We start from the raw sequence: 55583 nt of genomic DNA, 5'->3' as shown, positions 1-55583 counted from the left end.
CTGCACCTGTTACGCGTGAACCGGAAGTGCAGCCAAAACCGCAGGAGACCGCGAAAGCGAAACCGGCGGAGAAAGCCTCTTCGCAGCGCTGGATGGTGCAGTGTGGTTCGTTTAAAGGCACTGACCAGGCTGAATCGGTGCGCGCAGGCTTAGCCTTTGAAGGATTTGAAAGCCGTATTACCACCGGTGGCGGCTGGAATCGTGTGGTTATCGGTCCTTATAAAGACCGCGCCTCCGCTGACAGCACTCTGAAGCGCCTGCGCAGTTCCGGACACTCCAGCTGTATTCCGCTCTCCGTCGGGGGTTGAAACCCGTCAAAGCCGCCCCATATCTGTTGCATGATACTCCGCGCCCGGTGCGCGGAGTCCTTTTCCGACTGCAACAAGGGGTCTGCCCGTGACAACAATAGTAAGTGTACGACGCAACGGCCAGGTAGTGATTGGCGGTGATGGCCAGGCTACGCTCGGCAATACCGTGATGAAAGGCAACGTTAAAAAAGTGCGTCGTTTATACAACGATAAAGTGATTGCCGGATTTGCTGGCGGCACCGCAGACGCCTTCACCCTGTTTGAACTTTTCGAACGTAAACTGGAAATGCATCAGGGCCATCTGGTGAAAGCTGCGGTGGAACTCGCCAAAGACTGGCGTACTGACCGTATGCTGCGTCGCCTTGAAGCCTTACTGGCCGTCGCGGATGAATCAGCTTCACTGATCATCAGCGGTAACGGTGACGTCATCCAGCCTGAAAACGATCTGATCGCCATCGGCTCCGGTGGGCCTTTCGCCCAGGCAGCGGCACGTGCGCTGCTGGAGAATACCGAGATGGGCGCACGCGACATCGTCGAAAAGTCGCTGAATATCGCGGGTGATATCTGCATCTACACTAACCACAACGTTAATTTCGAAGAATTAACGTCTAAGTCGTAAGGGTATAAATATGTCTGAGATGACTCCTCGCGAAATCGTCAGCGAACTGAACCGCTTTATCATCGGCCAGGAGAGCGCTAAGCGCGCCGTGGCTATTGCACTGCGTAACCGCTGGCGCCGCATGCAGCTCGACGAAGAGCTGCGCCATGAAGTGACCCCTAAAAATATCCTGATGATCGGTCCGACCGGTGTCGGTAAAACCGAGATCGCGCGTCGTCTGGCTAAGCTGGCCAATGCGCCGTTTATCAAAGTAGAGGCGACCAAATTTACCGAAGTCGGTTATGTCGGTAAGGAAGTGGACTCTATCATTCGTGACCTGACCGATTCGGCCATTAAGATGGTGCGCAGTCAGGCGATTGAAAAGAACAAATATCGTGCCGAAGAGATGGCGGAAGAGCGCATTCTTGATGTGCTGATTCCACCAGCAAAAAACAACTGGGGCCAGTCAGAGCAGAGCGCTGAACCCTCTGCAGCACGCCAGTCGTTCCGCAAGAAGCTGCGCGAAGGCCAGCTGGACGATAAAGAGATTGAGATCGACCTGGCCGCCAGCAGCCCTGGCGTCGAAATCATGGCCCCTCCGGGCATGGAAGAGATGACCAGCCAGCTGCAGTCGATGTTCCAGAACCTCGGCGGCCAGAAGCAGAAAGCCCGCAAGCTGAAGATCAAAGAAGCGATGAAGCTGCTGATCGAAGAAGAAGCGGCCAAACTGGTTAACCCGGAAGAGCTTAAGCAGGACGCGATTGATGCCGTTGAGCAGCACGGTATCGTGTTTATCGATGAGATCGACAAAATCTGTAAGCGCGGCGGCCAGAATGCCGGCGGCCCGGATGTCTCACGCGAAGGCGTTCAGCGCGACCTGCTGCCGCTGGTGGAAGGCTGCACCGTCTCCACCAAGCATGGTATGGTGAAAACGGACCACATTCTGTTTATCGCCTCAGGCGCGTTCCAGGTTGCCAGCCCATCCGATCTGATCCCGGAACTGCAGGGTCGTCTGCCCATCCGTGTTGAGCTGCAGGCGCTGACCGTGAACGATTTCCAGCGCATCCTGACCGAGCCGAATGCCTCGATTACCGTGCAGTACAAAGCCCTGATGAATACCGAGGGCGTGAACATTGAGTTCACCGAAGAGGGTATTCGCCGGATTGCTGAAGCCGCATGGCAGGTCAACGAAACCACCGAAAACATCGGTGCGCGCCGTCTGCACACTGTGCTGGAGCGTCTGATGGAAGATATTTCGTATGACGCCAGCGATCGTCATGGTGAATCCGTTACCATCGATGCTGACTATGTCGGTAAACATCTGGATGAACTGGTGGCTGACGAAGACCTTAGCCGCTTCATTCTCTGATCCACTGATTCAGCGCTTTTCAGAAGCCCAGCCCACCCGGCTGGGCTTTTTTATGCATGTTCTTGATCGAACGATGCTTTTTTCATACTGATGATTTTGCCAACAATCTGCATATAGCGATATACTTACCCTTCCTGTGGCAAACAGACGAAACCCTTATGAAATACGATACATCTGAACTCTGCGATATCTACCATGAAGAAGTGAATGTTGTTGAACCGCTTTTTTCAAATTTTGGTGGGCGCACTTCATTCGGTGGTCAGATTACCACAGTGAAATGCTTTGAAGACAACGGCTTACTCTACGATCTGCTGGAAGAGAATGGCCGGGGTCGGGTACTGGTGATTGATGGCGGCGGCTCAGTGCGCCGTGCACTGGTGGATGCGCAGCTGGCACGTCTGGCGGCAACCAACGAGTGGGAAGGTCTGGTGATTTACGGTTCGGTACGCCAGGTTGATGAGCTGGAAGAGCTGGAGATTGGCATTCAGGCGATTGCCGCGATTCCGGCAGGCGCTGCGGGTGAAGGGATTGGCGAAAGCGATGTGCGCGTTAATTTCGGCGGCGTCACCTTCTTCTCCGGCGACCATCTCTATGCAGACAACACCGGTATCATTCTGTCAGAGGATGCGCTGGACCTCGAATAGGCCAGACATGAAAACGGGTGCCTGAGCACCCGTTTTTCACATCAGCTGAGGCTTCAAACCTCTTCCATTTTTCCCAGCAATGCACGCAGACGTTCCTGCCATACGTGTTGCTCTTCTTTCAGGTGCTGATTTTCACGCATCAGCGCATCGTGGTTGCCCGCGACTTGTTGCGCATCGTTACGCAGTGAGTTGTTCTGCTCTTTCAGCTCTTCGATTTCCATCTGCAACAGGGTGATGGTATCAATCGCCTGCTGTACTTTCGCTTCCAGTTTCTCAAACACTTCAAATGACATCTTTCTGACCTCTCCTAAATTCCTGCAAGGCGTTGATGATGCCAGCTTAAGCCAGCAACGTTGTCCCGATTGTATGTAGCCTCACCCCGCAAGTCCAGCAACGCGGCCGCTGCGGGCGTAGTCTGTAACACTTTTCAGCCAATCCCTGAATTTACGCTGTGCTGACTGCGACGGCTTTCTGGTACGGGTGCGTTATCCCCGTCATCAGGCGCGAATATTGGCTAAGGAAAGCCAGAATACGCGAAAACGCGCATTTTTATGACGCAGTACACAAAAAACGATTTCGCTATTTCTCGTTTATGTTCGTTAACGATAAATTCACACCAGCCCTACATTAAAGCTGGGTGCCTCATGGAATGAGAACAAAAACTGATAAAATTTAACCTCGCTTCAGGAACCACTATTATGAGTCAGACAACTAACACGCTCAAAGGTCAGTGTATTGCCGAATTTCTGGGGACAGGCTTGATTATTTTCTTTGGCGCAGGCTGTGTGGCTGCACTGAAACTCGCCGGTGCCGCCTTCGGTCAGTGGGAGATCTGCATCATCTGGGGTCTTGGCGTTTCCATGGCCGCCTACCTCACCGCAGGCATTTCGGGCGCGCACCTGAACCCGGCAATTACCGTTGCACTCTGCCTGTTTGCTAATTTTGAAGGACGTAAAGTTCTGCCTTATATCGTATCGCAGATTGCCGGTGCCTTCTGTGCCGCGGCGCTGGTATACGGTCTCTACTACAGCCTGTTTTTTGATTATGAGCAGAGCCACCAGATGGTGCGCGGCACGGTTGAAAGTCTCGACCTGGCAGGCATCTTCTCAACCTACCCTAATCCACATATCGGTGTCGGCCAGGCCTTCCTGGTTGAGATGGTCATCACTGCAGTATTAATGGCGGTCATTATGGGTCTGACGGATGACGGCAACGGCATTCCACGTGGCCCACTGGCTCCACTGCTGATTGGCCTGCTGGTTGCGGTTATCGGTGGCTCAATGGGTCCTCTGACCGGCTTCGCCCTTAACCCGGCTCGTGATTTCGGACCGAAGATCTTCGCATGGCTGGCAGGCTGGGGTAACGTTGCCTTTACGGGTGGTCGTGACATCCCTTACTTCCTCGTGCCGATTTTTGGCCCGCTGGTCGGTGCCTGCCTGGGTGCAGTAGGTTATCGCACACTGATTGGTCGCTACCTGCCAGGTACCGCCCAGGAACCTGCAAGCGTTCCAGCAGACAAACCGGTTGCACGCGCTCAGCAGCGTAAAGCGTAAGTTTCACCTTTTATCATCAGGACAGAATTTATGACTACCACAGATAAAAAATATATTGTCGCGCTCGATCAGGGCACAACCAGCTCCCGTGCCGTCGTTCTCGACCACGACTCTAATATCGTCGCGGTATCACAGCGCGAATTCACCCAGATCTACCCGAAAGCGGGCTGGGTTGAACATGATCCAATGGATATCTGGGCTTCACAAAGCTCAACGCTGGTTGAAGTGCTGGCCCATGCCGACATCCGCTCTGATGAGATTGCGGCAATCGGTATCACCAACCAGCGCGAAACCGCTATCGTCTGGGAAAAAGAGACCGGCAAGCCGATCTACAACGCCATCGTCTGGCAGGATCCCCGCACCGCCGACTACTGTCACAAACTGAAGAAAGAGGGTCTGGAAGAGTATATCCAGCACACCACCGGTCTGGTGATTAACCCTTACTTCTCCGGAACCAAAGTGAAGTGGATCCTGGATCACGTTGAAGGCTCTCGTGAGCGTGCAAAACGTGGCGAGCTGCTGTTTGGTACCGTTGATACCTGGCTGGTCTGGAAAATGACCCAGGGCCGCGTGCATATCACCGACTATACCAACGCCTCCCGTACCATGATGTTTAACATCCATAAGCTGGAGTGGGATCAGCGTATGCTGGATATCCTGGATATCCCGCGTGAAATGCTGCCAGAAGTGAAGTCCTCTTCTGAAGTCTATGGTCAGACCAACATCGGCGGTAAAGGCGGTACACGTATTCCAATCGCTGGTATTGCCGGTGACCAGCAGGCTGCGCTGTATGGCCAGCTCTGTGTTCAGCCTGGCATGGCGAAAAACACCTACGGCACCGGCTGCTTTATGCTGATGAACACCGGTACTGAAGCGGTAACCTCAACGCACGGCCTGCTGACCACTATCGCCTGTGGCCCGCGCGGTGAAGTGAACTACGCACTGGAAGGGGCTGTGTTTATCGGTGGCGCCTCTATTCAGTGGCTGCGCGATGAGATGAAGCTAATCAGTGAAGCTGCTGACTCTGAATACTTTGCGATGAAGGTGAAAGACACCAACGGCGTTTACATGGTGCCTGCTTTCACCGGTCTGGGCGCCCCTTACTGGGACCCGTATGCCCGTGGTGCTATCTTCGGCCTGACCCGTGGTGCTAATGCTAACCACATCATCCGTGCGACGCTGGAGTCTATCGCTTATCAGACGCGCGACGTGCTGGAAGCGATGCAGAACGATGCCAACACCCGCCTGCAGGCGCTGCGTGTCGATGGTGGCGCGGTTTCCAACAACTTCCTGATGCAGTTCCAGTCAGACATCCTCGGCACCCGTGTTGAGCGTCCGGAAGTGCGTGAAGTCACCGCGCTGGGTTCTGCTTATCTGGCAGGTCTGGCCGTCGGCTTCTGGCAGGATCTGGATGAAGTCCGCTCTAAAGCAGTTATTGAGCGTGAATTCCGTCCAAGCCTGGAAACCACCGAGCGTAACTTCCGTTATGCTGGCTGGAAAAAAGCCGTAGCCCGCGCCCAGGCGTGGGAAGAACAAGAGTAATATCAATGCCCGCGACCGTTGCTGTCGCGGGCCTTTTCCCCGCCCCAATGCCCCGCTGTGTTACACTGCCTGCCTGTTTTTTGTCAGGTAGATGCCATGAAACGAGAACTTGCCATTGAATTTTCCCGCGTAACCGAAGCTGCCGCCCTGGCAGGCTATCACTGGTTAGGACGCGGCGACAAAAATGCGGCTGACGGTGCGGCTGTCCATGCCATGCGTCATGTCCTGAACTCCATTGAAATCGACGGTCAGATTGTGATCGGTGAAGGCGAAATCGACGAAGCTCCGATGCTCTATATCGGTGAAAAAGTCGGTACCGGCCGCGGCGATGCGGTCGACATTGCGGTCGATCCGATTGAAGGCACCCGCATGACGGCGCTTGGCCAGGCTAATGCGCTGGCGGTGATGGCCGTAGGCGATAAGGGCAGCTTTCTGCACGCACCCGACATGTACATGGAAAAACTGATTGTTGGCCCCGCTGCGCGTGGAGAGATCGATCTCGACCTGCCGCTGGAGACCAACCTGCGTAATATCGCCATCGCGATGAATAAGCCGCTATCACAGCTAACCGTATCGATTCTGGCAAAGCCACGTCATGACGCAGTGATCAGTCAGTTGCAGCAACTGGGCGTGCGGGTGTTTACCTTCCCGGATGGCGATGTCGCCGCCTCCATTCTGACCTGCATGCCGGACAGCGAAGTGGATGTGATGTATGGCATCGGCGGCGCACCGGAAGGCGTGGTCTCTGCGGCGGTGATCCGCGCGCTGGATGGGGATATGCAGGGCCGGTTACTGGCGCGTCACCACGTGAAAGGCGACAGCGCTGAAAACCGTCTGCTGGGTGAGCAGGAGCTGCAGCGCTGCGCAGAGATGGGGATTGAAGCGGGCAAAAAGCTGACGCTGAATGAGATGGCACGCAATGACAACGTGGTGTTTGCCGCCACCGGCATTACCAGTGGCGAACTACTGAAAGGCATTACGCGTCAGGGCAATATCGCCACCAGCGAGACCCTGCTGATTCGCGGTAAATCACGCACCATCCGCCGTATTCAGTCGATTCACTATCTCGACCGTAAAGATCCGGCGCTCCATCCCTTTATCCTGTAACCGGCTGGTTGCCGCGCTCCGGCTGACGTGAGAGCGGCAACCAGCAGAGCAGCATCACCAGCGCAGTGAAGAACATCAGCATGCCAAGGCTGAACTGATCGCGCTGCGGCATCATGGCTGACAGCCACGCCACCAGGCCCGATCCCAGGTTCTGCATCCCGCCAATCAGCGCGCCCGCGCTACCCGCCAGCCAGGCATAAGGCTCCATCGCGCCTGAAGTCGCCAGCGGGAACAGCATGCCAGCCCCAAAGAAGAACAGCGCAGCCGGAACCAGCAGCGTCCAGATATTCATCACGCCGAACCACGCCGGGATCCACATCAGGATGCCCGCCAGCAGGCAGCTATTTACGCCCCACCACATCAGACTGTGCCATGAACCCTGCTCGCGACCTGCAAACCAGGCACCAAAAAACGCTGCCGGAATCGGCAGGATGAACAGGATGCTGACGGTCAGGCTGTGCAGGCCGAGCACGCCGCCCAGCAGAACGCCACAGCTCGACTCAAATACCGCAATCCCGGCCAGCGCGCCAATCAGCAGCACAATGTAGCGAACGAAATTCGCGTCGCTGAGCAGGCGGGCGTAGCGTTTAAAGAAAGGTGTCACTTCCGCGCTCTGCGGTCGGGTCTCCGGTAGCCAGCGTGCCATTGAGACGGTTACCGCCAGACAGAGCAGCAGCAGAAAGGCAAAGCAGGCGTGCCAGCCAAAGAGCTGAGTCAGCAGTGCACCAATTACTGGCGCCAGCAGCGGGCTGACCAGAATGCCCATATTAAGCAGGCTGTTAGCGCGCCGCAGTGCGTGCCCCTCGTAGAGATCGCGCGGCATGGTGCGGGCCATCACGCCAGCTACGCCGGTGCCCAGTCCCTGAACAGCGCTGCCGAACACCAGCATATCGAGCGACGTCGCCATCAGTGCCGTAATTGCGCCGATCATAAAGATCATCATGCCCGCCAGGATCACCGGACGACGACCGATGCTGTCTGACAGCGGGCCATAGATCAGCTGGGATCCGCCATAGGTCATCAGATAGGCCGCCATCACACGCTGCAGCGCGCCATCCCGCACATTCAGAGCATCCGCCATCACCGACATCGCCGGGACGTAGATAGTCTGTGCCATCTGCCCTACTGCCACCAGCACAATGAGCATCACCAGCAGCGGGCGATTTTCGAGTTTAGTCATCATGATTATGCAAAATTTCTTTCTGTGAAAGGAGGTTAAAACAGCGGTTCACCCGCCAGTCATCTTGTTATGGCGGGCAAAATATCAGGATTAGATGACAAAGCGAGAGGTAAGCGAAAAGGTCCCGGCTTGCGCCTGTCAAGTTTATGGGCCAGCCTGTAAAGACAAAGTAACAGTTTGTCGATTAGAGCCTTTGCCCCGGCGCAGGCTGGCAATCTCACCGGGCAGCCGCGAAAATAGTGACCTGCCTGAATAATCAACAACCAGGGAGTGATTATGGCTGAGTGGGTCAATGCTGAAGTAAAGGAAGTGAAAAACTGGACGGATGCGCTGTTCAGTCTCCGGGTAAAAGCGCCCATCGATCCCTTTATCGCCGGGCAATTTGCCAAGCTGGCACTGGAAATCGACGGTGAGCGGGTACAGCGCGCTTACTCTTACGTCAATGCGCCGAAAGATGATCTGCTGGAGTTCTACCTGGTCACCGTGCCAGAGGGCAAACTGAGTCCGCATCTGCAGGCACTTCGGCCTGGCGATCAGGTGATGGTCACCAAAGAAGCGGCAGGATTCTTTGTGCTGGATGAGGTCCCTGAATGCAAAACCTTATGGATGCTGGCAACCGGCACCGCTATTGGCCCCTACCTGTCGATGCTACAGCAGGGCGAAGGGCTGGATCGCTTTGAAAACATCGTGCTGGTCCATGCTGCACGCTATGCGGCCGATCTGAGCTTTTTGCCGCTGATGCAGCAACTGCAACAACATTATCAAGGCAAGCTGCACATCCAGACGGTGGTGAGTCGCGAAGAGATCGCCGGTTCGCTGACTGGCCGGGTCCCGGCGTTGATCGAAAATGGTGAGCTGGAGCGCGCCACCGGGTTAAGCCTGGATGCCGACAGCAGCCATGTGATGCTGTGCGGCAACCCGCAGATGGTGCGTGACACCCAGCAATTACTGAAAGAGACGCGCGAGATGCGCAAGCACCTGAAGCGTAAGCCGGGCCATATCACCAGCGAACATTACTGGTGAGCCGTTTGCCGGTATCTCACCGGCTGAGTCGCGGTACCAAACCGGTTAGCGCCGGGGGTACCGCGAAAGAGACCGAGATCGAGCAGCAGGCCAGCCAGTAACACAAACGGAATGGCGCGACCCAACAGCCAGGGCAGTATGCCGTCCAGCATGCTCCAGTTCCCTGCCACCAGCAGCCAGGCAACAATCACCAGAAATCCCCAGTAGCCGCGGCGATTACGATCGTGCAACCGTTTAACGATAACCGCGCTGGCGGGCCACAGCAGGCAGACCACGCCAAAGGCCGCCATCTGAGTATCAAGCCAGTCGTTAGCCGCTAACGCGAATAACAGGGTTGTTGTCAGCAACCAGACCGCCTGCCAGATCCAGAAATCACGTCGTCCCAGCCGGCCGCGCCAGGAAAAACACCATTGTTGTAACGTCATGCATTATCATCCAGAGAGAAGAGAACCGCTGCGGTTTTGACCTCGCGGATAAAAACCGTTTTAATTTGCGCCTGAGTTTACGGGTTAGGATCGACAAAATGAAGAATTTGCCTGGCGCACTGCTGTTATCGTTTGCGCTGACGGTTCCGGTCTTTGCCGCCGATCCGCCACCGCAGGATCGGGCCGATGCGTTGCCCACCGCCCCCTATCTGCTGGCGGGCGCTCCCACCTTTGATATGACTATCGGCCAGTTCCGCGAAAAGTATAATCAGGCCAACGGGGCGCTGATGCTGCCGGAATATCGCGCCATTGATAATCGGGGTGACAAAAGCACCCTGACGCGCGCCGCCAGCAAAATCAATGAAACTCTCTATGCGTCTACCGCGCTGGAGCCCGGTACCGGCAAAATTAAGACGCTGCAGATTACCTGGCTACCGTTGCCAGGTCCGGATCAGAACGCCTCACAGCAAAAAGCGCTGGCCTACATGACCGCCATGTTGCGCTTCTTTGTACCGGGACTGAGCGCCGATGAGGGACGTAAAAAGCTGGAGGGTTTGCTGAAGCAAGGTAAGGATTTACCCTACTTTGCGCAGGTCGAGGGCGCGTTGCGTTTTGTGGTGGCTGACAACGGCGACAAGGGGCTGACCTTCGCCATTGAGCCGGTCAAACTGGCGCTCGCCAGCCCCTGATGATGAGGCCGAAAATGACGAAAAGCAAAGCCATCGCTACATTTGATCTCTATACTGTCTGGCAGACAACGCTGCCAGCTGGCAGCGATTTTTCATGTATCGCTTTATGCGGAGGATAGAATGCGACATCCACTGGTTATGGGTAACTGGAAGTTGAATGGCAGCAAGCAGATCACAGCTGAACTGATCGCCGGTCTGCGCAAGGAACTGTCTGGCGTTGAGGGTTGTGGCGTCGCCATTGCACCGCCAGCTCTCTATCTCGAGCAGGCAAAACACGCCATCTCCGGTAGCCACATCGCACTGGGTGCGCAGAACGTAGACGTTAACCTGTCTGGTGCGTTTACCGGTGAAGTTTCCGCAGAGATGCTGAAAGATATCGGCGCGAAATATATCATTATCGGTCACTCAGAGCGCCGCACTTACCACAAAGAGAGCGACGAATTCATCGCGAAGAAATACGCGGTGCTGAAGTCAGTGGGCCTGGTACCGGTGCTGTGCATTGGTGAAACCGAAGCGGAAAACGAAGCGGGTAAAACCGAAGAAGTCTGCGCTCGTCAGCTGGATGCCGTTCTGGAAACTCAGGGCGCCGAAGCGTTTAAAGATGCGGTCATCGCTTATGAGCCAGTCTGGGCCATCGGTACCGGCAAATCTGCCACCCCTGCTCAGGCTCAGGCCGTTCACAAATTCATTCGTGACCATATCGCGAAGAAAGATGCGGCTATCGCAGAACAGGTCATCATTCAGTACGGCGGCTCAGTTAACGATAAAAATGCGGCTGAGCTCTTCACCCAGCCCGACATCGATGGCGCGCTGGTTGGCGGTGCCTCACTGAAAGCGGACGCTTTCGCTGTGATCGTTAAAGCTGCAGCGGCTGCAAAAAGCGCCTAAGCAGTAAACGTACCGATTAAAGGCGGCTTAAGCCGCCTTTTTTATGGGCGCTATCAGCTGACAGGCGTGATCCTGTACCTCCTCCGCCGAACCGCTGTTCAGCAGCAGCCAGTTTCGCTCTATCGCCATCAGCACCAGTCGTCCATCACTTAATTCAGCCAGTGCCAGCCCATATTTCCCCATCTCGCCGCGTGCCTCTGGCCGCTCATTGGCCAGTCGGATAAACGCACTCTGCCGGGTCAGCTCGTCCGGGGTCAATGCACGCAGCCAGTAGCGGTGCTTACGCAGCGTGATGCTCTGCCACCGCCCGCTAAGCTGCGGCGTCAGCTGATCAAGCTGCTGACGCACATCGGGTCGCAGGCAGGAGATATGAATATGGAGCTGATTCTGCGTGCGGCCATACTGTGAATTGATAGCCAGTGACAGGACCCGATCGTCAATAGGTGAGCCGCGTCGCTGCGCAAGCAGAGTCCGCTCATTCCATGCAAGGGCAAAGTAGTTGGGCGTAGCGGATTGCAGTAACCGCGGGCTTTCGATGCCGGTGATCCTGTCGAGCGGGATCAGCAGATACTGCAACGGCCCGTGCATATCTTTCAGCATGGCATAGCGATGCCGCTGATCGACGCGCTGACAGGGCGCAGGTTCTCCACCACTCTGCTGGTGAGGCAGACATTTCTCGCTGACGATCTGCCACAACGCATCACTGTTCTTTTTGAAATGCAGTGCGGCAGCCAGCATCCCCGAAATGACCAGTACCAGCAGAACCGCAACCAGGCGGGTTGCACGACGATGTGTCGGCATAACAACGCTTCCTGAATGGCTTAGCAGCCTGCATCCTCGCCTGGCGAGAAAAAAATGTCACGGGGAATTCTGGCAGATAACCCAGCGGCTGGGCGGAGAAGGAGAAAAGGCGTGGTTGTGGGAGATAAGCGGTCAGCGCAGGGATGCGCTGACCGCAGCGCATTACGGTTTCATGACCTGGTCATAGCTGCCGCCATCGGCGAAGTGGGCTTTCTGAGCCTGTGTCCAGCCACCAAACTTGTCCTGAATGGTAAACAGCTTCACTGGCGCAAAGGTGCTGGCGAATTTCTTCGCGACTTCAGCATCACGCGGACGGTAGTAGTTCTGTGCAGCGATAGTCTGGCCTTCTGGCGAGTAGAGGTATTTCAGATAAGCGTCGGCGACTTTACGCGTCCCCTTTTCATCTACCACTTTATCGACCACCGACACGGTCGGTTCCGCCAGAATCGATTCGCTCGGAGTGACAATCTCGAACTTGTCTTTGCCCAGCTTGTTAACCGCCAGATAGGCTTCATTTTCCCAGGCGATCAGCACATCACCAATCCCGCGCTCAACGAAGGTGTTGGTTGCGCCGCGTGCGCCGGAATCCTGCACTTCAACGTTTTTAAACAGCGCTCTGACGTAAGCCAGCGCTTTAGCCTGATCGCCGTTGTTATGATCCAGCGCCCAGCCCCAGGCCGCCAGATAGTTCCAGCGTGCGCCGCCGGACGTTTTCGGGTTAGGGGTAATAACAGATACGCCTGGCTTCGTCAGGTCGCTCCAGTCATGGATGCCTTTAGGATTATCTTTACGAACCAGGAAGACAATGGTCGAGGTGTAGGGCGCAGAGTTGTCCGGCAGACGCTGAATCCAGTTTTTATCAATACGACCGCGTTCTGCAATGGCATCAACATCCGATTGCAACGCCAGTGTGACCACATCCGCCCGAATGCCGTTAATCACGGAGGTCGCCTGCTTACCGGAACCGCCATGCGACTGACGGACCACGACATTATCGCCGGTTTCCTGTTTGTAGTGCGCACTGAACGCTTTATTGTACTGTTCGTACAGCTCTCGCGTTGGATCGTAGGAAACGTTTAACAGCTGAATGTCTTTCGCCAGAACGCTGGTTGAGGCCAGCAACAGGGTAACGCCGATACTCCACTTGTTCATTACGCACTCTCCCAATGTCGTTATGAGCTAAGCGTGACATAAACCAATACAGAGCTAAAAGAATTAAAAATAAGCTGTTATAACCATGGGGAATATAGAGGCGGGATGCCGGGGCGCACCAGGTCGCACACCCCGCAGAGGAATTAATAGAGTTTTTTCGCGGTGTCGAGCCAGTCGCGTTTGAACGGACGCTTCATATTTTCAATGGCGTCGACGATGTCGTGATGCACCATCTTCTCGTTCTGAATACCGACGCAACGGCCGCCGTAACCCTGCATCAGCAGTTCAATGGAGTAGGCCCCCATGCGTGAGGCCAGAATACGGTCATACGCACAAGGTGCACCGCCACGCTGAATGTGGCCCAGAACGGTAGAACGGGTTTCACGCTTGGTTTCTGTTTCGATGAAACGCGCCAGATCGTCGATATCGCAGATGTGCTCGGTAATCGCCACGATAGCGTGCTTTTTACCTTTGGCGATGCCCGCTTTGATTTCCGCTACCAGCTCTTCACGGGTATACGGGAACTCCGGCAGTACGATGAACTCACAGCCACCCGCAATGGCGGCCGCCAGTGTCAGATCGCCACAGTAGCGACCCATCACTTCCACAATCGAAATACGCTGATGCGATGAAGAGGTATCACGCAGGCGGTCAATCGCTTCAACCACGGTTTCCAGCGCAGTGAAATAACCGATAGTGTAATCCGTTCCGGCAACGTCGTTATCGATGGTGCCTGGCAGACCAATGCACGGGAAGCCCATTTCAGTCAGGCGCTTAGCCCCCATGTAGGAACCGTCACCACCAATAACAACCAGCGCATCAATGCCGCGCTTTTTCATGTTCTCAATGGCAACCTGACGCACATCTTCATTACGGAATTCAGGGAAGCGTGCTGAGCCCAGGAAAGTGCCGCCGCGGTTAATCATGTCGGAAACGCTGTAGCGATCAAGATTGATCATGCGATCTTCGTACAATCCCAGGTAACCGTCATAGATCCCAAAAACTTCCAGTCCTTCACTCAGCGCGGAACGCACCACGCCACGAATAGCTGCGTTCATGCCTGGGGCGTCACCGCCGCTGGTTAATACACCAATTTTTTTGATCATGACAACCTCTGGATTGTTCAAAACTAAGGGTTAATCCTGCCTGTCGATCGCTGCTGAAGCTCATTTTACGACTCGCGCGACACGTGATGGCAGATAGTATATCAAAGGCTTGCTGCTGAATTGATTCAGGTCAGACAACTTTTCACTATTTTTTGCAGCAATGTTAGCGTTACGTCATCCCTGCCGTATCGATTTGATTCATTTAAGTTAAAAACCTAAAGAATCCTCTCTCTCGAACGGTACCACAGAACAGGGATCCTGATGGATAATTACGTCTGACCCGGGAAATTCTTTGCGTAACGCCTTCTCAACCTGATCGGCTACCCGATGCGCCTGCACCAGTGGCAGCTGATCTTCCAGTTCCAGATGCAGCTGAATAAATTTGGTCGGCCCGGACTGACGGGTTCGCAGATCGTGAACGCCCTGCACCTGCGGCCAGTTTGTCGCAAGCGTCAGGATTTGCTGCCGTTCCTCTTCCGGTAACGCGCGATCCAGCAATGACTGAACCGCCTCGTAGCCCATACGCAGTGCGCTGTAGAGAATAAAAATACCAATGCCTAGCGCAAACAGGGCATCCGCCCGGGTAAAGCCATAGCTGCTCAGCACCAGCGCAACCAAAATAGCGCCATTCATGATGACGTCGGACTGATAGTGCAGCATGTCAGCCCGGATCGCCTGGCTGCGGGTTTTACGAACCACCCAGCGCTGAAAGGCCACCAGCACCAGCGTTGAGCTCAGCGCCACCACGGTCACTACAATACCGACGCCGGGCGCCCGCAACTCATTGGGCGTCGCCAGATGCTGCAGGCCGGTCAGAAACAGAAACAGCGCCGACCCGGAAATAAACATACTTTGCGCCAGCGCTGCCAGCGACTCCGCTTTGCCGTGCCCGAAAGTATGATCTTCGTCAGCAGGCTGCAGTGCATAACGCACCACCAGCAGATTGGTCAGCGAGGCGGCGATATCCACCAGTGAATCCACCAGAGAAGCCAGTAAACTCACCGAACCGGTGTACCACCAGGCAAAAATTTTCACGAGCAACAGCACAGACGCAAGAATGGTCGCGCCGAGCGCAGCACGCTTTACCAGTCGGCCATAAGAGGGTTGCATGCCAGGTTCCCTGTGCGGCATCAGTGATGATGCGCACCAAAATGAATGAATGGCTCAAGTTTAACATCGTGAGACGGGCACTGCTTAGCGGGTCGATCAACGGATCAGGCTTTTTTGGGAAGGCGCGACAGGTACAAAAAAACAAGCCCCGGCCTCTGTGGGAGGACGGGGCAAAGTGTCATACACATCAGTACCAGCCACATTCAGGCCCAGGTCTGGGCTGAGAAAGAGGCGGCGACTACTTTTTGCCGCCTTTTTTCCCGGCTTCTGATGCTTTTTCACGATCGTTTTTGAAATTTCCGCCGCCGCTACTCTGGCCGCCTTTCTTACCGGCTTCAGACGCTTTTTGCGGATTATCTGCGAAATTACCTGAACCACCACGATGCTCTGCCATAACTTACTCCGTTAATAGATTCATTCAGGACTACATAATGTGGTTGCTGCTCCCTGAGACTTCGCAAAGACACTTAGCTTCCCTGCAGTGACAGGATTAAGTGTAGAGGGTGCGCCTGAACCGGCAAGCGTAACGCGGGGGATTTATCTCATTGAAAAACATAATTAAAGTTTTCTATGCCTGCCTGTAATTCATTCACTTTCAGTGAGTTATAATATTTAACAGGCGGTAAAACCCTTACCGGTACGCTTAAATTTAAGTCATGACCTGAATAGTAAGGAATCGGTGAGACTTACCCATAAAAGCTCAACAAGCGCTAATCAAACAAGGGTTTTATTGCGGGGTGATGATTCCAGTCAAAATAAAAAAAGTGAAAAAAAGATAAAAAAAACCCCCACCATCATGGCGGGGGAAGACAGGGATGTGTCTATGGCAAGGAAAACAGGGATACTATGTTACTGGTTACTGCTGGTACTACTCACTGCCTGCAGCGATGACGCTGACTGCAAATTCGAAAACTGTCGCAGCTCATTAAGTCGCCGCTGGTAATTCTGCTGTAACGCCGACTGCTGGGCTGGCGTTAGCAGCTGGAACATTTGATTCTGTACGCGCGCCATCTCGACCTGCTGTTCAACCTGAACTCTGGCGATCACTTCCGCCTTCTCGCGGATGGCCGCTTCGTTAAACTGGTCTGCAGTCACTAACTCATGTAGTGCTGCGATATCGTCAATATGGACGACCGGGCGCTCATGTCGGGCCTGTTGCATCAGGTCACGCATCTGCTGACGTTGCTCTTCAGTCAGCTCGATGCCATCGAACATGTGGCTTTGCGGATTTTGCGTCATACTGCCTGTCGGCAATCCGCCATGATGCATCTCGTCAATCGTCGTCGCATCTTTAGCACCTGCGCTGGCGACACTCAGAGCCATCGCTGAGGCAAGGACGACGGCGGTTAATTTGCGCATCGTGTACTCCAGTTCGTTCCGTTTTGCGATTCAACGAGAGCCAGTGTACGGCGACAGCTGCAAACATCCGTCAGGGGGTGTAAAACTACGTAAAGCGATGGATAGGTGCGCCAGGAACACGGTATTTTGCCTGCGGAGGGCTACAAAAATGAATAAAATCCTGTTGGTAGATGACGATCGCGAATTAACTTCGCTTTTAAAAGAACTGTTAGAAATGGAAGGGTTTGAAGTGGTGGTAGCCAGCGATGGTGAACAAGCGCTGAACCTGCTCGATAACTCAATTGATCTGCTTTTACTGGATGTCATGATGCCGAAGAAAAACGGTATCGACACCCTGAAAGAACTGCGTCAGCAACATCAAACCCCCGTCATCATGCTAACGGCGCGCGGCAGCGAGCTGGATCGCGTACTGGGCCTCGAACTGGGCGCAGATGACTATCTGCCTAAGCCGTTTAACGATCGTGAACTGGTGGCGCGTATCCGCGCTATTCTGCGGCGCTCAAACTGGAGTGAACAGCAGCAGCAACACGATAATAGCTCGCCCACGCTGGAAGTGGACTGCCTGCGTCTCAATCCCGGCCGTCAGGAGGCCAGTTTTGATGATGTGACGCTGGATTTGACCGGCACGGAGTTCACCCTGCTCTATCTGCTGGCGCAGCATCTGGGCCAGGTGGTGTCGCGTGAGCACCTGAGTCAGGAAGTGCTGGGCAAACGCCTGACGCCTTTTGACCGCGCTATTGATATGCATATCTCCAATCTGCGTCGCAAGCTGCCTGAACGCCGTGACGGTCATCCCTGGTTCAAAACTTTACGTGGCCGCGGCTATCTGATGGTTTCGGCATCATGATTGGAAGTCTGACCACCCGTATCTTCGCCATCTTCTGGTTGACGCTGGCGCTGGTGTTGATGCTGGTGCTAATGGTGCCCAAGCTCGATTCACGACAGATGACCTCGCTGCTGGAAAGTGAACAGCGGCAGGGCATCATGATTGAGCAACACGTCGAAGCAGAGCTGTCACAGGATCCCCCTAACGATCTGATGTGGTGGCGTCGTCTGTTTCGGGCAGTGGAAAAGTGGGCACCGCCGGGTCAGCGGCTGCTGTTAGTCACCAGTGAAGGTCGGGTGATCGGCGCGCAACATAACGAAATGCAGGTTATCCGCAATTTTATCGGCCAGTCAGACAATGCCGATCATCCGCAGAAGAAGAAATATGGTCGTGTTGAGCTGGTTGGGCCTTTCGCCGTTCGGGATGGCGAAGATAACTACCAGCTTTACATGATTCGTCCCGCCAACAGTTCCCAGCTCGATTTCGTGAATCTGCTGTTTGACCGTCCCCTGTTACTGCTTATCGTCACCATGCTCATCAGCTCCCCGCTGCTGCTCTGGCTGGCCTGGAGCCTGGCACGTCCGGCACGTAAGCTGAAATATGCTGCCGACGAAGTCGCAAGCGGAAACCTGCGTCAGCATCCGGAACTGGAATCGGGCCCACAGGAGTTTCTGGCGGCGGGTTCCAGCTTTAACCAGATGGTCAGTGCGCTGGAGCGGATGATGACCGGTCAGCAACGTCTGTTATCAGATATCAGCCATGAGCTTCGTACCCCGCTCACCCGTCTGCAACTGGCTACCGCGCTGCTGCGTCGGCGCCAGGGTGAAGGCAAAGAGCTGGGCCGCATTGAAATGGAAGCACAGCGTCTTGATGGCATGATTAACGATCTGCTGGTGCTGTCGCGCACCCAGCATAAAAATGCGCTGGTCAGCGAAGCGATGAAGGCGAATCAGTTGTGGAATGGGGTGCTGGAAGATGCCCGTTTCGAAGCGGAGCAGATGGGCAAGAAGATGGATATCCCCTATCCGCCTGGCCCGTGGCCGCTTTATGGTAACCCCCATGCGCTGGAGAGTGCGCTGGAAAATATCGTACGCAATGCGCTGCGCTATTCCCACACCCATATCAGCGTCAGCTTCTCCGTCGATATTTCCGGCATCACGGTACACGTTGATGACGATGGTCCTGGCGTGAGTCCGGAAGATCGTGAACAGATTTTCCGGCCGTTCTACCGTACCGATGAAGCACGCGATCGCGAATCAGGCGGCACCGGTCTTGGCCTGGCGATTGTTGAAACGGCAGTGCAGCAACACCGCGGCTGGGTTAAAGCGGATGACAGCCCATTGGGCGGCCTGCGTCTGACCCTCTGGTTGCCGCTCTACTCCTCCGCTCGCCAATAATTTGCTATGCTTCGGCCCCTGTCATCGGGGGCCTTATGCTTAACATTGTCTTGTTTGAACCAGAAATTCCGCCGAATACCGGCAATATCATCCGCCTGTGTGCCAATACTGGCTTTCAGCTTCATCTGATTCAGCCGCTTGGTTTTGCCTGGGATGACAAGCGTTTACGCCGCGCCGGGCTGGATTACCACGAATTTACTGCCATTAAATTCCACGCCGACTATCAGGCGTTTATCGCCTCAGAGTCGCCTGAGCGTCTGTTTGCGCTGACGACCAAAGGTACGCCCGCACACAGTGCCGTAGCGTATCAGGCTGGCGATTATCTGCTGTTTGGCCCGGAGAGCCGTGGACTTCCGGCTGAGATCTTAGCGGCTTTACCGGCTCAGCAGAAAATCCGTATCCCGATGAAAGCGGAAAGCCGCAGTATGAATTTGTCGAACGCCGTCTCGGTGGTGGTCTATGAAGCGTGGCGCCAGCTTGATTATGCGGGCGCGCTGATTAAAGACTAGATGCCGTCGCCAAACTGAAAACCCGCCAGGCTGCCATTAAAGTGCTGATCCATATCCATCGACGGCTTTTCACTGCCTGGCTTACCAACGATTCGCGCGGGTACGCCTGCTGCAGTGGTGTGCGGCGGCACGGGCTGTAACACCACGGAACCGGCACCGATTTTGGCTCCCTTGCCAACTTCAATATTGCCCAGGACTTTCGCACCGGCACCAATCATCACCCCTTCACGGATTTTCGGGTGACGATCGCCGCTGGTTTTGCCGGTTCCGCCCAGCGTAACCGATTGCAGGATCGAGACATCATTCTCAACCACGGCGGTTTCACCAATCACAATGCCTGTGGCATGGTCGAGCATGATGCCGTGGCCGATGTTGGCGGCGGGATGAATATCGACGGCAAAGGAGACGGAGATTTCATTCTGCAGATAAACCGCCAGCGCGCGCCGGCCTTCATTCCACAGCCAGTGACCAATGCGGTAGGCCTGTAAGGCGTGAAAACCTTTGAGGTAGAGCAGCGGCGTGGAGTATTTATCGACTGCCGGGTCACGCTGACGCACCGCCTGAATATCGTACGCCGCTGACATAATCATCGACGGATCTTCACGGTAGGCTTCTTCAACGATTTCACGAATGGCGATGGCGGGCATAATCGGGTTAGCCAGCTTGTTGGCCAGCATATAACTCAGTGCACTACCGAGATTTTCATGCTTGAGCAATGTCGCGTGGAAGAAGCTGGCCAGCATCGGCTCACAATCAGCCAGGGCGCGCGCTTCTGCTTTGATATTATTCCAGACCAGTTCTAACTCATCAGACGACATTGCTGTTTTCTCCCGATAAAAAAAGCGCCTGAATGGGCGCTGCAGGTGATTATGCTACGCGTCCTGCGTTAGCCAGTGCTGTTTTCGTCCTTCCTTGTTCGTCCCAGCAGACTCAATGCTGCATCTCTCGCCGGTTTTTCGCAATACAGCACCTGATAAATCTGCTCGGTGATCGGCATTTCCACACCAAAACGGGCAGCCAATGCTTTGACTTCTTTGGTGTTTCTGTAGCCTTCTACAACTTGTCCGATAATGCGTTGCGCGCTATCTACATCCTCGCCCTGGCCCAGCATCATGCCAAAACGACGGTTACGTGACTGATTATCGGTACAGGTCAGCACCAGATCGCCCAGACCCGCCATCCCCATAAAGGTGGTGGGATCGGCACCCAGCGCGGCGCCCAGCCGGCTCATTTCAGCCAGACCACGGGTGATCAGTGCGGTACGTGCATTCGCGCCAAAACCAATCCCGTCAGAGATCCCGGCACCGATAGCAATCACGTTTTTTACCGCACCGCCCAGCTGTACGCCGATGAAGTCAGGGTTGTTATAAACGCGGAAGCTCTTACCGCAGTGCAGCTTCTGCTGCAGATCCTCAGCAAACTGCGCATCCGTTGCGGCCAGCGCGATAGCCGTCGGTAATCCGGCAGCCAGCTCTTTCGCAAAGGTCGGTCCGGAGATCACGGCCAGCGGAATAGCATCGCCGACAATTTCCCGCGCCACATCCTGCAGCAGGCGTCCGGTCTCTTTTTCCAGCCCTTTGGTCGCCCAGACAATACGCGAGTCGGATCGCAGATGAGGCTTGATCTGCTGCAGCACCTCGCCAAACACATGACTCGGCACCACGATCAATAAATCGCGGCTGGCAGCAATAGCTTTAGTCAGATCAGGTTCAAGAGAAAGATGGTCGGGGAACGGGACATCAGGCAGGAAAGCGGTGTTGCAACGGTCACTCTGAAGCTGCGCCAGATGCGCCGGGTTATGTCCCCACAACAGCACCGGATGGCCGTTACGGGCCAGCGTAATCGCCAAAGCGGTGCCGTATGAACCGGCACCGATGACGCTAATCGAAGCGTGAGTTGTCATCAGGCATCCTGATGTGGTTCAGCACCTTCTTCACCTTGCTGCTGCTGCAGGTAGTTCATGAACAGCGCATCAAAGTTAACCGGTGCCAGGTTCAGCTGCGGGAAGGTACCACGTGATACCAGGCTGGTAATGCATTCGCGTGCGTACGGGAACAGGATGTTCGGGCAGTATGCGCCCAGGCAATGTGCCATCTGCGTTCCTTCGATACCGCTGATGGTGAAAATACCGGCCTGCTGAACTTCACACAGGAAAGCGGTTTCTTCGCCCACGGTGGCGGTTACAGTCACACGAAGTACCACTTCGTAAACTTCGTCAGCCAGCTGAGAAGATGCAGTGTCCAGATCCAGTTTAACGTCCGGTTCCCACTCTTTCTGGAAAACCTGTGGTGCATTTGGCGCTTCAAAAGAGATGTCTTTGGTGAATACGCGCTGAATCTGGAATTGCATTTCGTTGGTGTTATGTTCTGACATGTGACCAAATCCTATGTATGAGATTGTCCGGCGTAAAATTACGCCTGCAGTAAGGGATCTAAACCTTCGCGATTATCGAGTGCGAATAAGTCGTCGCAGCCACCAATGTGCTGCGCATCAATAAAAATCTGAGGCACGGTGGTGCGGCCGCTACGCTTGATCATCTCTTCGCGTTTCGCCATGTCTCCATCAATGGGGATCTCCTGAAACGATACGCCTTTTTGCGTTAACAGCGCCTTCGCCCGATGGCAGTAAGGGCAAGTCGCCTTGGTATACACTTCAACATTTGCCATGATCAGCACCTCTGTAAGATTATTTGCCGCGAACTAACGGCAGATTTTCGCCGCTCCAGCCACTGATACCATCTTTCAGCACTGAAACCCGCTCAAAGCCGGCCGCGCTGAGATGCGCAGCAGAATCACCCGCGCTTTGTCCGGTTGCACACACCACAATTATGGGCTGCGCTTTATGCTTTGCCAGTTCGTCGATGTTGCCTTTTTTAATCTCAGCGGCTGCGACATTCAGCGCACCTGAAATATGGCCTCTGCGGAAATCGTCGCGCGAACGCACGTCTACAACTACCGCGTCCTCTTTATTAATCAGGCGGGTTGCTTCACCGCGGCTGATCGTTTTTACCTTAGAGAACATTCCTTTAACGGTAGTCACAATCACCAGAACGAGTAAAACGACCCATGCCAGACTCAGGATGGGGTGATTGCTTGCAAACTGCATAATTTCTTGCATGAGGGGTAACGACTCCAGACCGGGCTAATAAGCTAAAACAAGGGTTCTGAGTATACCTGCGCCACTTCGCATGTACAGATGCTATGCGGCCAGAGTATCGATTTGTGCTTCATTTTCCAAAAAAAGTGGCTGAATAGCAAAAATGGCGTAAGGCTTAATCCATGTCATTGTGAAAGTGGACATAACTGGAAAAGCAAATGCCAGTGGGGAGCACTGGTAAGCGGCGGTTCATCGTGGAATAATCATTGGCCTATGAAGGGAAAAACAACCGTTTCGCACACAAGGACCCGTCCCAACGGCGATAACCTGCCGTTGTTCACACACTTGTCCAGCCTCTCCCTTAGCCTGCTTTGTGCGGGGGCACTGTTATTGCCTGCCGCCGCCGTTAGTGCAGAAGACAGCAAATCTCAGCTGCAATCTATTCAGCAAAACATCGCTGAAAAAGAGAAAAGCGTTAAGGCGCAAAAGTTGCAGCGCAGCAAATTACTGGATCAGTTGCAGAGCCAGGAAAAAATCATCGCTCAGGCGAGCCGTCAGTTGCGTGACACCCGCAATAGCCTCAACGCCCTGAATGACGAAATCAAACAGCTTGCCACCTCCATCGCCCGCCTTGAAAAACAGCAAACCCAACAGGAAAACCTGCTTTCAGAGCAGCTTGATGCGGCGTTTCGTCAGGGTAAGCACAACGGTGTACAGCTGTTGATGGGCGGTGAAGAGAGTCAGCGCAGCGAGCGTATTCTGGCCTATTTCGGCTATCTGAATGCGGCGCGCCAGAAAAGTATCGAATCGCTGCAACAGACGCGTCAGGATTTGGCTCAGCAACGCGCCACGCTGGAGCAGAAGCAACAGCAGCAGAAAGGCTTATTAGCGCAGCAGCAGGGCCAGCAGCAGAAGCTGCAACAGGCGAGCGAAGCGCGGAAAAAAACCCTGACGACACTGGAAAGCGCGCTGGAAAAAGATCAGGCCGATCTGGTCGAGATGCGTCAGAACGAAAGCCGTCTGCAGGATAAGATCGCCCGTGCGGAACGCGAGGCGCGCGAGCGCGCCGCCCGTGAAGCGCGTGAGGCGGAAAAAGTGCGTCAGCGTCAGGCGCAGGCGAAAGCCAAAGGCTCCAGCTATCAGCCGACCCAGAGCGAACGCGAACTGGTGGCGCGCACCGGTGGACTTGGTCGCGCGGGCGGGCAGGCCTTGTGGCCGGTACGCGGACGCATTGAACATCGTTTTGGTGAACAGCTGCAGGGTGAACTGCGCTGGAAAGGACTGGTGATTGATGCGCGCGAAGGTACCGAGGTGAAAGCTATCGCCGATGGCCGCGTGCTGATGGCCGACTGGTTACAGGGCTACGGCCTGGTGGTCGTGCTGGAACATGGTAAAGGCGATATGAGCTTGTATGGCTATAACCAAAGTGCGCTGGTGAGCGTGGGTACGCAGGTGAAGGCAGGACAGCCTATCGCACTGGTGGGCACCAGTGGTGGCCGCGGTACTCCGTCGCTCTATTTTGAAATCCGACGTCAGGGACAGGCCGTCAATCCACTCCCGTGGTTAGGAAAATAGGTTTTGCTGCAACTTCGAAAAATCCCCGTTCTGTTGAGCGCCCTGCTGTTCAGCTACGCTGCGCAGGCGGGCAAACTGGCCATTGTCATCGATGACGTAGGCTATCGCCCTGCCGAAGAGAACAAGGTCCTGCAGATGCCGCAGGCCATTTCAGTGGCGGTTTTGCCCAACGCGCCACATGCCCGTGAAATGGCCACCAAAGCGCACCAGAGTGGTCACGAAGTGTTGATCCATCTGCCCATGGCGCCGCTGAGCAAACAGCCACTGGAAAAAGATACCTTAACGCCGGAGATGAGCAGCGAAGAAGTTACCCGCATCATGCGCAATGCGGTTAACAACGTGCCTTATGCCGTAGGTCTGAACAACCATATGGGCAGCAGGATGACCTCCAGCCTGCCCGGCATGCAGAAAGTGATGCAGGCGCTGAACCACTACAATCTCTACTTTCTGGATAGCATGACCATCGCTAACAGTCAGGCTGTTCCTGCCGCACAGGGCACCCAGGTCAGGGTATTAAAACGCCGGGTATTTCTGGATGACAGCCAGGATATTAATGCCATCCGCCAGCAGTTCAGTCGGGCGGTGAAACTGGCGCAGCGCGACGGTTACGCCATTGCCATTGGTCATCCCCACCCTAACACCGTGCGGGTGCTGCAGCAGATGTTACCCACATTGCCAGCCGACGTTACGCTGGTTCGTCCCAGTCAGCTGCTGAACGAATCACTGCACAGCGGCTCACGGCCGCCTGTGGCGCCGGCAAAACCGGTGACACCGCGCTTCCAGCCTGCAGACCTGTGTAAACCGAAACAGCCTCTGGCGCCGGTTCCTGCCACCCGAGCCTTAACGGTAATAGCGGAAAGTGTGAATAACAGCCCGCTGTTTAACACGCTAAAAAATCTGTTCTGAATTTGCTATGAATGCTAAGTGTTCAGCTTAGCGTTCATTTATACGCAGAAATTACTATAATCCTGGGTCGGGCAATAACAGGCTGTGCAGGAACAGTGATAGGGATGACGATTATTAAACAAAAAATCCTGCTGCTGGATAACGGCAGAGAGTGGGGCGGCGGCACCAACAGTATGCTGGAGCTGTTGAAGCGTATCGATCGTCAAAAGTTTGATATCACCTGCTGCTTCTATCACAACTACAGCCGTGGCAACGACGAAACCATTGAGGCCACGCTGAATGCGCTGGCTATCCCGGTCTTTTTTATTCCGCAAATCAGGCAACCACGCTGGGCAAAGTTTGTTAAAGAAGTCGCGCGGGCACTGCTGTTTTTTAATAAAAAGCTCAAGAAGCGCGCCATCGATCAGATTGATACACACTGGCGCATTATGCCCAATGCCAGCAAAATCAACTCACTGCTGCAGCTGGGGAAGTTTGACACGCTCTATATGAATAACCAGCCCAGCACCAATGTGGAAGGTTATCTGGCGGCGCGCAGCCTGGATGTTGCGGTAGTGCAACACTGCCGTATCGATCCGGTTCTGGAACCGCGGCTTGTCAGCATGGTCAATCAGGATTGCCAGGCGATCATTGCCGTGTCGCAGGGCGTGAATAACACCCTGCGCAGCCACGGTGTTGATGCGGAACGCTGTTTTACCGTCAATAACGCTATCGACATCCACCAGCCTCTGCCCGACCGCCTTGAAGTACGCCAGCGCTTTAAACTCTCCCCTTCGACTTTTGTGTTTGGCACGATCGGCTCGCTGATATTGCGTAAATCTAATCACCATATTCTGCAGGCACTGGGCCGTTTTAAACGTGCTAATCCCGATGCCGACTGGAAGATGGTGGTGGTCGGAGCGGGTCCGGAACTTCAGCATCTGCTGCAACTCGCTACCGCAGAGAACATCCAGCAGCATGTGGTCTTTACGGGCTTTCAGAACAACGCGCTGGATTACCTCACCGCCTTTGATGCGTTTATTCTTGCCTCACGCAGTGAGGGCTTACCAAGGGTTGTGCTGGAGGCGATGCTGGTGAATACCGCCGTAGTGGGATCCCGCGTGGTCGGCACTGCCGAATTGATCAGTCATGACGAAACCGGGCTGCTGTTTGATTATGGCAACGTGGTGCAACTGACCCAGCATCTGACCGCGCTGTGGCAGGATGCGGATTTACGTCAACGCCTGATCAATGCGGCAGCGAAACGCGTACGTGAACAGTACGCTATTGAAACTTATATCAGCGGCGTCGAGAATATTTTGCAAAGCGTCGTGGAAAAGAAACCTCATGCTTAATTTTTTAAATCCCCGTTATCGCCATATCAGGGCGAGTCATAACCTGCCTTATTCGCAAAAAGAGGTTCAGGGCACTGTACCGGTCACTTCTGTCGTGATCCCCTGCACCGGCGCGGACTTTATTGAAGAAGCCCTGCTCAGTGCCGATTTTGCGGCACGCTTTGCGACAGAGGCTGAAGAGATCGTAATTGTCAGCGATCAGCCGGCTCACGCCTTTGGCAGCCTGCCAGTAAAAACCCGCGTGGCGACGCTGGATGTCCCGCATCGGGAAGAGAGCTATCGCTACAAGCAGATCTATCGCAGTCGTTTGATTAAATTGCAGGCGCCCTTACAGGCAAAAGGCGACGGCATTCTGATGATCGATTCCGACCTGAATCTGCTGAAAATGCCTGATATCCGGATGAAGCCAGGCCATCTCTACTCCAGCTTCCGTCAGGGCAAGATGATTGCCAAGCTGGAAGGCGCGCCTGAAGAGTCGATTCCCGCCTATTATCTGCCCAGTATTCGTCCTTACCTGGTCGACCATGTAAACAGTGCTTATCTGGCGGCGACACGGGAGGTCTGGCAGCGTATTTCACCGCTGTGGCTGACGCTGTTTAATGATACCTGGAATTTAATGAACGACAATCAGCCACCGACCGATCAACCGCCGCTCGCGGTATTGTTGGACATGCTGGATATTAAAACCGTCAATCTGGGCGAATGGGCTAACTGGCCGGTATCAAAGAAAATTGGCGGTCAGTCGGCGGTGATCCCGCCTGAAGTGGTAGGCGCACATGGCGGCTTTCCGCTGTCGGAATGGCAAAAATACCTCGCCGATCCGCAACAGCCGCTGAACTTTAAAGGCCAGGACTACACGCGCAAAGTGCGCTACCTGACCGATGAAGAGAAAAAACAAAGCTAATCATGCGGCCGCCCTGGCGGCCGTTGTTTTAATCCCAGCTCAGTATCACCTTTCCCGAGCGTCCAGAACGCATCTCATCAAAGCCCTGCTGGAAATCGTCGATTCCATAGCGATGGGTAATAACCGGCGTTAAATCAAGCCCGGACTGGATCAGCGCCGCCATTTTATACCAGGTTTCAAACATCTCCCGGCCATAAATGCCCTTGATAAAAAGCCCTTTGAAGATCACCTGGTTCCAGTCGATCGCCATTTCACCCGGCGGGATGCCCAGCAGTGCAATCCGCCCTCCGTGATTCATTACCTCCAGCAATGAACGGAAGGCAGGCGGTGCACCAGACATCTCCAGTCCGACATCGAATCCCTCCGTCATGCCCAGCGAGTGCATCACGTCTCGCAGATCCTCATTCGCCACATTGACCGCGCGCGTGACGCCCATTTTGCGCGCCAGTGCCAGACGATACTCATTGATGTCCGTGATCACCACGTTGCGTGCGCCGACATGGCGACAGACCGCGGCGGCCATGATGCCGATAGGACCCGCGCCGGAGATCAGCACATCCTCACCCACCAGATCGAACGATAGCGCGGTATGCACGGCGTTGCCGAATGGATCAAAGATTGCCGCCAGCTCATCGGAAATGTTGTCGGGAATTTTGAACGCATTGAAGGCCGGGATAACCAGATACTCCGCAAAGCAGCCCTGCCGATTAACGCCTACACCCATTGTGTTCCGGCATAAATGGGTTCGCCCGGCACGGCAATTACGGCAATGTCCGCAGGTAATGTGCCCCTCGCCCGAGACCCGATCGCCAATCGTAAAGCCTTTCACTTCCTGTCCTATCGCAACCACTTCCCCCACATATTCATGACCGACAATCATCGGTACCGGAATGGTTTTGCGCGACCAGTCATCCCAGTTGTAGATATGGACATCGGTACCGCAGATAGCGGTTTTGCGAATCTTAATCAGCAAATCGTTGTGGCCCGGCTCCGGAACCGGCGCATCGGTCACCATCCAGATGCCCGTTTCCTTCTTCAGTTTGGCGAGTGCTTTCATGACGGACTCCTCAGGCGATAACGCCCAGTTGTTTGCCGATACGGGTAAAGGCCGCCACCGCACGTTCCAGCTGTTGCTGGGTATGCGCCGCAGAGATTTGGGTGCGAATGCGTGCCTGACCTTTTGGCACCACCGGATAGAAGAAGCCGGTAACGTAGATGCCTTCCTGTTGCAGCAGGCGGGCGAACTCCTGGGCGACGCTGGCTTCACCCAGCATCACCGGGATAATGGCGTGATCGGCTCCCGCCAGCGTAAAGCCCGCCGCCGTCATCTGCTCCCGGAAGTAACGGGCGTTGTCCCACAGACGCTGACGCAGCCCGTCGCCTTTACTGAGCAGATCCAGCACCCGCAGCGAGGCGGCAACAATGGCCGGGGCCAGCGAGTTAGAGAACAGATAGGGACGGGAACGCTGGCGCAGCCACTCCACCACTTCTGCTTTTGCGGCGGTGTAGCCACCGGAGGCGCCACCCAGCGCTTTACCCAGCGTGCCGGTAATGATGTCGACCCGGCCCATCACATCGCAATATTCATGGGTTCCGCGTCCGGCGTTCCCGACAAAGCCCACCGCATGGGAATCATCCACCATCACCAGCGCAGAGAACTCGTCGGCCAGATCGCAGATAGCGGGCAGATTCGCAATCACCCCATCCATTGAGAAGACCCCATCGGTGGCGATCAGAATATGACGCGCGCCTTTATCGCGCGCTTCCTGCAAGCAGGCGCGCAGCTGCGCCATATCGTTATTGGCATAGCGGTAACGCTGCGCTTTGCACAGCCGGACGCCATCGATAATGGAAGCGTGGTTCAGTGCATCAGAGATGACGGCATCCTGCGCATCGAGCAGGGTTTCAAACAGACCGCCATTGGCATCGAAACAGGAGGAGTAAAGAATGGCATCCTCCATGCCGAGAAAGTCTGCCAGCCGCTTTTCCAGCTGCTTATGACTATCCTGCGTGCCGCAAATAAAGCGCACCGACGCCATACCAAAACCATGCGAATCCATCCCCTCTTTTGCCGCCTGAATCAGCGCCGGATGGTTCGCTAAACCTAAGTAGTTATTGGCACAGAAGTTAATCACCGCCGGGTTATCGCCAACCGCGATCTCCGTCTGCTGGGCAGAGGTGATGATCCGCTCCTGTTTAAACAGTCCTTCCTGACGTGCATCATCAAGTTGCTGACGAAGTTGTTGATAAAATTGCGCAGGCATCATTGCTCTCCTCAGATGGCAAAAATCTGGCATATCTTACTGAACATGCCGCTTCTTCACGATAAATCGCCCAACAGAATGTCATTTTTGCAGCATAGTTCACGCCACAAGGATGTACGCACAAAGCGTTACAGAGTCATCTGGCTGTCTGCACCCTGATGAAATGTTATGATGTGAGGTATTCGTGTGTGAAACCTCCTGTTTCACCCCACAACGTTGAAGGTAACAACATGATTATCGTAACTGGCGGCGCAGGAATGATTGGCAGCAACATCGTCAAAGCGCTGAACGATCGCGGTCACACCGACATTCTGGTGGTGGATAATCTGAAGGATGGCACCAAGTTTGCCAATTTAGTCGACCTGGATATCGTCGATTACATGGACAAAGAAGAGTTCCTGATGAGCGTGATGGCGGGCGATGATTTAGGCCCGATCGAAGCGGTGTTCCATCAGGGCGCCTGCTCCTCCACCACCGAGTGGGATGGCAAGTACATGATGGAGAACAACTATCAGTACTCCAAAGAGCTGCTGCACTTCTGTCTTGAGCGCGAGATCCCGTTCCTCTACGCCTCTTCCGCAGCGACCTACGGCGGACGCAACGAGAATTTCATTGAAGAGCGTCAGTATGAGCAGCCGCTTAATGTTTATGGCTACTCTAAGATGCTGTTCGACCATTACGTCCGTCAGATGCTGCCGGAAGCGAACTCGCCGGTATGCGGCTTCCGCTATTTCAACGTCTATGGACCGCGTGAAGGCCACAAGGGCAGCATGGCAAGCGTGGCATTCCATCTGAACACGCAGATCAGCAACGATGAAAATCCAAAACTGTTTGAAGGCAGCGACGGCTTTAAACGTGATTTCATCCACGTTGATGATGTTGCGGAAGTGAACCTGTGGTGCTGGGAAAATGGCGTCTCCGGGATTTACAACTGTGGCACAGGCCGCGCCGAGTCCTTCCAGGAAGTGGCTGACGCAGTACTGAAGTTCCACCAGAAAGGTCAGATCGAGTACATCCCGTTCCCGGAAAAACTCAAAGGACGGTACCAGGCCTATACTCAGGCCGATCTCACTAAGCTGCGTGCGGCCGGCTACGACAAGCCATTTAAAACGGTGGCGCAGGGCGTCGCTGACTATATGGTCTGGCTGAACCGTAACGCATAAAGGAAGCTGCTCCGGCGATGAAAATTCTGGTAATCGGCCCGTCGTGGGTCGGCGATATGATGATGTCGCAAAGTCTCTATCGCACCCTCAAGGCCGAACATCCCGATGCGGTGATTGACGTGATGGCACCTGCATGGTGCCGTCCGTTGTTGTCACGCATGCCGGAGGTGAATCAGGCGCTGGCGATGCCACTTGGGCATGGCGCACTGGAAATCGGTAAGCGTCGCCGGTTGGGCAAAGTGCTGCGCGCCAGTCACTACGACCGTGCTTATGTGCTGCCTAACTCCTTCAAGTCGGCGCTGGTCCCCTTCTTTGCCGGAATAAAACGCCGCGTCGGCTGGCGCGGTGAAATGCGCTATGGCCTGCTGAATGATTTGCGCGTGCTGGATAAAGCCGCGTTTCCGCTGATGGTTGAGCGCTACGTTGCGCTGGGCTACGACACACCTGTTGCGTCGGCGGCGCAGCTGCCACAGCCGCTGTTGTGGCCAAAACTGCAGGTTGAAGAGCAGGAAAAAATTGAAACGGCCACCCAGTTTCAGCTCGCCGCGACCCGTCCGGTCATCGGTTTTTGTCCGGGCGCTGAATTTGGTCCGGCCAAACGCTGGCCGCACTATCACTACGCCACGCTGGCCCGCCAGTTGATTGCTGAAGGCTTTCAGATCGTGCTGTTTGGCTCCGCCAAAGATCGCCCGACCGGCGAAGAGATTATCGCGGCGCTGCCCGAAGAGGCTCGCGGCCACTGCCGTAATCTGGCGGGTGAAACCCAGCTGGAACAGGCGGTGATTCTGCTGGCACAATGCCGTGCCGTGGTCAGCAACGACTCCGGCCTGATGCATATCGCCGCGGCGCTGGATCGTCCACTGGTGGCGCTCTATGGACCAAGCAGTCCTGACTTTACGCCGCCGCTGGCAAAGCAGGCGCGAATTATTCGCCTGATTACCGGCTATCACAAAGTGCGCAAAGGCGATGCCGAACAGGGCTATCACCAGAGCCTGATCGATATTCAGCCTGAACGTGTACATCAGACGCTGAGCGAACTGCTCGCGCCACAGGAGGTGCCATGCACGTCCTGATTGTTAAAACTTCGTCAATGGGCGATGTGCTGCATTCGCTCCCGGCACTGACCGATGCAATGCATGCCATTCCCGGCATCCGTTTCGACTGGGTAGTGGAAGAGAATTTCGCACAGATTCCTGGCTGGCATCCCGCAGTAGATAAGGTGTTACCGGTTGCGATTCGCCGCTGGCGCAAACACTGGTTTGGCAGTCAGCAGCGTGAAGAGCGCGTGCTGTTTAAGCGCGCGTTACAGTCACGTGAGTACGATATCGTGATTGATGCACAGGGCCTGATCAAAAGTGCCGCGCTGGTCACCCGCTTATCGAAAGGGGTGAAACATGGGCAGGACAGCCGTAGCGCGCGTGAGCCGTTCGCCAGCTGGTGGTATGACATCCGCCATGAGGTCAGTAAGCGACAGCACGCGGTTGAGCGGACGCGCGAACTGTTCGCCAAAAGCCTGGGCTATGAAAAGCCGCAAAGTCAGGGTGACTACGCGATTGCCGGACACTTTCTGCATCATCTGCCCGCTGACGCACATCATTACCTGGTCTTTCTGCATGCCACAACGCGTGACAACAAGCACTGGCCGGAATCACACTGGCGACAGCTGATTGAGCAGATGCAGCCCAGCGGGTTGCGGGTGAAATTGCCCTGGGGTGCTGAACATGAGCATCAGCGTGCGCAGCGCCTTGCAGAAGGATTTGAGCATGTCGATGTACTGCCTAAGCTGACGCTGGAAGCGATAGCACAACAGCTGGCGGGCGCACGCGCGGTGGTCTCAGTGGACACCGGATTGAGCCATCTGACGGCGGCACTGGATCGCCCCAACCTCACGCTGTATGGTCCGACCGATCCTGGACTGATTGGCGGTTACGGGCAGAACCAACAGGCACTGAGCGCCCCGAATCATAATCTGGCAGAGCTGACTGCTGACACGGTGGCAGAGAAACTGCGGGCCGTTATTACGGAAAACATGCCATGAACTATGTGCTGATCTACCTGCTGTTGCTGCCTTTCCGGGCCATAATGCGGCTGTTTTACCGGCCAACCGGACGCAGCCTGATCATCCAGACGGCGAAGATTGGTGATTTTATTAATATCACCCCGATGCTGCATGCGCTGGGTCAGTCTGAGTTGCTTATCAGCAAAGCGGTGGAGCCGCTGGCGCGTCACGATGACATGGTCAGCCGCTATTTCCTGATTGAAGAGGCGAAGCGCAGCTTTTTTGCCAAACTGAAGCTCGCGTTCACTCTGATGAACCGCTATGACAACGTCTATCTGGTGCAGCCAAACAGCGTGAACCTGTTTTTCGCCGCGCTCTGCAACGCATCGAACAAGCAGTTTCTGCGCACCTATGTGCGTAAGTCCTACCATAAGACCTTCTATCGCAGCGCCAGCGGAATTGTCGACCACACCAAAACGGATTTAACGCTCGACAGCTACCTGAAGCTGATTAATCGTGACTACCGCTACACCGATTTCCCTAAGCATGCGACCTCACCGCTCTGGCAGCCGCCTGCGCCACCCGCCGCGCTGCTTAATCCGCGCAGCGGTATTAAAATTGGCATCAGTATTTCTGCTGGTAACCGGGCTAAAACCATTCCTGCCAGCATCTGGCAGCAGCTGATGGCGTCGCTGGCTGACCTGCCCTGCACCTTTTATGTGTTTGGCCCACCGGCTGAGCAGCCGTGGCTGGATGAGTTACTGAGCCTGACCGGCCCGAAAGACAATATCGTCAGTCTGATTGGTGAGCTAAAACTGGAAGAGGTTCCGTGGGCCATTGCACAGATGGATTTCTACATCTCCTCTGACTCTGGCAATGCTTATATTGCGGATGCGCAGCAGATACCGGTGATCATGCTTTATGGCCCGTGTGAAGTCCGGGAACAGCGTCCGGTCAATAACGTTTTGTTTATCGGACCGGATAATATTGCTGCGTCGACGTTCGTTTTTGCCACCCGTTTTCAGTTTGATCAGCCTGCTGAAAAATTATTCGGGCTGGATCACGATAAACTGACTAGAATACAAACGTTTATTACTCATAATCTGGAATAGTGAAGCGTAATGGCAATTACCCCTCTTGCTGAGGCCGTTCAGCAAAGTCAGCTGCTGGTTAACACGCTTGCTGACACGGATGATAATCCGGTTCATGTTGCGTTTGGCATCAACTACGCCTACGCGCGTGGCCTGGGCATTACGTTGTTTTCACTTCTCAGCCATCATCCTGATACCGCTTTCCACGCCCATGTTTTTTCAGACTCGCTTTGCGAAGAGGATGTGGAAAAACTGCGTTCACTGGCCACGGGCCATCGTCTGGCGATCACGCTGCATATCTTTAACCGTGCCTGGGTTGATCAGCTGCCTGCGGTCGGACGCTATCCCAAAAGTATCCACTACCGTTTCCTGATCCCGGAAACCGTGGCGAGCTACAGCGATCGGGTGATCTATATTGATGCTGACACCCTGGTGGTGGGCGACTACTCTCCCCTGTTCACGCTGGATATCACTGATTACACGCTGGCGGCCTGTAATGACACACCGCGGGCGCGACATAACCAGTGCGCAAGGCTGGAGCTGAAGCACCACCACTATTTCAACTCCGGTTTTATGCTGATTAATATTCCACGCTGGCTCGAAAGGCAGACCACCGCGCGCATTACCGACGTGCTGGTAACGCGGGGCGCAGAGTTTGGTTTTCCCGATCAGGATGCGCTGAATATCGTGCTGGAGGATGAGGTCCTGATCCTGCCAGACCGCTATAACCACATTTACGACATCATCGCCAATAAAGTCTGGGATCACACGGGCGTGCCTGAAGAGACAGTGATGATTCACTACACCGGTAAATGCAAACCCTGGCATGCATGGGCTGGCAGCGATCTTTCCCACCGCTACTACAGCTATTACCAGCGCTCACCCTGGGCTTCACAACCGCTTGATACGCCAAAGCATTATAAAGAAATGAAGCGATTCGCCCGCGTAAAATGGCATCAGAAACAGTATGCTGAAAGCCTGAGCTGGATGATGAAGTATGTCAGTCTCAAGTTTTTTAAACAGAGTGAGCAATAGCACACTCAGGTTTATCAGATTGATGCGGGCGCTGTTATTTCAGCGCCTGACTTTCCCGTCACTTATCCCGCCAGCTGTTTGCCACGACCTCTGTAATAACGGCGCTGACAGCAAGCCAGCATAATAATCTGTTTACCTGCACGGCCACATTGCGTAAAAAAAGCGCATATAGCGCATTATTATTGTCGGGCGTGGTTTTTAGTAAAGCAGGGATGCAACATCGTTTTATAATTGTGAACTCCCTGATTTCACTCTGCTGATTTGGAAATGATTTATGACGAGGCAACGCCTTTTCGCAGTGAATACAATGCTGGTGCAGATATTGTCATGAGTACTTCTCCTCTGCTGAGTATCATTACCCCGATGTACAATGCGGGCAGCATGTTTGATGAGTTCATGCAGTCACTGCTGGCGCAGACGCTGACTCTGCTTGAGATCATTATCGTCGATGACGGTTCAACCGATGGCTCAGGCGAGCGCGCCGATCAGTATGCACAGCAGCATTCTTACATTCGTGTGATTCATCAGGAAAATGGCGGCGTCTCGCACGCCCGTAACGCCGGGCTGGCGATTGCCCGCGGGAAATATGTCACCTTCCCTGATGCGGATGACACCATGCAACCCGATATGTATCAGACGCTGGTGACGCTGGCGGAAGCAGATAATCTGGATGCGGCACAGTGCAACGCCGAGTGGTTTTTCAAACACAGCCAGCGGGTAAAGCCGCTGATTCCGCTGGATCGCCTGCGCAGCACGCCGGTACTGAGCGGTGCCGACTGGCTGAATACCGCACTGAAAACCCATCGTTATATGCATGTGGTCTGGCTGGGCATCTATCGCCGGGAACTGATTGAGCAGCATCAGTTGCAGTTTGAACCCGGCCTGCATCATCAGGATATTCCCTGGACCACCGAGTTTATGCTGCTGGCAAAACGCGTGCGTTATACCGAAGCGGTACTCTATCGCTACTATATGCACGACGCCTCAATCAGCAATCGCAAACGTACCGGCGAGCGCAACGTAGAGTATCAGCGTCACTACATGAAGATTGCGCGACTGCTGGAAGAGCTCAATGACCGCTATCGTGACCGCGTGAAGATCTACCCGTCGTTTCACTATCAGGTGACCCATGAAGCGCTCAGCGTGTGCCACAGTGTAAGACGTGAGCCTGACGCCCGCGCACGCCAGGCAATCATTGCCGAGCTGTTCGCCACCCGGACACACCTGCGCATGTTACGCAACGCCCGGGGAATTAAGCAGTGGTATCAGTTGCTGTTGTGGCTGGCCCGGCTCTATCGCTGGCGTGATAAATAACCTTTGAGGCTGGCTTTATCCTAAAAAGGGTTTGCCCTACAATCGGTTCACTGAATTCTGAGAACTCTTGTTTATGGCCAGCCTGACTCCAGCAAACATCTCTCCAAAAAATATATTACTGATTAAGCTGCGCCATCATGGTGACATGCTGCTCACAACACCCGCCATCAATGCGCTTCATGAGCGTTATCCGCAGGCCAGCATCGACGTGTTGCTCTATCAGGAGACGCGTCCGATGCTGGAAGCGCATCCGGCTATCCGCCATTTGCACGTCATCGATCGTAAATGGAAGCAGGAGGGCACCTGGCGCAAGCTGGGCCATGAGCGTGCATTAATTCGCGCCATACGTGACGCACATTATGATCTGGTGATTAATCTGGCCGATCAGTGGCGGGCTGCCCTGATTACGCGGCTCTCTGCGGCACCCGTTCGCATCGGTTTTGCCTATAAAAAACGTGATAACGTCCTGTGGCGATGGTGTCACAATCAGCTGGTCTCCACACACAATCACAGCAAGCTGCATACCGTTGAGCAGAATATGTCGGCGCTGGCACCCCTCGGCATCAGCAGCGACGGCGCACGTGTCTCAATGCACTACAGCGACGCTGACCAGCAAATTGTGCTGACCCGACTGGCAGAGCATCAGGTCACCGCGCCCTATATTGTGGTGCAGCCGACCTCACGCTGGGGCTTTAAATGCTGGGAAGAGGAGAGTGTTGCCGCCACGCTCGATCAGCTGGCGCAGCCGGGCCGCAAAGTGGTGCTGACCGCCGGGCCGGACAAACAGGAGCTGGCGATGATCAACCGCATTCGGGCACTGTGTGCGTCGCCGGATGTGGTTTCGCTGGCCGGTCAGTTTACTCTGCCACAGCTGGCGGCGCTTATCGATCATGCCCGACTGTTTATTGGTGTCGACTCTGCACCAATGCACATGGCCGCCGCACTTGAAACGCCCTGTATTGCGCTGTTTGGCCCGACCAAGCTGCAGCACTGGCGGCCATGGGGCGACAACAATCATGTCATCTGGGCGGGTGATTATGGCCCGCTGCCCTCACCCGATTCCATCGACACCAAAACAGACCAGCGTTATCTGTCGGCCATTCCGGTGAAGGATGTGGTCGCGGCAGCGAGGAGCTATCTGAATGAGTAAGTTACGGCTGGCGATTGTCCGGCAGAAATATCGTCCGGATGGCGGTGCCGAGCGTTTTATCTCGCGCGCGCTGGAAGCGCTGGGCAGCGAGCAGCTCGATCTCAACATCATTACCCGCAGCTGGCAGGGCACACCCAATCCTGACTGGCATCTGCATATCTGTAATCCTGCAAAGCTGGGCCGGGTATCCCGTGAGCGCGGTTTTGCCCGTGCAGCACGCGCCTGCTGGGAGCGCGAAAAGTTCGATATTGTGCAAAGCCACGAGCGCATCGCGGGCTGTGATATTTTTCGCGCGGGTGATGGTGTTCATCGCGTCTGGCTGGAACAGCGCGCCCGCATCGTCTCATCGTGGCAACGACTGAGTGCTGTGCTCAGCCCTTATCATCGCTATGTCTTGCAGGCGGAAGCGGAGATGTTTAACTCTCCGACGCTGAAAGCGGTGATCTGTAATTCTGAGATGGTAAAGCGCGATATCCTGCGCTGTTTCTCGCTCGACGCCGGAAAAATCCACGTTATTCATAATGCTATCGACGCCAGCCGTTTCCAGCCCGCCACGGAAGCAGCACGTCGCGCCACCCGTCAGCAGCTGGCGCTGCCCGATGCGGCCACCGTACTGATTTATGTCGGCTCCGGCTTTGAACGCAAGGGCTTGAAAGCGGCGATACAGGCGCTGGCTGCCAGCGACCGTTATCTGATTGTGGTGGGTCAGGATAAGCAACTGCAGCGGTATCAGCAGCTGGCAAATCAGCTTAACTGTCTGGACCGCCTGCGCTTTGTCGGCGTACAGCAGGATGTGCAGCCGTTCTATCACGCGGCTGATGGCCTGCTGCTGCCCACCCTCTACGATCCTTTTCCTAATGTGGTACTGGAGGCGATGGCCTGCGGCTTACCGGTGATTACCAGCACTGGCTGCGGTGGCGCAGAATTTATTACCGCTGGTCAGGAAGGCTTCGTCTGTGATGCGTTGGATATCAACGGGTTAAATCAGGCTGTTAATGCATTACCGGCGCTTTCCGTCGATTCACGAATGGGTGACGCGGCGCGGCGCAAAATTGAACCTTATGGTCCACAACGGCTGGCGCAGGCGCTGACTTCGCTTTATCAGCAGGTCCTGAGCAGCAACTGACAATGTGGGATGAGTGCATGCGGGGTTTCTGATAACATGCCGCCATCTGATTTTAATCTGCTTTTAGACGCGAATTTGCTGTAACGGTAACTATGACGACCTTTTACACCGCATTGCTCTACTTAATTCAGCCACTCATTTGGCTGCGCCTGTGGCTGCGCGGTCGTAAAGCGCCTGCCTATCGCAAACGCTGGGCAGAACGCTATGGCTATTGTGTCGGCAAAGTTAAGCCCGACGGCATTGTGCTGCACTCGGTCTCTGTGGGTGAAACCCTGGCCGCGATCCCGCTGGTGCGCGCTCTGCGTCATCGTTACCCGACCCTGCCGATTACCGTCACCACCATGACGCCTACCGGCTCTGAACGCGCGCAATCTGCATTTGGCAAAGATGTGCATCACGTCTATCTGCCTTATGATCTGCCGGGTTCGATTAATCGTTTTCTGGATACGGTCAACCCACGCCTGGTGATCATCATGGAAACCGAGCTGTGGCCGAATATTATCCGCATTCTGCACCAGCGTAATATTCCGCTGGTGATCGCCAATGCCCGCCTCTCGGCCCGATCGGCCAAAGGCTACCGCAAGCTGGGTAAATTCATGCGCCGGCTGTTGCAGAGCATCACGCTTATCGCGGCGCAGAATGCGGAAGATGGCGACCGCTTCCTGAGCCTGGGCCTGAAACGTTCTCAACTAACGATTACCGGCAGCCTGAAGTTTGATATTTCCGTGACGCCAGAACTGGCCGCCAGAGCGGTGACGCTGCGTCGTCAGTGGGCGCCGCGCCGTCCGGTGTGGATCGCCACCAGCACGCACGAAGGTGAAGAGGCCATTGTGCTGGATGCTCATCGCCGCCTGCTGCAGACCTTCCCGGATTTGCTGCTGATTCTGGTGCCCCGCCATCCCGAGCGTTTTAACGATGCCCGTGAACTGACGCAGGAACGCGGCTTCAGCTTTATCCTGCGCAGCAGCGGCGAGATCCCTTCTGGCTCAACGCAGGTGGTTATCGGAGACTCAATGGGCGAACTGATGCTGCTATACGGCATTGCCGATCTGGCCTTTGTCGGCGGCAGCCTGGTTGAACGGGGTGGACACAACCCGCTGGAGCCTGCTGCCCATGCGCTTCCGGTTCTGATGGGACCCCATATCTGGAACTTCAAAGATATCTGCAGCAAGTTGCAGGAAGGCCAGGGGCTGATCACCGTCACCGACGTGATTTCGCTGGAAAAAGAGGTCACCAACCTGTTACAGGATGATGATTACCGCCGTTATTACGGACGTCATGCGGTAGACGTGCTGCACCAGAATCAGGGTGCGCTACAGCGTCTGCTACAGTTACTCGAACCGCATCTGCCACCACGGGCCCACTAATGTCAGCACGCCAACGTCTTTCCGTGGTGATGATCGCCAAAAACGAAGCGGAACTGCTGCCTGAATGCCTGGCCTCGGTCAGCTGGGCCGATGAAATTATCGTGCTGGACTCAGGCAGCCATGACAACAGTGTCGAGATCGCCACGCAGGCTGGGGCGAAGGTCTACCTCAATGATGACTGGCAGGGCTATGGTATCCAGCGCCAGCGCGCGCAGCACTATGCCACCGGCGACATGATTCTGATGATCGATGCGGATGAACGCGTGACACCTGAACTGCGCGCCGCGATTGAGCAGGTGCTGGTCGCGCCACCCAGCCGTACGGTTTATAGCCTGGGCCGCAGTAATCTGTTTCTCGGCCGCTTTATGCGCCATAGCGGCTGGTATCCTGACCGCGTCATGCGACTCTACCCACGCACCTTCCGCTACAATGACAATCTGGTGCATGAATCACTGCAAAGTGACGGCGCGCCGGTGGTGGCATTACCCGGCGATCTGCAGCATCTGACCTGCCGCGATTTAATCGCCTTTCAGCGCAAGCAGCTGGCTTATGCCGAAGCCTGGGCTACGGAACGCCATCGGCGCGGTAAGCGTTGCAGCCTGTTTTCTCTGTTCAGCCATACGCTGGGCGCGTTTATGAAAACCCTGCTGCTGCGTGCCGGTTTTCTCGACGGAAAGCAGGGCTGGATTCTGGCGGTGGTCAATGCGCAATATACCTTCAATAAATATTCAGCCCTCTGGGCGCTGAATCATGCTTCGGCAAAAGGGCGAGTATGATCACGAAAGCCATCTATCCCGGAACGTTCGATCCTGTGACGCTCGGCCATCTCGACATCGTGACGCGGGCAGCGCAGATGTTTGATCAGGTCATTCTGGCCGTTGCCGCCAGCCCCAGCAAAAAACCAATGTTCAGCCTGGATGAGCGCGTGGCGCTGGCCGGTGAAGTGATAGCCCATCTGCCCAACGTTGAGGTGGTCGGATTCAGCGACCTGATGGCGAATTTCGCCCGTGACCAGCAGGCGAATGTGCTGGTTCGTGGCTTGCGTGCGGTGTCAGACTTTGAATATGAAATGCAGCTGGCGCAGATGAATCGTCACCTGCTGCCAACGCTGGAGAGTGTTTTCCTGATGCCGTCTGAAGGCTTCTCGTTTATCTCATCTTCGCTGGTCAAAGAGGTGGCGCGTCACGGCGGCGATGTGACCGCCTTCCTGCCCGCGCCGGTGCATCAGGCATTGCTGGCTAAACTGGCTTAATGCTGGCAGTTCGGGCACCAGTAGGTGCTGCGCTGCCCGTGTCTGCCGCTGACAATCGGCGTACCGCATGCCCGGCAGGGTTCGCCTGCCCGCCCATAAACCTGTAACTGCTGTGCAAAATAGCCGGGTTTACCGTCGGTCTGTAAGAAGTCACGCAGTGTGGTTCCGCCCTGCTCAATGGAGCGTAACAGCACCGCTTTGATGGTATTGACCAGCAGTTCCGCTTCGGCCTGCGACAGACTGCCGGCAGCACGATCGGGAATGATCCCGGCGGTAAACAGTGACTCGCTGGCGTAAATGTTGCCCACGCCCACCACCACTTTGTTATCCATCAGCCACTGCTTGATGAGCGTCCGCTTGCCGCGTGACTTCTCAAACAGGTAAGCGCCGTCAAACTCCTCGCTAAGCGGCTCCGGCCCGAGATGTGCCAGCACGCTGCTGCCCGCCAGATCGCTGCTCCAGAGCCAGGCACCAAAGCGGCGCGGGTCGGTGTAGCGCAGCACTTTGCCGTTGCTCATGACCAGATCAACATGGTCATGCTTCGCCGCTGGCAGCTCTTCTGACAGCACGCGCAGGCTACCGGACATGCCAAGGTGGATAATGATCCAGCCATGCGGCAGCTCCAGCAGCAGATATTTCGCCCGGCGCTGCACACTGAGCACCGGCTGATCGCTCAGCGCCAGGATCTCCTGCGAAACAGGCCAGCGCAAACGTGAATTACGCACCACGGCGTGAAGGATGGTTTCACCGACCAAATGCGGTTCGATACCGCGACGGCTGGTTTCAACCTCTGGCAACTCTGGCATACCTTCTCCTCAGCGTTTTACACAAACAAAAAACCCGGCCGGAGCCGGGTTTTTAGCAGAACACTAAAATTACTTAATTTTAGCTTCTTTGTAGAGCACATGCTGACGTACAACCGGATCGAACTTTTTCAGTTCCAGCTTCTCTGGTTTAGTACGTTTGTTCTTCGTGGTGGTATAGAAGTGACCTGTACCAGCAGAGGAAACCAGCTTGATCTTCTCACGAATACCTTTAGCCATGATTCAGTTCCTTAGTACCTTAGTACTTCTCACCACGGGCACGCATATCGGCTAACACCGTATCAATGCCCTTTTTATCAATAATACGCATACCTTTAACAGATACACGCAGAGTAACGAAGCGCTTCTCGCTCTCAACCCAAAAACGGTGTGAGTGCAGGTTCGGAAGGAAACGGCGTTTCGTCGCGTTCATTGCGTGGGAACGGTTGTTACCCGTCACCGGACGCTTTCCAGTTACCTGGCAGACTCGTGACATGTCAATATCTCCAAAAATCAAATCAGCTCGAGCTTTAAAAATTAGGTTTGGGCCGCCTCGTCAGGCTTGCAGCCCGCCAGGCGAATTCCATGGAACCCGCTAAGCTGGCCTAACCGCCAAACCCGAGATTCTCAAAGGTGGCGTAGTATACGCCGCTCAGCCCAAGTGCTCAAGTCCCGAACAGATAAAGATCCCGAATGATCGGGCAAAAAGCCGCCACCTGGCGTGAAATCCCCCCCTGTCAGAGCCATCCCCGCTCGGCAAAGGAGACATATTCGCCATGCCCAATCACCAGATGATCGAGCAGACGGATGTCGAGTAGCTGGCAGGCTTCGCTGACTTTATGGGTCACTTCACGGTCTGCACGGCTCGGCTCCGCCATGCCCGACGGGTGATTATGCGCCAGTATCAGAGCGGCAGCATTGAGCTTCAGCGCTTCCCGGACAATCTCGCGGGGGTGAACTTCCACGCTGTTAATGGAACCAGAGAACATATTTTGTGCCCGCAGCACCCGATGCTGATTATCCAGAAACAGTGCCATGAAGATCTCTCGCTCCTGATGGGCTAACAGACTTTGCAGATACTGGCGCGTAATTTGTGGATTTTCCATTGCGCTTTCGCGGGCCAGCTTACTGGCGAAAAAACGCTTCGCCAGTTCGGCAATCGCATGAAGTTGTGCCAGCTTGGCATCGCCGACCCCTTTGATTTCACCGAATGCCGCTTTGTCTGACGTCATGAGCTGATAAAGCGAGCCAAAACCGTCCAGCATCTGTCCGGCCAGCTCCAGGACGTTCTGTCCAGGCGATCCGGTACGGAGAAAAATGGCCAGTAGTTCGGTATCGCTGAGGGCATGCGCACCCAGCTTCCGGAGTTTTTCCCGTGGTCCCTTTATTTTCATATCCGCTCTCCCTGAGATGAGCCTTAGCATGGCCCATCATGAAGAGTGCAGCTATCAGTGAAGCTGCAATCTACGAGACGGCTCGCAAACGCAGTCAGTGAAAAGGCGCATCCGCGCTTTTGTGATAAAGTCCGTGCATTCGCCGCCGCGAGCGGCAGAGAGCTTAGTGAGGCCAACATCATGATGGGATTAGCCGGCAAAAAAATTCTTCTTGGCGTGAGCGGTGGTATTGCTGCTTATAAAGCACCTGAGCTGGTGCGCCGCCTGCGCGATCGCGGTGCTGATGTCCGCGTGATGATGACAGAGGGGGCGAAAGCATTTATTACTCCGCTCAGCCTGCAGGCTGTCTCCGGCTATCCGGTATTTGACGATCTGCTTGATCCGGCAGCGGAGGCGGCGATGGGTCATATTGAACTGGCAAAATGGGCCGATCTTATTGTGCTGGCACCGGCCACTGCTGACCTGATTGCCCGTATTACTGCCGGTATGGCAAACGATCTGGTGACGACCGCCGTGTTAGCGACGGCCTCACCCGTGGCAGTGGTGCCCGCTATGAATCAGCAGATGTATCGTGCGGCGGTGACCCAGCATAACCTGCAGAGCCTGCAGGCGCGTGGCGTGCTGATTTGGGGACCGGACAGCGGCAGCCAGGCCTGCGGCGATGTCGGGCCGGGCCGGATGCTCGACCCGCTGGTGATTGTTGACCATGCGGTGCAGTGGGCTACGCCCGTCAACGATCTGCAACATCTCAACATTATGATTACCGCCGGCCCTACCCGTGAGGCGCTGGACCCGGTGCGCTACATCACTAACCACAGCTCCGGCAAAATGGGCTTTGCTATTGCCGCCGCCGCCGCCAGACGCGGTGCACAGGTCACGCTGGTCAGCGGCCCGGTCACCCTGTCTGCGCCAGCGGGTGTGCGGCGAATTGATGTGACCAGCGCGCTGGAGATGCAGGCCGCCGTCATGAGTGAGATAGATAAACAACATATTTTCATTGCAAGCGCAGCCGTGGCAGACTACCGGGCAGCCGATATTGCGGCCGATAAAATCAAGAAACAGGGCGGCGATGATAACGTCACGCTGAACCTGGTAAAGAATCCCGATATTGTTGCCGGCGTCGCTGCACTTCAGGAAAACCGGCCGTTCGTCGTTGGATTTGCTGCTGAAACACAGAATGTGGAAGAATACGCCCGGCAAAAACGGGTGCGCAAGAATCTGGATCTGATCTGCGCTAACGACGTCGCTAAAGCCGGACAGGGGTTTAATAGCGACACCAATGCTCTTCACCTTTTTTGGCAGGATGGAGAAAAACGCTTACCGCTCAGCGATAAGTCACTCCTTGGCCAACAATTAATAGACGAGATTGTCAGCCGTTATGATGAAAAAAATAGACGTTAAAATCCTGGATCCGCGCGTCGGCAAAGAGTTTCCACTGCCGACCTACGCGACTTCAGGTTCCGCTGGGTTAGATTTACGCGCCTGCATTGATGATGTTCTCGACATCGCACCAGGCACCACAACGCTGGTTCCGACCGGCCTGGCGATTCATATTGCCGACCCCGATCTGGCCGCTGTGATCCTGCCGCGCTCAGGCCTTGGCCATAAACATGGCATCGTGCTGGGCAACCTGGTGGGTCTGATTGACTCCGACTATCAGGGACAGCTGATGGTCTCGGTCTGGAATCGCGGCCAGGAAAGCTTCTCGCTGCAACCCGGCGATCGCATGGCACAACTGGTCTTTGTACCGGTGGTGCAGGCGGAATTTAACCTGGTCGAAGATTTCGACGCCAGCCTGCGCGGCGAAGGCGGTTTCGGCCACTCCGGTCGCCAGTAACCCGCATTACCGACTTTCACTTACGCCCGTTATTTTTTCCTCATCGCCACAGGACGCGTTCCTGTGGCAGATGCGTAGGTGTTGCCTGTTTTTAGGTGAATTTCAGGGGTCTTTAAGGTCATGGCAGAAAAAAAAGTCGCGAAGCGGAATCGTCGCGAAGAGATTTTGCAGGCGCTGGCGCAGATGCTGGAGTCGGGTGATGGCAGTCAGCGCATTACCACAGCCAAACTGGCAGCCACGGTGGGCGTTTCCGAAGCGGCACTGTATCGTCACTTCCCGAGTAAGACACGAATGTTCGATAGCCTGATTGAGTTTATCGAAGACAGTCTGATTACCCGCATCAATCTGATCCTCAAGGATGAAAAAGAGACCATGACGCGTCTGCGTCTGATCGTGCAACTGATTCTGGGATTTGGTGAGCGTAATCCGGGACTGACACGTATTCTGACCGGCCATGCATTGATGTTTGAGCAGGACCGACTGCAGGGACGCATCAATCAGCTGTTCGAGCGGATTGAAGTGCAGCTGCGACAGGTGATGCGGGAACGGAAAATGCGCGAGGGCGAAGCCTTTCAGGCCGATGAGGCGCTGCTGGCAAGTCAGTTGTTGGCATTCTGTGAGGGTTTACTGTCACGGTATGTCCGTTCTGAGTTTCGTTTCAGTCCTACCGCAGACTTTGAGGCTCGCTGGCCGCTGATTGCCGCGCAGCTGGCGTAAAGCGTAAAAGAAGGCGGGCATTGCGCCCGCCTCTGTTAAATCCCGTACGCTTTCTGATAGGCACGTACCTGAGCCAGATGATCGGCCATCTCAGGCTTCTCTTCCAGCCAGGCAATCAGGTCTGCCAGCGTAATAATTGCGGTCACTTTGCAGCCGTAATCACGTTCCACTTCCTGAATCGCCGACATTTCTCCGCGTCCACGCTCCTGACGATCAAGCGAGACCAGTACGCCTGCCAGAGTGGCGTTGTGCGCACCGATAATATCCATCGACTCACGAATCGCGGTGCCTGCGGTGATCACATCGTCCACCAGCATCACTTTGCCCTGCAGCGGACTGCCAACCAGCAGGCCACCTTCGCCATGATCTTTCGCTTCTTTACGGTTAAAGCAGTAAGGCACATCGCGGTCATGATGATCCGCCAGCGCCACCGCCGTGGTGGTGGCAATCGGAATGCCTTTATAGGCCGGGCCGAACAGCAGATCAAAATCAACAGCGCCATCCACCAGCGCCTGCGCGTAGAAGCGTCCCAGCAGCGCTAAATCCCGTCCGCTGTTAAACAGACCAGCATTAAAGAAATAGGGGCTTTTACGCCCGGACTTCAAAGTGAACTCACCGAACTTCAGCACCTGCTTGTTCAGGGCAAATTCAATAAACTGACGCTGCCAGGCTTTCATTTCTCACTCCTCAAATAAAGAAAAGGCGACTCTGAGGTCGCCTGTTACATCAATTTTCCAGCGCTGCTTTCTGCGCCTGAATTAATTCCTCAATTCCGCCCCGAGCCAGCGCCAGTAGCGTCAGCAACTCTTCATGGCTGAACGGTTCGCCTTCGGCAGTGCCCTGCACCTCGATCATGCGGCCATCTTCCAGCATCACGACGTTCATGTCGGTTTCTGCGGCTGAGTCTTCAACATACTCCAGATCGCACAGCGCTTCGCCTTTGACGATGCCCACTGAAATCGCCGCGACCATGCCTTTCATCGGGTTCGCTTTCAGTTTACCGCTGGCCACCAGCTTGTTCAGCGCATCAGCCAGCGCCACGCAGGCTCCGGTGATTGATGCGGTGCGAGTGCCGCCATCGGCCTGAATTACGTCACAGTCGAGCGTAATAGTAAATTCACCCAGCGCTTTAAGATCAACCGCGGCGCGCAGTGAACGGGCGATCAGACGCTGAATCTCCAGCGTACGTCCGCCCTGCTTGCCTTTTGCAGCTTCACGCGCCATACGGCTGTGGGTCGAACGCGGCAGCATGCCATATTCGGCCGTTACCCAACCCTGGCCCTGGCCTTTGAGGAAACGCGGAACCCCTTCGTCTACCGAGGCAGTGCAAAGCACTTTCGTTTCGCCGAATTCCACCAGAACGGAACCCTCTGCGTGTTTGGTGTAATTGCGGGTCAATGTGACTGGACGCACCTGTTGTGCGCTACGGCCTGCTGGACGCATGGGTATTCTCCGGCTTGCTAATGATTGGCTGCGCATTATACGGACTTCCTTGTCCGCTGTCTCTTACGCTGGTCTGACGCAGGCATCAGATGAAATTCCCCGCCAGCTGTGGCTAAATGCGCGTTCCTTTCTCTCTGATAAAAAAGACATATGGCCGCCATTCTTCATTTCCTGCTGGCGCTGGTGGTGATCTTCGCCCTTGCGCTGCTGGTCAGTCATGACCGTAAACAGATTCGCCTGCGCTTTATTATTCAACTGATTGTGGTGGAAGCCGCGCTGGGTTGGTTCTTCCTTCACTCTGCCGGAGGTCTGGCGCTGGTCGGTTCGTTCGCCGGTTTCTTTGAGACGCTGCTGGGTTTTGCCGCACAGGGCACGGAGTTCGTGTTTGGCGGAATGAGCAAACAGGGTCTGGCATTTATCTTCCTCGGCGTGCTCTGCCCGATTGTCTTTATTTCGGCACTGATCGGCATATTGCAGCACTGGCGCATCCTGCCGCTGCTGATCCGTATTTTCGGGACGCTGCTGTCGAAGATTAACGGCATGGGCAAGCTGGAGTCGTTCAACGCCGTCAGCACGCTGATTCTTGGGCAGTCGGAAAACTTCATCGCTTATAAAGGGATTCTGGGTGATATCCCGCCACGTCGGCTCTACACCATGGCGGCGACCGCGATGTCTACCGTTTCGCTGTCGATTGTCGGTGCTTATATGTCGATGATCGAACCGAAGTATGTGGTTGCGGCACTGCTGCTTAACATGTTCAGCACCTTTATTATCCTGTCAATCATCAACCCGATGAAAAGCCAGGATGAGCAGCCTATCGCGCTGGATAAACTGCATGAAGAGCAGAGCTTCTTTGAGATGCTGGGTGAGTACATCCTGGCAGGCTTCAAAGTCGCGATGATTATTCTGGCCATGCTGATTGGCTTTATTGCCCTGATTGCTGCCGTCAACGCGCTGTTTGCGGCGGTGTTCGGCTACAGCTTCCAGCAACTGCTCGGCTACCTGTTCTATCCTCTGGCCTGGCTGATTGGCATTCCCAAAGCCGATGCCCTGCAGGCGGCCAGCATCATGGCAACCAAACTGGTGGCGAATGAGTTTGTGGCGATGATTGAACTGCAGAAAGTCGCGGCAGGCATGAGTGCGCGTGGACTGGGTATTCTGTCGGTGTTCCTGGTCTCGTTCGCTAACTTTGCCTCTATCGGCATTGTGGCGGGCGCAATAAAAGGCCTGAATGAGAAACAGGGAAATGTGGTTTCCCGTTTTGGCTGGAAGCTGGTCTATGGCTCCACGCTGGTCAGTCTGCTCTCCGCAGCCTTTGCCGGTCTGTTTATCTGATTATTCAACGGGCGGCAATTCTGCCGCCCGCTTTCGCCTTAGAATCCGACGCAGACGGGTGCATCTACCCGCATAACCGACTCCTGACCAAACCGTTTTTTATAGAGGCTGCGTAACGTCTCAATATCAACGTTGGTGGCGGGGTCGATCCCGTGGATCAGCATCAACGCCTTACTGTTCTCCCGTGCCAGCTGACCGTTCTTGCCCAGCCATTGCCCTTTGGCATCATAGACCGACAGGCCCGCTTTAAACCGTGGCGTGACCTCATTATCCACGAAGTTCATCCAGTCGAGTGAACTCACCCTGCCGCCATCAGGCTTGCTCAGTCCAAACCACAACGTGGTCTGCATCATCATGTCGCCACCCGCACAGATGGGTTGCGGTTTAGTGGGCGGCGAGTGGCGTGCCTGGCAACCTGCCAGCAGCAGAGCCATCACAACAGGAAGGGCAATAACGCGAGACATAGATCAGTCATCCTCACAAAGGGTCAACGGCCATCATAAGTGGCTGTCGCTGAAAGCGGAAATGGTTCGTTATTTTCCTGTGCGACGCTTATGCCTGTTATGCCGTGGCTCGCCTCGCTATACTTCACCCATCTTTCCGCAAATGAGTACCGCTTATGATCCGCAGTATGACCGCTTATGCCCGCAGCGAAGCCAAAGGCGAATGGGGCAGCGCCGCCTGGGAGCTGCGTTCCGTGAACCAGCGTTATCTGGAAACCTACATCCGCCTGCCGGAACAGTTTCGTGGGCTGGAGCCGGTTATCCGCGAGCGCATTCGCCAGCGTCTGACGCGCGGTAAAATTGAGTGCAACCTTCGTTATGATGCCGATCCCAGCGCGCAGGGCGAACTGATGCTCAACGAAACGCTGGCGAAACAGCTGGTGCAGGCTGCCAACTGGGTAAAAATGCAGAGCGACGAAGGCGCGATTAATCCGCTGGATATTCTGCGCTGGCCAGGTGTGATGTCTGCGCAGGAACAGGATCTGGATGCCATCAACACCCAGTTGTTGCAGGCACTGGATGGTGCGCTTGATGACTTTATTGCGGCACGTGAAAGCGAAGGTACCGCCCTGAAAGCGATGATTGAGCAGCGTCTGGAAGGCGTCTCGCAGGAAGTCAGCAAAGTGCGTGCGCAGATGCCTGAGGTGATCAAATGGCAGCGTGAGCGGCTGGTCGCCAAACTGGAAGATGCTGAAGTCCAGCTGGAAAACAATCGCCTTGAGCAGGAACTGGTGATGATGGCGCAGCGTGTTGACGTTTCTGAAGAGCTGGATCGTCTGGATGCGCACGTTAAAGAGACTTACAACATCCTGAAAAAGAAAGAAGCAGTTGGCCGCCGTCTCGATTTTATGATGCAGGAGTTCAATCGTGAGTCGAACACGCTGGCTTCGAAGTCGATCAACGCCGAAATCACTACGTCAGCTATTGAACTGAAGGTGCTGATTGAGCAGATGCGCGAGCAGATTCAGAATATCGAGTAATTTCCACTCAACAAAGCGCTCGCAGTAGCGCTTTGTTCCCCTCTCAGGCGCTGTCAGCACTTAAAGAGTTAGCTCCTTCCGCGAATTGATCGCTTTTTCAGCGCGGCCAGCATCAGAATCAGGTAAAGATAAATAAATAATCATTTCCAGACTGTTCCTGAAACGGCCTCGCTTACAATTAAAGCTTCTTTCAGGCTTAGATTAATTATTTGAAAAATAATGATTTTATCGGGTTAATGTACTTTTATAGCCGGTATTAACGCTTCTCCATGAAACAGGTCAATCCTGTAGATGCCGGAGTTTCCCTTTCTTTGAAGGCACTTTTTGATAAAATGTTGGTCGAAATCAGTACAGCTGTACCGCCTTAAGACTCATGGAAGTGCTCTTTGTGCGATGCATCCCTCTATCCCATGAAGGTTGTTAATGAAAAACACCGGAAAATTTAGCAGTTCGCTGCTGCATCCGCGTTATTGGTTTACCTGGTTTGGCCTTGGCGTACTCTGGCTGCTGGTCCAGCTCCCCTATCCTGTTCTTATGCGTCTCGGTGCCGGTGCCGGCAAAATCTCTCGCCATTTCCTGCAGCGCCGCGAGCGTATTACCCGTCGTAACATCGAACTCTGCTTTCCGGGCATCAGCGAAGAAAAAACAGAACATATGATTGCCGGCAATTTCGCGTCGCTTGGGATGGCGCTGGCTGAAACCGGTATTGCCTGGTTCTGGTCTGACCGTGCGGTAAGACGTCTGTTTAAAGTGTCGGGAATGGAAAACCTGCATGCCGCGCAGAAAGAAAAGCGAGGCGTGATGCTGATTGGTGTGCATTTCATGTCACTGGAGCTGGGCGGCCGCATCAGCGGACTCTGTCAGCCAATGATGGCGATGTATCGCCCACACAATAACCAGGCGATGGAGTATGTGCAGACTAAAGGCAGGATGCGCTCAAATAAAGCGATGATCGACCGTCGTGATCTACGCGGTATGGTTAATGCCCTGAAACAGGGTGAATCGGTCTGGTTTGCGCCTGACCAGGATTACGGCCCTAAAGGCAGCACCTTTGCGCCGCTGTTTGCGGTGGAAAAAGCCGCCACGACTAACGGGACTTTTGTTTTGTCGCGTCTGGCGAAGCCAGCGATGGTGCCGATTATGCTGATTCGTAATCCAGGAAATGATGGCTACCATTTGATCATCGAACCGATGCTGGAAAATTATCCTCATACGGACGAGGCTGCTGCTGCAGCTTATATGAACAAAGTGATCGAAAATCAGATCCTTCGCGCACCCGAACAGTACCTTTGGCTGCATCGTCGCTTCAAAACCCGGCCACCGGGTGAAAAGTCGCTCTACGTCTGAGTTAACTGATAAAGCAGGCCTCGTGCCTGCTTTGTTGTTTTAATCTGCTGAACGACATCTGCTTTACGTCCACTCTCTCATCCTCGTTTGCTATGCTCTTATACTGCCTCTGCCGTTATAGCTACCTCTACAGTTTCTGCTGTTCAGCACACCTGTCTGCGTCCGGCAGGCTGGTATCAAAGAGATAATTAAGGAATGATGAATCCTCTTACCTCGTCAATGCCGGACAATCTTATGGATATCAACGATACACAGCAGTGGCAGCGTCCGCTGATTGATGATCGCCTTACGCCCTATATTGAAGTGGATGCAGAGCGCCTGGAGCAGAACCTGCAGCATATGCAGCGCAAAGCCAGTGCGGCAGGCGTCGCGTTGCGACCCCATATCAAAACGCATAAAAGCGTCTGGATTGCGCAGCGTCAGATCGCGTCCGGTGCCCAGGGTGTTACCGTCTCTAAGCCCAGCGAAGGCATCAGCTTTATTCAGGGCGGTGTTCGTGATCTGCTATTAGCCTACCCGATTGTGCAACCGCAAAGCGTGGCTGAATTGCTGCGCCACGCCGTGCTTCATCAGGCAAAGCTCACCCTGATTGCGGGCAGGCTGCAGGGCGTGGCGGCTATTGCTGATGCCTGCCAGCAGCAACCGGAATGCGACCTGGCGGTAGCGATTAAGGTTGATGTTGGATTACATCGGATAGGTGTCAATCCTGATACAGATGAAGCGGTGCTGATTGCTCAGGCGCTGCAGGACAAAGGGTTACGCTTTGCCGGATTAGTGTCACATGCCGGCCACGCTTATGGTGCCGGTAATGCCGCGGCCATTGCGGATGTCGCCCGGCAGGAAACGGCATTGATGCAGCGAGTACAGGCAAAACTGCAGGCGGCTGGTTTTACCGACTGCCCTCTCTCTGTAGGTTCAACGCCTACGGCGCTGGCAGCAGAGATTGCACCCTGCATGAATGAAATCCGGCCCGGAAACTATGCACTACTGGACCTTACCGCCTGCCGTCTCGGATTAAGTCACGTCGATCAGCTGGCAATGAGCGTCATTACCCGTGTCGTGGCGGTGAACGATCATTTCGCGATTGTGGATGCCGGGTCAAAAATGCTGAGTTCGGATAAAGGGCCACACGGCACCAATGCCAGCGGCTTTGGTGTGGCAGCCGACGAAGCGGGTCAGACTTATGAAGTGACAAAATTATCTGAGGAGCACGGTTTTCTGCTTTATCAGGATCGCCGCCCTGAAGTCGGCATGCTGCTGCGTATTTTCCCTAATCACAGTTGTGCCGTGATGGCGCAGTCGGACAGCTTTGTTCTGCGGCACGCTAACGGCCATAGCGAAGATCATGTGGTTTCTGCGCGCGGCAATTTCATCTGAGTCAGTGGCAGACAGCATCATCCGTTGTCTGCCGTTTGTACGAAACCCTTTCAACACCACACTTCTGCTGTTACAACGTTTTAACAAGCCTGACCCCATGCTTTAATGCCTTTTTAGCTTATTCACCGGAGGTTACATGCTCTCCTCTCGCACTCTGAGCCTGACGATTCCACGTCACTGGTTGGATCTTTATGAAACCATCTGGAAGCCAGAATTTTTCCCAAAGTGGGCTTCCGGGCTGACGCACAGCGCGTTAGAACCCGATGGCAATCGCTGGCGTGCTAAAGGCCCCCAGGGCAATGTGAAGATCCGGTTCTCGCCACATAATCCGTTTGGGGTAATGGATCACTGGATTGATAGCGGCTCGGGAAAGGAGATCTACGTACCGATGCGCGTGATAGCAAACGAACAGGGCGCCGAGGTGATGGTAACGGTTTATCGCCAGCCATTTACTTCAGATGAGAAATTTAAGCAGGATATTGAATGGGTTAGCAACGATCTTGAGAAACTCAACCAGCTTCTTACACAATAAATCAATGACTTAGCGCGCCTTTTTCTCTGCATTTATCACTGGCCGCTAATGAAAAAAAATAGAAAAACTTTCGACGATAAAGCATAAAGCGCTTATCTGATTACTCATCATCCTTACGCATTTATCACCAACCCTGCTTAAGCATCGTTGCCAGGAAAAATCCTGGCAAAATCCTCTGAAAGGCAGGCGACCCCCTCTGATTTCGGGCCTCCTGGTTTGCCGCACAAACAATTTCTGAATGACCCATACATTAATCATTAACAATCGTTTATTAGCAATCTGCTGGGGATTTAATATTTATCATGCATAAAGTGAAACCATTTATTTCTGCGGTCGCGTAATCAGACTTTTCTTATGGTGTTAAATTAAATAAAACAATGTATAAATCATTCCACACACAGCAATACCCATAATGATAAAGCAGGAAAAAAGTCATGGACCGCTCGGCGTATCCTTTGTTATCAGAAAAAGAATGCGTTGAGATTGCCGCAAGGATGCTGGCAGGAGAATATAAAACTACAACAGGATTTATTCGTGATCTGGCGGAATTCTTATTCGCTGAAGGGAATTCCGCCATGACACGAAACAGCGATTTTACCAGGGATATCTTTTTTATCCAGGCATCATTTGATTGAATCCATAATAACATGGCAAGCCTGTAAAGCGTTTTCAGGACTTCGGCCGGAAAAATTGCACTAACTAACGGTGTTACAGCAACCTCTCCTTGCCGTTACACAACTATTTAATTCTCACAGAGTCGATGGACTCTAACGAGTATATTATGGCAATACGTGAAAGCAGTCTGAATGGCGCAAAATGGTCTCTGCTCTCTTCAATCAAAATTATTGGCATCGGCGTATTACAACTCTCGTTGCTGGCGCAGATTCTGCAGGCGAATGAGCTCAATCTGCTGGCGATCGCCGTGATAGCTTTACTGGCTATCGATACTCTGGCCGATCGGGGCTTCTCAAATACGCTGATCCGCCGCTCGATTCTCTCTATCAATGACCTCTCCACGATCTACTGGGGTAATATGTTGATGGGGGTCGCGGTGTTTGGTCTGTTATTTACTGGCAGCCACCTGCTGACCAGCCTTTTTGATCAACCTGAACTGGCATTAATGCTGCAGATGGTCTCAGTGGTGTTTATTATCATCCCACAGGGTCAGCATTACCGTGCGATATTACAGCGCGAAAAACAATATACCCGTATCGCTTTTGCTGAAACCTCCTCGGTATTAGCCGGACTTGCCGTCACCTTATTTACCGTCTGGCTGACCCCTTCAGTATTGTGTGCGATCTGGGGTTACCTGGCGATGGCATCCATTCGTATGCTGATTTACTGCTACTACGGTCGTTCATGGTTCCAGCCGGAATACCGTTTTAGCCTGAATGCATTTTCTAAAATTCGTGCAAGAAACAAATAATAAAATAAGTCTGTATGGTGGGCTCTGAGCATCCGAAACGATGCGTTGGCGTGCTGTTAACCAGCACGCCTTTTCTTTTTATTTAGTCTGTCGCAATATTTACCTGATCGATTCTTTTCCCGCAGCATCCAGCCCTTTTTTATCTCCTGTATAAACTGGTTTTCGACCAGCGGCTATCTGGCGATCGTCGTCAGTTCACCGCCCGCCCTGGGTCGGAAAACCCCGCGCCGGAACGCGCAAACCCTCTGTACGTTGTTTCCTCTCAACTTTTTCAATCACCTGCCGCAGTCCCTTCGCAAAAAAGTCTTTCTATGATGACGCCAGCGCTGGCTGGTATAAACTGCGCTCATCCCGGACGCCGATTGCCAGAAAATCTTCGGCGCCGTCTCTCAAGCAATGCCGTAGTCTTGCCGCCGTCTTACTGGAGTCTGCTATGTTACTGACCGTTCTCTACATTATTGGTATTACTGCTGAAGCCATGACGGGTGCGCTGGCGGCGGGGCGTCGCAAAATGGATCTGTTCGGTGTCATCATTATCGCGTCCGTGACCGCCATTGGTGGCGGTTCGGTGCGCGACATCCTGCTGGGTCACTATCCGCTGGGCTGGGTGAAACATCCCGAATACATCATGATTGTTGCAGCGGCGGCGGTAGTGACCACTTTCCTGGCACCCCTGATGACGCATCTGCGCAAAGTGTTTCTGGTGCTCGATGCGTTAGGACTGGTG

At 54.6% G+C, this 55583-nt stretch carries 62 protein-coding genes (2 of these 62 only partly in view); 39 read left to right on the top strand and 23 right to left on the bottom strand.

All coding sequences use genetic code 11. The features are described 5' to 3' along the window. The 4 genes from ftsN to rraA all read left to right on the top strand — a co-directional run. Positions 1-308 carry the 3' portion of a cell division protein FtsN gene (ftsN, locus tag ACX8ZY_RS00815; protein WP_425021213.1) on the top strand. 694 nt of this gene lie to the left of the window's left edge, so 308 of the gene's 1002 nt are visible here — the last part of the coding sequence; its start codon lies beyond the left edge, outside the window; it ends in the stop codon at positions 306-308. 88 nt (positions 309-396) lie between these two features. Continuing rightward, a complete protein-coding gene (gene hslV / locus ACX8ZY_RS00810) occupies positions 397-927 on the top strand; it encodes an ATP-dependent protease subunit HslV (protein WP_010258174.1) in 531 nt (176 codons plus the stop codon). A 10-nt stretch (positions 928-937) separates the two neighbouring features. Continuing rightward, a complete protein-coding gene (gene hslU / locus ACX8ZY_RS00805; RefSeq protein WP_010258177.1) occupies positions 938-2275 on the top strand; it encodes an HslU--HslV peptidase ATPase subunit in 1338 nt (445 codons plus the stop codon). 158 nt (positions 2276-2433) lie between these two features. Continuing rightward, entirely contained in the window at positions 2434-2919 is a 486-nt protein-coding gene (gene rraA, locus ACX8ZY_RS00800) for a ribonuclease E activity regulator RraA (RefSeq protein WP_009088032.1), read from the top strand. 53 nt (positions 2920-2972) lie between these two features. On the opposite strand, the gene zapB is transcribed toward rraA, so the two are convergent. Further along, complete coding sequence (gene zapB, locus ACX8ZY_RS00795) at positions 2973-3212, bottom strand: cell division protein ZapB (protein ID WP_003851242.1); 240 nt, start codon at positions 3210-3212, stop codon at positions 2973-2975. Between the two features lie 405 nt (positions 3213-3617). On the opposite strand from zapB, the gene ACX8ZY_RS00790 reads away from it, so the two are divergent. The 3 genes from ACX8ZY_RS00790 to glpX all read left to right on the top strand — a co-directional run bounded on the left by ACX8ZY_RS00790 (position 3618) and on the right by glpX (position 7121). After that, positions 3618-4472 carry an MIP/aquaporin family protein gene (locus tag ACX8ZY_RS00790; RefSeq protein ID WP_010258182.1) on the top strand — a complete coding sequence of 285 codons (855 nt, stop codon included), beginning with the start codon at positions 3618-3620 and terminating at the stop codon, positions 4470-4472. A gap of 30 nt (positions 4473-4502) precedes the next feature. Further along, positions 4503-6014: a glycerol kinase GlpK gene (glpK, locus tag ACX8ZY_RS00785; RefSeq protein ID WP_010672072.1), complete on the top strand. Its 1512-nt coding sequence runs from the start codon at positions 4503-4505 to the stop codon at positions 6012-6014. Positions 6015-6110: 96 nt separating this feature from the next. After that, positions 6111-7121 carry a class II fructose-bisphosphatase gene (gene glpX, locus ACX8ZY_RS00780; RefSeq protein WP_022624919.1) on the top strand — a complete coding sequence of 337 codons (1011 nt, stop codon included), beginning with the start codon at positions 6111-6113 and terminating at the stop codon, positions 7119-7121. Here the strand turns inward: glpX and emrD are convergent. Continuing rightward, positions 7111-8304: a multidrug efflux MFS transporter EmrD gene (emrD, locus tag ACX8ZY_RS00775; RefSeq protein WP_022624918.1), complete on the bottom strand. Its 1194-nt coding sequence runs from the start codon at positions 8302-8304 to the stop codon at positions 7111-7113. The genes glpX and emrD overlap by 11 nt on opposite strands. Positions 8305-8577: 273 nt before the next feature. Between emrD and fpr the strand changes: the two genes are divergently transcribed. Continuing rightward, positions 8578-9324 (top strand): ferredoxin--NADP(+) reductase, encoded by a 747-nt coding sequence (gene fpr / locus ACX8ZY_RS00770; protein ID WP_010258190.1) that lies wholly within the window; start codon positions 8578-8580, stop codon positions 9322-9324. Here the strand turns inward: fpr and ACX8ZY_RS00765 are convergent. Then, positions 9315-9749 carry a DUF805 domain-containing protein gene (locus ACX8ZY_RS00765; protein WP_010258192.1) on the bottom strand — a complete coding sequence of 145 codons (435 nt, stop codon included), beginning with the start codon at positions 9747-9749 and terminating at the stop codon, positions 9315-9317. The two genes, fpr and ACX8ZY_RS00765, sit on opposite strands and share 10 nt — an antisense overlap. 98 nt (positions 9750-9847) lie before the next feature. Here ACX8ZY_RS00765 and ACX8ZY_RS00760 point away from each other — a divergent pair, with 98 nt between their 5' ends. Both ACX8ZY_RS00760 and tpiA read left to right on the top strand, forming a co-directional pair. Next, complete coding sequence (locus ACX8ZY_RS00760; RefSeq protein WP_033773144.1) at positions 9848-10438, top strand: DUF1454 family protein; 591 nt, start codon at positions 9848-9850, stop codon at positions 10436-10438. Positions 10439-10558: 120 nt separating this feature from the next. After that, positions 10559-11326 (top strand): triose-phosphate isomerase, encoded by a 768-nt coding sequence (gene tpiA / locus ACX8ZY_RS00755; RefSeq protein WP_010258199.1) that lies wholly within the window; start codon positions 10559-10561, stop codon positions 11324-11326. Positions 11327-11353: 27 nt separating this feature from the next. Here tpiA and ACX8ZY_RS00750 read toward each other — a convergent pair whose 3' ends face one another. The 6 genes from ACX8ZY_RS00750 to cpxP all read right to left on the bottom strand — a co-directional run bounded on the left by ACX8ZY_RS00750 (position 11354) and on the right by cpxP (position 16854). Next, positions 11354-12127 (bottom strand): CDP-diacylglycerol diphosphatase, encoded by a 774-nt coding sequence (locus ACX8ZY_RS00750; protein ID WP_425021214.1) that lies wholly within the window; start codon positions 12125-12127, stop codon positions 11354-11356. 162 nt (positions 12128-12289) lie between these two features. After that, positions 12290-13279: a sulfate ABC transporter substrate-binding protein gene (locus tag ACX8ZY_RS00745; RefSeq protein WP_010258203.1), complete on the bottom strand. Its 990-nt coding sequence runs from the start codon at positions 13277-13279 to the stop codon at positions 12290-12292. 143 nt (positions 13280-13422) lie between these two features. Next, on the bottom strand, positions 13423-14385 hold the full coding sequence (gene pfkA / locus ACX8ZY_RS00740; RefSeq protein ID WP_003851263.1) for a 6-phosphofructokinase: 963 nt from the start codon (positions 14383-14385) through the stop codon (positions 13423-13425). A 207-nt stretch (positions 14386-14592) separates the two neighbouring features. Beyond that, the gene (gene fieF, locus ACX8ZY_RS00735; RefSeq protein WP_033786471.1) at positions 14593-15495 is read right to left on the bottom strand and encodes a CDF family cation-efflux transporter FieF; all 903 of its coding nucleotides are present in this window, start codon (positions 15493-15495) and stop codon (positions 14593-14595) included. Between the two features lie 238 nt (positions 15496-15733). Next, positions 15734-15889: a con-10 family general stress protein gene (locus tag ACX8ZY_RS00730; protein ID WP_010258211.1), complete on the bottom strand. Its 156-nt coding sequence runs from the start codon at positions 15887-15889 to the stop codon at positions 15734-15736. A gap of 455 nt (positions 15890-16344) precedes the next feature. Further along, entirely contained in the window at positions 16345-16854 is a 510-nt protein-coding gene (cpxP, locus tag ACX8ZY_RS00725) for a cell-envelope stress modulator CpxP (protein WP_010258214.1), read from the bottom strand. A 148-nt stretch (positions 16855-17002) separates the two neighbouring features. Here cpxP and cpxR point away from each other — a divergent pair, with 148 nt between their 5' ends. Genes cpxR through trmL form a run of 3 tightly spaced genes read left to right on the top strand, consistent with a single transcriptional unit; the run spans position 17003 to position 19586 of the window. After that, positions 17003-17701, top strand: coding sequence for an envelope stress response regulator transcription factor CpxR (gene cpxR / locus ACX8ZY_RS00720; RefSeq protein WP_009088062.1), 699 nt, complete (start codon positions 17003-17005; stop codon positions 17699-17701). Beyond that, positions 17698-19077 (top strand): envelope stress sensor histidine kinase CpxA, encoded by a 1380-nt coding sequence (gene cpxA, locus ACX8ZY_RS00715; RefSeq protein WP_010258221.1) that lies wholly within the window; start codon positions 17698-17700, stop codon positions 19075-19077. Before cpxR ends, cpxA begins: the two co-directional genes overlap by 4 nt. A 35-nt stretch (positions 19078-19112) precedes the next feature. Next, a complete protein-coding gene (trmL, locus tag ACX8ZY_RS00710; RefSeq protein ID WP_010258223.1) occupies positions 19113-19586 on the top strand; it encodes a tRNA (uridine(34)/cytosine(34)/5-carboxymethylaminomethyluridine(34)-2'-O)-methyltransferase TrmL in 474 nt (157 codons plus the stop codon). On the opposite strand, the gene cysE is transcribed toward trmL, so the two are convergent. The 5 genes from cysE to ACX8ZY_RS00685 form a co-directional block, all read right to left on the bottom strand. Then, entirely contained in the window at positions 19583-20404 is an 822-nt protein-coding gene (gene cysE, locus ACX8ZY_RS00705; protein ID WP_010258225.1) for a serine O-acetyltransferase, read from the bottom strand. The genes trmL and cysE overlap by 4 nt on opposite strands. Before the next feature lie 68 nt (positions 20405-20472). Next, complete coding sequence (gpsA, locus tag ACX8ZY_RS00700) at positions 20473-21489, bottom strand: NAD(P)H-dependent glycerol-3-phosphate dehydrogenase (RefSeq protein ID WP_187493094.1); 1017 nt, start codon at positions 21487-21489, stop codon at positions 20473-20475. Continuing rightward, the gene (gene secB / locus ACX8ZY_RS00695) at positions 21489-21959 is read right to left on the bottom strand and encodes a protein-export chaperone SecB (protein ID WP_010258229.1); all 471 of its coding nucleotides are present in this window, start codon (positions 21957-21959) and stop codon (positions 21489-21491) included. The genes gpsA and secB overlap by 1 nt, the downstream gene beginning before the upstream one ends. 38 nt (positions 21960-21997) lie before the next feature. Next, positions 21998-22252, bottom strand: coding sequence for a glutaredoxin 3 (gene grxC, locus ACX8ZY_RS00690; RefSeq protein WP_010258231.1), 255 nt, complete (start codon positions 22250-22252; stop codon positions 21998-22000). A 19-nt stretch (positions 22253-22271) separates the two neighbouring features. Beyond that, positions 22272-22703, bottom strand: coding sequence for a rhodanese-like domain-containing protein (locus tag ACX8ZY_RS00685; protein ID WP_010258234.1), 432 nt, complete (start codon positions 22701-22703; stop codon positions 22272-22274). A 252-nt stretch (positions 22704-22955) separates the two neighbouring features. Between ACX8ZY_RS00685 and envC the strand changes: the two genes are divergently transcribed. The 4 genes from envC (at position 22956) to ACX8ZY_RS00665 (ending at position 27401) form a co-directional block, all read left to right on the top strand. Further along, positions 22956-24257 carry a murein hydrolase activator EnvC gene (gene envC, locus ACX8ZY_RS00680; protein WP_029519509.1) on the top strand — a complete coding sequence of 434 codons (1302 nt, stop codon included), beginning with the start codon at positions 22956-22958 and terminating at the stop codon, positions 24255-24257. A 3-nt stretch (positions 24258-24260) separates the two neighbouring features. Beyond that, on the top strand, positions 24261-25163 hold the full coding sequence (locus ACX8ZY_RS00675; RefSeq protein ID WP_052271778.1) for a divergent polysaccharide deacetylase family protein: 903 nt from the start codon (positions 24261-24263) through the stop codon (positions 25161-25163). Between the two features lie 104 nt (positions 25164-25267). Beyond that, a complete protein-coding gene (locus ACX8ZY_RS00670) occupies positions 25268-26497 on the top strand; it encodes a glycosyltransferase (RefSeq protein WP_154210873.1) in 1230 nt (409 codons plus the stop codon). Continuing rightward, positions 26490-27401, top strand: coding sequence for a hypothetical protein (locus ACX8ZY_RS00665; protein WP_154210874.1), 912 nt, complete (start codon positions 26490-26492; stop codon positions 27399-27401). Before ACX8ZY_RS00670 ends, ACX8ZY_RS00665 begins: the two co-directional genes overlap by 8 nt. Before the next feature lie 28 nt (positions 27402-27429). On the opposite strand, the gene tdh is transcribed toward ACX8ZY_RS00665, so the two are convergent. Next, the gene (tdh, locus tag ACX8ZY_RS00660) at positions 27430-28458 is read right to left on the bottom strand and encodes an L-threonine 3-dehydrogenase (RefSeq protein WP_031591867.1); all 1029 of its coding nucleotides are present in this window, start codon (positions 28456-28458) and stop codon (positions 27430-27432) included. A 10-nt stretch (positions 28459-28468) separates the two neighbouring features. Next, positions 28469-29665 (bottom strand): glycine C-acetyltransferase, encoded by a 1197-nt coding sequence (locus ACX8ZY_RS00655; protein ID WP_158132138.1) that lies wholly within the window; start codon positions 29663-29665, stop codon positions 28469-28471. Positions 29666-29895: 230 nt separating this feature from the next. Here ACX8ZY_RS00655 and rfaD point away from each other — a divergent pair, with 230 nt between their 5' ends. The 11 genes from rfaD to coaD all read left to right on the top strand — a co-directional run bounded on the left by rfaD (position 29896) and on the right by coaD (position 41162). Continuing rightward, positions 29896-30828, top strand: coding sequence for an ADP-glyceromanno-heptose 6-epimerase (gene rfaD / locus ACX8ZY_RS00650; RefSeq protein WP_010258257.1), 933 nt, complete (start codon positions 29896-29898; stop codon positions 30826-30828). 17 nt (positions 30829-30845) lie between these two features. Next, positions 30846-31901: an ADP-heptose--LPS heptosyltransferase RfaF gene (gene rfaF / locus ACX8ZY_RS00645; RefSeq protein ID WP_421665168.1), complete on the top strand. Its 1056-nt coding sequence runs from the start codon at positions 30846-30848 to the stop codon at positions 31899-31901. Then, positions 31889-32866: a lipopolysaccharide heptosyltransferase RfaC gene (gene rfaC, locus ACX8ZY_RS00640; RefSeq protein ID WP_010258262.1), complete on the top strand. Its 978-nt coding sequence runs from the start codon at positions 31889-31891 to the stop codon at positions 32864-32866. The genes rfaF and rfaC overlap by 13 nt, the downstream gene beginning before the upstream one ends. Next, entirely contained in the window at positions 32863-33939 is a 1077-nt protein-coding gene (locus ACX8ZY_RS00635; protein ID WP_158131284.1) for a glycosyltransferase family 9 protein, read from the top strand. Before rfaC ends, ACX8ZY_RS00635 begins: the two co-directional genes overlap by 4 nt. Positions 33940-33948: 9 nt before the next feature. Next, the gene (locus tag ACX8ZY_RS00630) at positions 33949-34953 is read left to right on the top strand and encodes a glycosyltransferase family 8 protein (RefSeq protein ID WP_158131283.1); all 1005 of its coding nucleotides are present in this window, start codon (positions 33949-33951) and stop codon (positions 34951-34953) included. A gap of 327 nt (positions 34954-35280) precedes the next feature. Then, entirely contained in the window at positions 35281-36267 is a 987-nt protein-coding gene (locus tag ACX8ZY_RS00625; RefSeq protein WP_228312358.1) for a glycosyltransferase, read from the top strand. A 73-nt stretch (positions 36268-36340) separates the two neighbouring features. Continuing rightward, a complete protein-coding gene (gene rfaQ, locus ACX8ZY_RS00620; protein ID WP_010672090.1) occupies positions 36341-37417 on the top strand; it encodes a putative lipopolysaccharide heptosyltransferase III in 1077 nt (358 codons plus the stop codon). Further along, positions 37410-38543: a glycosyltransferase family 4 protein gene (locus ACX8ZY_RS00615; RefSeq protein WP_010258274.1), complete on the top strand. Its 1134-nt coding sequence runs from the start codon at positions 37410-37412 to the stop codon at positions 38541-38543. The genes rfaQ and ACX8ZY_RS00615 overlap by 8 nt, the downstream gene beginning before the upstream one ends. A 92-nt stretch (positions 38544-38635) precedes the next feature. After that, positions 38636-39910: a lipid IV(A) 3-deoxy-D-manno-octulosonic acid transferase gene (gene waaA / locus ACX8ZY_RS00610; RefSeq protein ID WP_010258275.1), complete on the top strand. Its 1275-nt coding sequence runs from the start codon at positions 38636-38638 to the stop codon at positions 39908-39910. Beyond that, entirely contained in the window at positions 39910-40686 is a 777-nt protein-coding gene (locus ACX8ZY_RS00605) for a glycosyltransferase family 2 protein (RefSeq protein WP_033773160.1), read from the top strand. Before waaA ends, ACX8ZY_RS00605 begins: the two co-directional genes overlap by 1 nt. Beyond that, entirely contained in the window at positions 40683-41162 is a 480-nt protein-coding gene (gene coaD, locus ACX8ZY_RS00600) for a pantetheine-phosphate adenylyltransferase (RefSeq protein WP_010258279.1), read from the top strand. The genes ACX8ZY_RS00605 and coaD overlap by 4 nt, the downstream gene beginning before the upstream one ends. On the opposite strand, the gene mutM is transcribed toward coaD, so the two are convergent. The 4 genes from mutM to radC all read right to left on the bottom strand — a co-directional run bounded on the left by mutM (position 41159) and on the right by radC (position 43359). Further along, positions 41159-41968, bottom strand: coding sequence for a bifunctional DNA-formamidopyrimidine glycosylase/DNA-(apurinic or apyrimidinic site) lyase (gene mutM / locus ACX8ZY_RS00595; protein WP_010672095.1), 810 nt, complete (start codon positions 41966-41968; stop codon positions 41159-41161). The two genes, coaD and mutM, sit on opposite strands and share 4 nt — an antisense overlap. Before the next feature lie 69 nt (positions 41969-42037). Next, the gene (rpmG, locus tag ACX8ZY_RS00590) at positions 42038-42205 is read right to left on the bottom strand and encodes a 50S ribosomal protein L33 (protein WP_003024094.1); all 168 of its coding nucleotides are present in this window, start codon (positions 42203-42205) and stop codon (positions 42038-42040) included. Positions 42206-42224: 19 nt separating this feature from the next. Further along, the gene (gene rpmB / locus ACX8ZY_RS00585; protein WP_006121249.1) at positions 42225-42461 is read right to left on the bottom strand and encodes a 50S ribosomal protein L28; all 237 of its coding nucleotides are present in this window, start codon (positions 42459-42461) and stop codon (positions 42225-42227) included. A 241-nt stretch (positions 42462-42702) separates the two neighbouring features. After that, a complete protein-coding gene (gene radC, locus ACX8ZY_RS00580; protein ID WP_010258361.1) occupies positions 42703-43359 on the bottom strand; it encodes a RadC family protein in 657 nt (218 codons plus the stop codon). A gap of 180 nt (positions 43360-43539) precedes the next feature. Between radC and coaBC the strand changes: the two genes are divergently transcribed. The 3 genes from coaBC (at position 43540) to slmA (ending at position 45913) form a co-directional block, all read left to right on the top strand. Beyond that, on the top strand, positions 43540-44760 hold the full coding sequence (gene coaBC, locus ACX8ZY_RS00575) for a bifunctional phosphopantothenoylcysteine decarboxylase/phosphopantothenate--cysteine ligase CoaBC (RefSeq protein ID WP_122889939.1): 1221 nt from the start codon (positions 43540-43542) through the stop codon (positions 44758-44760). Next, the gene (gene dut, locus ACX8ZY_RS00570; protein ID WP_022624903.1) at positions 44738-45196 is read left to right on the top strand and encodes a dUTP diphosphatase; all 459 of its coding nucleotides are present in this window, start codon (positions 44738-44740) and stop codon (positions 45194-45196) included. Before coaBC ends, dut begins: the two co-directional genes overlap by 23 nt. A gap of 120 nt (positions 45197-45316) precedes the next feature. After that, positions 45317-45913 (top strand): nucleoid occlusion factor SlmA, encoded by a 597-nt coding sequence (gene slmA / locus ACX8ZY_RS00565; protein ID WP_010258372.1) that lies wholly within the window; start codon positions 45317-45319, stop codon positions 45911-45913. 35 nt (positions 45914-45948) lie between these two features. On the opposite strand, the gene pyrE is transcribed toward slmA, so the two are convergent. Continuing rightward, a complete protein-coding gene (gene pyrE / locus ACX8ZY_RS00560) occupies positions 45949-46590 on the bottom strand; it encodes an orotate phosphoribosyltransferase (protein WP_031591887.1) in 642 nt (213 codons plus the stop codon). Between the two features lie 49 nt (positions 46591-46639). Then, the gene (gene rph / locus ACX8ZY_RS00555) at positions 46640-47356 is read right to left on the bottom strand and encodes a ribonuclease PH (protein WP_010258378.1); all 717 of its coding nucleotides are present in this window, start codon (positions 47354-47356) and stop codon (positions 46640-46642) included. A 150-nt stretch (positions 47357-47506) separates the two neighbouring features. Here rph and ACX8ZY_RS00550 point away from each other — a divergent pair, with 150 nt between their 5' ends. Next, a complete protein-coding gene (locus tag ACX8ZY_RS00550) occupies positions 47507-48691 on the top strand; it encodes a NupC/NupG family nucleoside CNT transporter (RefSeq protein WP_031591888.1) in 1185 nt (394 codons plus the stop codon). 38 nt (positions 48692-48729) lie between these two features. On the opposite strand, the gene ACX8ZY_RS00545 is transcribed toward ACX8ZY_RS00550, so the two are convergent. After that, the gene (locus ACX8ZY_RS00545; RefSeq protein WP_182500990.1) at positions 48730-49155 is read right to left on the bottom strand and encodes a DUF3574 domain-containing protein; all 426 of its coding nucleotides are present in this window, start codon (positions 49153-49155) and stop codon (positions 48730-48732) included. 155 nt (positions 49156-49310) lie between these two features. Between ACX8ZY_RS00545 and ACX8ZY_RS00540 the strand changes: the two genes are divergently transcribed. From ACX8ZY_RS00540 to ACX8ZY_RS00510, 7 genes are all read left to right on the top strand, one after another. Continuing rightward, positions 49311-50174: a YicC/YloC family endoribonuclease gene (locus ACX8ZY_RS00540; protein ID WP_010258384.1), complete on the top strand. Its 864-nt coding sequence runs from the start codon at positions 49311-49313 to the stop codon at positions 50172-50174. Between the two features lie 423 nt (positions 50175-50597). Beyond that, positions 50598-51521: a kdo(2)-lipid IV(A) palmitoleoyltransferase gene (lpxP, locus tag ACX8ZY_RS00535; RefSeq protein ID WP_022624898.1), complete on the top strand. Its 924-nt coding sequence runs from the start codon at positions 50598-50600 to the stop codon at positions 51519-51521. A 234-nt stretch (positions 51522-51755) separates the two neighbouring features. Continuing rightward, positions 51756-52898: an alanine racemase gene (locus tag ACX8ZY_RS00530; protein WP_158132136.1), complete on the top strand. Its 1143-nt coding sequence runs from the start codon at positions 51756-51758 to the stop codon at positions 52896-52898. Positions 52899-53034: 136 nt separating this feature from the next. Further along, on the top strand, positions 53035-53430 hold the full coding sequence (locus tag ACX8ZY_RS00525) for a hypothetical protein (protein ID WP_010258391.1): 396 nt from the start codon (positions 53035-53037) through the stop codon (positions 53428-53430). A 434-nt stretch (positions 53431-53864) separates the two neighbouring features. Then, a complete protein-coding gene (locus ACX8ZY_RS00520) occupies positions 53865-54065 on the top strand; it encodes a hypothetical protein (RefSeq protein ID WP_045139498.1) in 201 nt (66 codons plus the stop codon). 146 nt (positions 54066-54211) lie between these two features. Next, positions 54212-54856, top strand: coding sequence for an oligosaccharide flippase family protein (locus ACX8ZY_RS00515; RefSeq protein ID WP_010258395.1), 645 nt, complete (start codon positions 54212-54214; stop codon positions 54854-54856). A gap of 433 nt (positions 54857-55289) precedes the next feature. After that, positions 55290-55583, top strand: partial view of a trimeric intracellular cation channel family protein gene (locus ACX8ZY_RS00510; protein ID WP_010258398.1) — the beginning only. 324 nt of this gene lie beyond the right edge of the window; only the first 294 of its 618 coding nucleotides appear in the window; it begins with the start codon at positions 55290-55292; its stop codon lies off the right edge, out of view.

The organism is Pantoea sp. XAF26B01_ASV70, assembly GCF_054512635.1.
Note: the sequence above shows the minus strand (reverse complement) of the source record. Positions and strands in the feature narration are given on the sequence as shown.

Bases quoted from the DNA above. Each gene is read 5' to 3' on its own strand.
- hslU (WP_010258177.1), top strand. From the start codon at position 938: ATGTCTGAGATGACTCCTCGCGAAATCGTCAGCGAACTGAACCGCTTT.
- rraA (WP_009088032.1), top strand. From the start codon at position 2,434: ATGAAATACGATACATCTGAACTCTGCGATATCTACCATGAAGAAGTG.
- zapB (WP_003851242.1), bottom strand. From the start codon at position 3,212: ATGTCATTTGAAGTGTTTGAGAAACTGGAAGCGAAAGTACAGCAGGCG.
- ACX8ZY_RS00790 (WP_010258182.1), top strand. From the start codon at position 3,618: ATGAGTCAGACAACTAACACGCTCAAAGGTCAGTGTATTGCCGAATTT.
- glpK (WP_010672072.1), top strand. From the start codon at position 4,503: ATGACTACCACAGATAAAAAATATATTGTCGCGCTCGATCAGGGCACA.
- glpX (WP_022624919.1), top strand. From the start codon at position 6,111: ATGAAACGAGAACTTGCCATTGAATTTTCCCGCGTAACCGAAGCTGCC.
- emrD (WP_022624918.1), bottom strand. From the start codon at position 8,304: ATGATGACTAAACTCGAAAATCGCCCGCTGCTGGTGATGCTCATTGTG.
- fpr (WP_010258190.1), top strand. From the start codon at position 8,578: ATGGCTGAGTGGGTCAATGCTGAAGTAAAGGAAGTGAAAAACTGGACG.
- ACX8ZY_RS00765 (WP_010258192.1), bottom strand. From the start codon at position 9,749: ATGACGTTACAACAATGGTGTTTTTCCTGGCGCGGCCGGCTGGGACGA.
- ACX8ZY_RS00760 (WP_033773144.1), top strand. From the start codon at position 9,848: ATGAAGAATTTGCCTGGCGCACTGCTGTTATCGTTTGCGCTGACGGTT.
- tpiA (WP_010258199.1), top strand. From the start codon at position 10,559: ATGCGACATCCACTGGTTATGGGTAACTGGAAGTTGAATGGCAGCAAG.
- ACX8ZY_RS00750 (WP_425021214.1), bottom strand. From the start codon at position 12,127: ATGCCGACACATCGTCGTGCAACCCGCCTGGTTGCGGTTCTGCTGGTA.
- ACX8ZY_RS00745 (WP_010258203.1), bottom strand. From the start codon at position 13,279: ATGAACAAGTGGAGTATCGGCGTTACCCTGTTGCTGGCCTCAACCAGC.
- pfkA (WP_003851263.1), bottom strand. From the start codon at position 14,385: ATGATCAAAAAAATTGGTGTATTAACCAGCGGCGGTGACGCCCCAGGC.
- fieF (WP_033786471.1), bottom strand. From the start codon at position 15,495: ATGCAACCCTCTTATGGCCGACTGGTAAAGCGTGCTGCGCTCGGCGCG.
- ACX8ZY_RS00730 (WP_010258211.1), bottom strand. From the start codon at position 15,889: ATGGCAGAGCATCGTGGTGGTTCAGGTAATTTCGCAGATAATCCGCAA.
- cpxP (WP_010258214.1), bottom strand. From the start codon at position 16,854: ATGCGCAAATTAACCGCCGTCGTCCTTGCCTCAGCGATGGCTCTGAGT.
- cpxR (WP_009088062.1), top strand. From the start codon at position 17,003: ATGAATAAAATCCTGTTGGTAGATGACGATCGCGAATTAACTTCGCTT.
- cpxA (WP_010258221.1), top strand. From the start codon at position 17,698: ATGATTGGAAGTCTGACCACCCGTATCTTCGCCATCTTCTGGTTGACG.
- trmL (WP_010258223.1), top strand. From the start codon at position 19,113: ATGCTTAACATTGTCTTGTTTGAACCAGAAATTCCGCCGAATACCGGC.
- cysE (WP_010258225.1), bottom strand. From the start codon at position 20,404: ATGTCGTCTGATGAGTTAGAACTGGTCTGGAATAATATCAAAGCAGAA.
- gpsA (WP_187493094.1), bottom strand. From the start codon at position 21,489: ATGACAACTCACGCTTCGATTAGCGTCATCGGTGCCGGTTCATACGGC.
- secB (WP_010258229.1), bottom strand. From the start codon at position 21,959: ATGTCAGAACATAACACCAACGAAATGCAATTCCAGATTCAGCGCGTA.
- grxC (WP_010258231.1), bottom strand. From the start codon at position 22,252: ATGGCAAATGTTGAAGTGTATACCAAGGCGACTTGCCCTTACTGCCAT.
- ACX8ZY_RS00685 (WP_010258234.1), bottom strand. From the start codon at position 22,703: ATGCAAGAAATTATGCAGTTTGCAAGCAATCACCCCATCCTGAGTCTG.
- envC (WP_029519509.1), top strand. From the start codon at position 22,956: ATGAAGGGAAAAACAACCGTTTCGCACACAAGGACCCGTCCCAACGGC.
- ACX8ZY_RS00670 (WP_154210873.1), top strand. From the start codon at position 25,268: ATGACGATTATTAAACAAAAAATCCTGCTGCTGGATAACGGCAGAGAG.
- ACX8ZY_RS00665 (WP_154210874.1), top strand. From the start codon at position 26,490: ATGCTTAATTTTTTAAATCCCCGTTATCGCCATATCAGGGCGAGTCAT.
- tdh (WP_031591867.1), bottom strand. From the start codon at position 28,458: ATGAAAGCACTCGCCAAACTGAAGAAGGAAACGGGCATCTGGATGGTG.
- ACX8ZY_RS00655 (WP_158132138.1), bottom strand. From the start codon at position 29,665: ATGCCTGCGCAATTTTATCAACAACTTCGTCAGCAACTTGATGATGCA.
- rfaD (WP_010258257.1), top strand. From the start codon at position 29,896: ATGATTATCGTAACTGGCGGCGCAGGAATGATTGGCAGCAACATCGTC.
- rfaF (WP_421665168.1), top strand. From the start codon at position 30,846: ATGAAAATTCTGGTAATCGGCCCGTCGTGGGTCGGCGATATGATGATG.
- rfaC (WP_010258262.1), top strand. From the start codon at position 31,889: ATGCACGTCCTGATTGTTAAAACTTCGTCAATGGGCGATGTGCTGCAT.
- ACX8ZY_RS00635 (WP_158131284.1), top strand. From the start codon at position 32,863: ATGAACTATGTGCTGATCTACCTGCTGTTGCTGCCTTTCCGGGCCATA.
- ACX8ZY_RS00630 (WP_158131283.1), top strand. From the start codon at position 33,949: ATGGCAATTACCCCTCTTGCTGAGGCCGTTCAGCAAAGTCAGCTGCTG.
- ACX8ZY_RS00625 (WP_228312358.1), top strand. From the start codon at position 35,281: ATGAGTACTTCTCCTCTGCTGAGTATCATTACCCCGATGTACAATGCG.
- rfaQ (WP_010672090.1), top strand. From the start codon at position 36,341: ATGGCCAGCCTGACTCCAGCAAACATCTCTCCAAAAAATATATTACTG.
- ACX8ZY_RS00615 (WP_010258274.1), top strand. From the start codon at position 37,410: ATGAGTAAGTTACGGCTGGCGATTGTCCGGCAGAAATATCGTCCGGAT.
- waaA (WP_010258275.1), top strand. From the start codon at position 38,636: ATGACGACCTTTTACACCGCATTGCTCTACTTAATTCAGCCACTCATT.
- ACX8ZY_RS00605 (WP_033773160.1), top strand. From the start codon at position 39,910: ATGTCAGCACGCCAACGTCTTTCCGTGGTGATGATCGCCAAAAACGAA.
- coaD (WP_010258279.1), top strand. From the start codon at position 40,683: ATGATCACGAAAGCCATCTATCCCGGAACGTTCGATCCTGTGACGCTC.
- mutM (WP_010672095.1), bottom strand. From the start codon at position 41,968: ATGCCAGAGTTGCCAGAGGTTGAAACCAGCCGTCGCGGTATCGAACCG.
- rpmG (WP_003024094.1), bottom strand. From the start codon at position 42,205: ATGGCTAAAGGTATTCGTGAGAAGATCAAGCTGGTTTCCTCTGCTGGT.
- rpmB (WP_006121249.1), bottom strand. From the start codon at position 42,461: ATGTCACGAGTCTGCCAGGTAACTGGAAAGCGTCCGGTGACGGGTAAC.
- radC (WP_010258361.1), bottom strand. From the start codon at position 43,359: ATGAAAATAAAGGGACCACGGGAAAAACTCCGGAAGCTGGGTGCGCAT.
- coaBC (WP_122889939.1), top strand. From the start codon at position 43,540: ATGATGGGATTAGCCGGCAAAAAAATTCTTCTTGGCGTGAGCGGTGGT.
- dut (WP_022624903.1), top strand. From the start codon at position 44,738: ATGATGAAAAAAATAGACGTTAAAATCCTGGATCCGCGCGTCGGCAAA.
- slmA (WP_010258372.1), top strand. From the start codon at position 45,317: ATGGCAGAAAAAAAAGTCGCGAAGCGGAATCGTCGCGAAGAGATTTTG.
- pyrE (WP_031591887.1), bottom strand. From the start codon at position 46,590: ATGAAAGCCTGGCAGCGTCAGTTTATTGAATTTGCCCTGAACAAGCAG.
- rph (WP_010258378.1), bottom strand. From the start codon at position 47,356: ATGCGTCCAGCAGGCCGTAGCGCACAACAGGTGCGTCCAGTCACATTG.
- ACX8ZY_RS00550 (WP_031591888.1), top strand. From the start codon at position 47,507: ATGGCCGCCATTCTTCATTTCCTGCTGGCGCTGGTGGTGATCTTCGCC.
- ACX8ZY_RS00545 (WP_182500990.1), bottom strand. From the start codon at position 49,155: ATGTCTCGCGTTATTGCCCTTCCTGTTGTGATGGCTCTGCTGCTGGCA.
- ACX8ZY_RS00540 (WP_010258384.1), top strand. From the start codon at position 49,311: ATGATCCGCAGTATGACCGCTTATGCCCGCAGCGAAGCCAAAGGCGAA.
- lpxP (WP_022624898.1), top strand. From the start codon at position 50,598: ATGAAAAACACCGGAAAATTTAGCAGTTCGCTGCTGCATCCGCGTTAT.
- ACX8ZY_RS00530 (WP_158132136.1), top strand. From the start codon at position 51,756: ATGGATATCAACGATACACAGCAGTGGCAGCGTCCGCTGATTGATGAT.
- ACX8ZY_RS00525 (WP_010258391.1), top strand. From the start codon at position 53,035: ATGCTCTCCTCTCGCACTCTGAGCCTGACGATTCCACGTCACTGGTTG.
- ACX8ZY_RS00520 (WP_045139498.1), top strand. From the start codon at position 53,865: ATGGACCGCTCGGCGTATCCTTTGTTATCAGAAAAAGAATGCGTTGAG.
- ACX8ZY_RS00515 (WP_010258395.1), top strand. From the start codon at position 54,212: ATGGCAATACGTGAAAGCAGTCTGAATGGCGCAAAATGGTCTCTGCTC.